Origin of the sequence: Mesorhizobium comanense, assembly GCF_005503535.1 — a bacterium.
Lineage (GTDB): Bacteria > Pseudomonadota > Alphaproteobacteria > Rhizobiales > Rhizobiaceae > Mesorhizobium > Mesorhizobium comanense.
In genome coordinates, this window is sequence record NZ_SCNN01000032.1 from 1 (window position 1) to 55,720 (window position 55,720).

General features: G+C 60.3%; 58 protein-coding genes and 6 pseudogenes (1 of these 64 cut by a window edge). 36 read left to right on the forward strand and 28 right to left on the reverse strand.

The annotated features are described in order from the left end of the window. The 4 genes from FFS37_RS36050 to FFS37_RS36060 form a co-directional block, all read right to left on the reverse strand. Nucleotides 1-567, reverse strand: a 567-nt coding sequence (locus tag FFS37_RS36050; RefSeq protein ID WP_210240502.1) for a lysylphosphatidylglycerol synthase transmembrane domain-containing protein, incomplete at its 3' end; no start/stop codon positions are given. 440 nt (nt 568-1,007) lie between these two features. Continuing rightward, nucleotides 1,008-1,442: a universal stress protein gene (locus FFS37_RS31925; RefSeq protein WP_137934932.1), complete on the reverse strand. Its 435-nt coding sequence runs from the start codon at nt 1,440-1,442 to the stop codon at nt 1,008-1,010. A gap of 72 nt (nt 1,443-1,514) precedes the next feature. After that, entirely contained in the window at nt 1,515-1,946 is a 432-nt protein-coding gene (locus FFS37_RS36055) for a hypothetical protein (RefSeq protein WP_210240503.1), read from the reverse strand. Nucleotides 1,947-1,983: 37 nt separating this feature from the next. Beyond that, nucleotides 1,984-2,352, reverse strand: coding sequence for a hypothetical protein (locus tag FFS37_RS36060; RefSeq protein WP_210240504.1), 369 nt, complete (start codon nt 2,350-2,352; stop codon nt 1,984-1,986). Between the two features lie 75 nt (nt 2,353-2,427). Between FFS37_RS36060 and FFS37_RS31935 the strand changes: the two genes are divergently transcribed. After that, nucleotides 2,428-2,841, forward strand: coding sequence for a MerR family transcriptional regulator (locus tag FFS37_RS31935; protein ID WP_137934933.1), 414 nt, complete (start codon nt 2,428-2,430; stop codon nt 2,839-2,841). A gap of 154 nt (nt 2,842-2,995) precedes the next feature. On the opposite strand, the gene FFS37_RS31940 is transcribed toward FFS37_RS31935, so the two are convergent. Continuing rightward, nucleotides 2,996-3,286, reverse strand: coding sequence for a class I SAM-dependent methyltransferase (locus FFS37_RS31940; protein WP_137934934.1), 291 nt, complete (start codon nt 3,284-3,286; stop codon nt 2,996-2,998). Between the two features lie 77 nt (nt 3,287-3,363). Between FFS37_RS31940 and tnpA the strand changes: the two genes are divergently transcribed. The 6 genes from tnpA to FFS37_RS31965 all read left to right on the forward strand — a co-directional run bounded on the left by tnpA (nt 3,364) and on the right by FFS37_RS31965 (nt 7,132). After that, nucleotides 3,364-3,708, forward strand: a complete 345-nt coding sequence (tnpA, locus tag FFS37_RS31945; RefSeq protein WP_137934935.1) for an IS66-like element accessory protein TnpA — start codon at nt 3,364-3,366, stop codon at nt 3,706-3,708. A gap of 17 nt (nt 3,709-3,725) precedes the next feature. After that, nucleotides 3,726-3,863 carry an IS66 family insertion sequence element accessory protein TnpB gene (tnpB, locus tag FFS37_RS31950; protein ID WP_269750968.1) on the forward strand — a complete coding sequence of 46 codons (138 nt, stop codon included), beginning with the start codon at nt 3,726-3,728 and terminating at the stop codon, nt 3,861-3,863. A 98-nt stretch (nt 3,864-3,961) separates the two neighbouring features. Continuing rightward, complete coding sequence (locus tag FFS37_RS31955) at nt 3,962-5,200, forward strand: site-specific integrase (RefSeq protein WP_137934937.1); 1,239 nt, start codon at nt 3,962-3,964, stop codon at nt 5,198-5,200. Next, entirely contained in the window at nt 5,197-5,922 is a 726-nt protein-coding gene (locus FFS37_RS36520) for a site-specific integrase (RefSeq protein ID WP_269750965.1), read from the forward strand. The genes FFS37_RS31955 and FFS37_RS36520 overlap by 4 nt, the downstream gene beginning before the upstream one ends. After that, nucleotides 5,868-6,128 carry a site-specific integrase gene (locus FFS37_RS36525; RefSeq protein WP_269750969.1) on the forward strand — a complete coding sequence of 87 codons (261 nt, stop codon included), beginning with the start codon at nt 5,868-5,870 and terminating at the stop codon, nt 6,126-6,128. Before FFS37_RS36520 ends, FFS37_RS36525 begins: the two co-directional genes overlap by 55 nt. After that, a complete protein-coding gene (locus FFS37_RS31965; RefSeq protein WP_137934938.1) occupies nt 6,125-7,132 on the forward strand; it encodes a tyrosine-type recombinase/integrase in 1,008 nt (335 codons plus the stop codon). Before FFS37_RS36525 ends, FFS37_RS31965 begins: the two co-directional genes overlap by 4 nt. An 85-nt stretch (nt 7,133-7,217) precedes the next feature. Here FFS37_RS31965 and tnpB (FFS37_RS31970) read toward each other — a convergent pair. Next, nucleotides 7,218-7,334, reverse strand: a pseudogene (gene tnpB, locus FFS37_RS31970) (IS66 family insertion sequence element accessory protein TnpB); the annotation flags it as partial. A gap of 653 nt (nt 7,335-7,987) precedes the next feature. On the opposite strand from tnpB (FFS37_RS31970), the gene FFS37_RS31980 reads away from it, so the two are divergent. Further along, entirely contained in the window at nt 7,988-8,374 is a 387-nt protein-coding gene (locus FFS37_RS31980) for a helix-turn-helix transcriptional regulator (protein ID WP_137934940.1), read from the forward strand. Continuing rightward, complete coding sequence (locus tag FFS37_RS31985) at nt 8,308-8,679, forward strand: LexA family protein (protein ID WP_232375857.1); 372 nt, start codon at nt 8,308-8,310, stop codon at nt 8,677-8,679. Before FFS37_RS31980 ends, FFS37_RS31985 begins: the two co-directional genes overlap by 67 nt. Nucleotides 8,680-8,880: 201 nt before the next feature. Here FFS37_RS31985 and FFS37_RS31990 read toward each other — a convergent pair whose 3' ends face one another. Beyond that, nucleotides 8,881-9,945 carry a TadE/TadG family type IV pilus assembly protein gene (locus tag FFS37_RS31990; RefSeq protein ID WP_137934942.1) on the reverse strand — a complete coding sequence of 355 codons (1,065 nt, stop codon included), beginning with the start codon at nt 9,943-9,945 and terminating at the stop codon, nt 8,881-8,883. 824 nt (nt 9,946-10,769) lie between these two features. On the opposite strand from FFS37_RS31990, the gene FFS37_RS31995 reads away from it, so the two are divergent. From FFS37_RS31995 to FFS37_RS32030, 6 genes are all read left to right on the forward strand, one after another. Next, complete coding sequence (locus tag FFS37_RS31995; RefSeq protein WP_232375851.1) at nt 10,770-11,045, forward strand: hypothetical protein; 276 nt, start codon at nt 10,770-10,772, stop codon at nt 11,043-11,045. A 1,297-nt stretch (nt 11,046-12,342) separates the two neighbouring features. Beyond that, nucleotides 12,343-13,095, forward strand: a complete 753-nt coding sequence (locus tag FFS37_RS32010; RefSeq protein ID WP_137934944.1) for a hypothetical protein — start codon at nt 12,343-12,345, stop codon at nt 13,093-13,095. A 316-nt stretch (nt 13,096-13,411) separates the two neighbouring features. Beyond that, a complete protein-coding gene (locus FFS37_RS32015) occupies nt 13,412-13,777 on the forward strand; it encodes a hypothetical protein (RefSeq protein WP_137934945.1) in 366 nt (121 codons plus the stop codon). A 286-nt stretch (nt 13,778-14,063) separates the two neighbouring features. Continuing rightward, nucleotides 14,064-14,387, forward strand: a complete 324-nt coding sequence (locus tag FFS37_RS32020) for a TFIIB-type zinc ribbon-containing protein (RefSeq protein ID WP_137934946.1) — start codon at nt 14,064-14,066, stop codon at nt 14,385-14,387. Between the two features lie 74 nt (nt 14,388-14,461). Continuing rightward, a complete protein-coding gene (locus tag FFS37_RS32025) occupies nt 14,462-15,403 on the forward strand; it encodes a cation diffusion facilitator family transporter (protein WP_137934947.1) in 942 nt (313 codons plus the stop codon). Nucleotides 15,404-15,452: 49 nt separating this feature from the next. After that, a complete protein-coding gene (locus FFS37_RS32030; RefSeq protein ID WP_232375852.1) occupies nt 15,453-15,917 on the forward strand; it encodes a hypothetical protein in 465 nt (154 codons plus the stop codon). A 272-nt stretch (nt 15,918-16,189) separates the two neighbouring features. On the opposite strand, the pseudogene FFS37_RS32035 reads toward FFS37_RS32030, so the two are convergent. Then, a pseudogene (locus FFS37_RS32035) lies at nt 16,190-16,755 on the reverse strand (cation diffusion facilitator family transporter); the annotation flags it as partial. A gap of 112 nt (nt 16,756-16,867) precedes the next feature. Here FFS37_RS32035 and FFS37_RS32045 point away from each other — a divergent pair. After that, nucleotides 16,868-17,766, forward strand: a pseudogene (locus FFS37_RS32045) (lipid kinase). Between the two features lie 77 nt (nt 17,767-17,843). Here the strand turns inward: FFS37_RS32045 and FFS37_RS32050 are convergent. Further along, complete coding sequence (locus FFS37_RS32050) at nt 17,844-18,182, reverse strand: phosphatase PAP2 family protein (protein WP_232375858.1); 339 nt, start codon at nt 18,180-18,182, stop codon at nt 17,844-17,846. Nucleotides 18,183-18,215: 33 nt separating this feature from the next. On the opposite strand from FFS37_RS32050, the pseudogene FFS37_RS32055 reads away from it, so the two are divergent. Beyond that, a pseudogene (locus FFS37_RS32055) lies at nt 18,216-18,934 on the forward strand (multicopper oxidase domain-containing protein); the annotation flags it as partial. Nucleotides 18,935-19,049: 115 nt separating this feature from the next. Here the strand turns inward: FFS37_RS32055 and FFS37_RS32065 are convergent. The 8 genes from FFS37_RS32065 to FFS37_RS35900 form a co-directional block, all read right to left on the reverse strand. Then, on the reverse strand, nt 19,050-23,168 hold the full coding sequence (locus FFS37_RS32065) for a Pls/PosA family non-ribosomal peptide synthetase (RefSeq protein ID WP_171026505.1): 4,119 nt from the start codon (nt 23,166-23,168) through the stop codon (nt 19,050-19,052). Nucleotides 23,169-23,375: 207 nt separating this feature from the next. Beyond that, on the reverse strand, nt 23,376-23,522 hold the full coding sequence (locus tag FFS37_RS35895) for a hypothetical protein (RefSeq protein WP_171026506.1): 147 nt from the start codon (nt 23,520-23,522) through the stop codon (nt 23,376-23,378). A 206-nt stretch (nt 23,523-23,728) separates the two neighbouring features. Beyond that, on the reverse strand, nt 23,729-23,869 hold the full coding sequence (locus FFS37_RS36710) for a hypothetical protein (RefSeq protein WP_456299331.1): 141 nt from the start codon (nt 23,867-23,869) through the stop codon (nt 23,729-23,731). Between the two features lie 58 nt (nt 23,870-23,927). After that, nucleotides 23,928-24,158 (reverse strand): hypothetical protein, encoded by a 231-nt coding sequence (locus FFS37_RS36290; RefSeq protein WP_232375853.1) that lies wholly within the window; start codon nt 24,156-24,158, stop codon nt 23,928-23,930. A 10-nt stretch (nt 24,159-24,168) separates the two neighbouring features. Then, nucleotides 24,169-24,711, reverse strand: coding sequence for an SCO family protein (locus FFS37_RS32075; protein ID WP_137934949.1), 543 nt, complete (start codon nt 24,709-24,711; stop codon nt 24,169-24,171). 76 nt (nt 24,712-24,787) lie between these two features. Continuing rightward, a complete protein-coding gene (locus FFS37_RS32080; RefSeq protein WP_137934950.1) occupies nt 24,788-25,291 on the reverse strand; it encodes a copper chaperone PCu(A)C in 504 nt (167 codons plus the stop codon). A 190-nt stretch (nt 25,292-25,481) separates the two neighbouring features. After that, the gene (locus tag FFS37_RS32085) at nt 25,482-25,895 is read right to left on the reverse strand and encodes a MerR family transcriptional regulator (protein ID WP_137934951.1); all 414 of its coding nucleotides are present in this window, start codon (nt 25,893-25,895) and stop codon (nt 25,482-25,484) included. A 55-nt stretch (nt 25,896-25,950) separates the two neighbouring features. Further along, complete coding sequence (locus FFS37_RS35900) at nt 25,951-26,118, reverse strand: hypothetical protein (RefSeq protein WP_171026507.1); 168 nt, start codon at nt 26,116-26,118, stop codon at nt 25,951-25,953. Between the two features lie 660 nt (nt 26,119-26,778). On the opposite strand from FFS37_RS35900, the gene FFS37_RS32095 reads away from it, so the two are divergent. The 4 genes from FFS37_RS32095 to FFS37_RS32110 all read left to right on the forward strand — a co-directional run bounded on the left by FFS37_RS32095 (nt 26,779) and on the right by FFS37_RS32110 (nt 30,553). Then, complete coding sequence (locus tag FFS37_RS32095) at nt 26,779-27,153, forward strand: hypothetical protein (protein ID WP_137934952.1); 375 nt, start codon at nt 26,779-26,781, stop codon at nt 27,151-27,153. Between the two features lie 193 nt (nt 27,154-27,346). Continuing rightward, a complete protein-coding gene (locus FFS37_RS32100) occupies nt 27,347-28,984 on the forward strand; it encodes an Nramp family divalent metal transporter (protein WP_137934953.1) in 1,638 nt (545 codons plus the stop codon). 52 nt (nt 28,985-29,036) lie between these two features. Then, on the forward strand, nt 29,037-30,323 hold the full coding sequence (locus FFS37_RS32105) for a magnesium transporter MgtE N-terminal domain-containing protein (protein ID WP_232375854.1): 1,287 nt from the start codon (nt 29,037-29,039) through the stop codon (nt 30,321-30,323). A 41-nt stretch (nt 30,324-30,364) separates the two neighbouring features. Continuing rightward, nucleotides 30,365-30,553: a hypothetical protein gene (locus FFS37_RS32110; RefSeq protein WP_137934954.1), complete on the forward strand. Its 189-nt coding sequence runs from the start codon at nt 30,365-30,367 to the stop codon at nt 30,551-30,553. A 378-nt stretch (nt 30,554-30,931) separates the two neighbouring features. Here FFS37_RS32110 and FFS37_RS32115 read toward each other — a convergent pair whose 3' ends face one another. The 4 genes and pseudogenes from FFS37_RS32115 to FFS37_RS32130 all read right to left on the reverse strand — a co-directional run. Then, a complete protein-coding gene (locus tag FFS37_RS32115; RefSeq protein WP_137934980.1) occupies nt 30,932-31,615 on the reverse strand; it encodes a ZIP family metal transporter in 684 nt (227 codons plus the stop codon). 99 nt (nt 31,616-31,714) lie between these two features. Continuing rightward, nucleotides 31,715-32,446: a cytochrome c biogenesis CcdA family protein gene (locus FFS37_RS32120; protein ID WP_137934955.1), complete on the reverse strand. Its 732-nt coding sequence runs from the start codon at nt 32,444-32,446 to the stop codon at nt 31,715-31,717. A gap of 71 nt (nt 32,447-32,517) precedes the next feature. Continuing rightward, a complete protein-coding gene (locus FFS37_RS32125) occupies nt 32,518-35,265 on the reverse strand; it encodes a heavy metal translocating P-type ATPase (protein ID WP_137934956.1) in 2,748 nt (915 codons plus the stop codon). A 543-nt stretch (nt 35,266-35,808) separates the two neighbouring features. After that, a pseudogene (locus tag FFS37_RS32130) lies at nt 35,809-36,717 on the reverse strand (IS110 family RNA-guided transposase); the annotation flags it as partial. A gap of 251 nt (nt 36,718-36,968) precedes the next feature. Here FFS37_RS32130 and FFS37_RS32135 point away from each other — a divergent pair. Together FFS37_RS32135 and FFS37_RS36530 are read left to right on the forward strand one after the other, a co-directional pair. Beyond that, the gene (locus tag FFS37_RS32135) at nt 36,969-37,307 is read left to right on the forward strand and encodes an RES domain-containing protein (RefSeq protein WP_232375860.1); all 339 of its coding nucleotides are present in this window, start codon (nt 36,969-36,971) and stop codon (nt 37,305-37,307) included. Beyond that, a complete protein-coding gene (locus tag FFS37_RS36530; RefSeq protein ID WP_269750966.1) occupies nt 37,265-37,396 on the forward strand; it encodes a hypothetical protein in 132 nt (43 codons plus the stop codon). Before FFS37_RS32135 ends, FFS37_RS36530 begins: the two co-directional genes overlap by 43 nt. Nucleotides 37,397-37,430: 34 nt before the next feature. On the opposite strand, the gene scpB is transcribed toward FFS37_RS36530, so the two are convergent. From scpB to FFS37_RS32155, 4 genes are all read right to left on the reverse strand, one after another. Continuing rightward, nucleotides 37,431-38,153, reverse strand: a complete 723-nt coding sequence (scpB, locus tag FFS37_RS32140) for an SMC-Scp complex subunit ScpB (RefSeq protein WP_137934957.1) — start codon at nt 38,151-38,153, stop codon at nt 37,431-37,433. A gap of 2 nt (nt 38,154-38,155) precedes the next feature. Continuing rightward, entirely contained in the window at nt 38,156-39,112 is a 957-nt protein-coding gene (locus FFS37_RS32145; protein ID WP_137934958.1) for a DUF1403 family protein, read from the reverse strand. A 245-nt stretch (nt 39,113-39,357) separates the two neighbouring features. Continuing rightward, the gene (locus FFS37_RS32150) at nt 39,358-39,951 is read right to left on the reverse strand and encodes a type II toxin-antitoxin system VapC family toxin (RefSeq protein WP_137934959.1); all 594 of its coding nucleotides are present in this window, start codon (nt 39,949-39,951) and stop codon (nt 39,358-39,360) included. Further along, nucleotides 39,941-40,237: a hypothetical protein gene (locus tag FFS37_RS32155; RefSeq protein WP_137934960.1), complete on the reverse strand. Its 297-nt coding sequence runs from the start codon at nt 40,235-40,237 to the stop codon at nt 39,941-39,943. The genes FFS37_RS32150 and FFS37_RS32155 overlap by 11 nt, the downstream gene beginning before the upstream one ends. A 251-nt stretch (nt 40,238-40,488) precedes the next feature. Here FFS37_RS32155 and FFS37_RS32160 point away from each other — a divergent pair, with 251 nt between their 5' ends. The 12 genes and pseudogenes from FFS37_RS32160 to FFS37_RS32215 all read left to right on the forward strand — a co-directional run bounded on the left by FFS37_RS32160 (nt 40,489) and on the right by FFS37_RS32215 (nt 50,055). After that, entirely contained in the window at nt 40,489-41,619 is a 1,131-nt protein-coding gene (locus FFS37_RS32160) for a site-specific integrase (RefSeq protein ID WP_137934961.1), read from the forward strand. A gap of 173 nt (nt 41,620-41,792) precedes the next feature. Beyond that, complete coding sequence (locus FFS37_RS32165; protein WP_137934962.1) at nt 41,793-42,002, forward strand: hypothetical protein; 210 nt, start codon at nt 41,793-41,795, stop codon at nt 42,000-42,002. A gap of 476 nt (nt 42,003-42,478) precedes the next feature. Continuing rightward, nucleotides 42,479-42,757: an antitoxin of toxin-antitoxin stability system gene (locus FFS37_RS32175; protein WP_137934963.1), complete on the forward strand. Its 279-nt coding sequence runs from the start codon at nt 42,479-42,481 to the stop codon at nt 42,755-42,757. After that, nucleotides 42,754-43,038, forward strand: coding sequence for a type II toxin-antitoxin system RelE/ParE family toxin (locus FFS37_RS32180; RefSeq protein ID WP_137934964.1), 285 nt, complete (start codon nt 42,754-42,756; stop codon nt 43,036-43,038). Before FFS37_RS32175 ends, FFS37_RS32180 begins: the two co-directional genes overlap by 4 nt. 577 nt (nt 43,039-43,615) lie before the next feature. Then, the gene (locus FFS37_RS36300; protein WP_232375855.1) at nt 43,616-43,969 is read left to right on the forward strand and encodes a hypothetical protein; all 354 of its coding nucleotides are present in this window, start codon (nt 43,616-43,618) and stop codon (nt 43,967-43,969) included. 743 nt (nt 43,970-44,712) lie between these two features. Further along, nucleotides 44,713-45,909 carry a plasmid partitioning protein RepA gene (repA, locus tag FFS37_RS32190; RefSeq protein ID WP_137934965.1) on the forward strand — a complete coding sequence of 399 codons (1,197 nt, stop codon included), beginning with the start codon at nt 44,713-44,715 and terminating at the stop codon, nt 45,907-45,909. Next, complete coding sequence (gene repB, locus FFS37_RS32195) at nt 45,909-46,937, forward strand: plasmid partitioning protein RepB (RefSeq protein WP_171026508.1); 1,029 nt, start codon at nt 45,909-45,911, stop codon at nt 46,935-46,937. Before repA ends, repB begins: the two co-directional genes overlap by 1 nt. Before the next feature lie 154 nt (nt 46,938-47,091). Continuing rightward, nucleotides 47,092-48,297: a plasmid replication protein RepC gene (repC, locus tag FFS37_RS32200; protein ID WP_137934966.1), complete on the forward strand. Its 1,206-nt coding sequence runs from the start codon at nt 47,092-47,094 to the stop codon at nt 48,295-48,297. After that, entirely contained in the window at nt 48,294-48,563 is a 270-nt protein-coding gene (locus tag FFS37_RS32205; RefSeq protein WP_137934967.1) for a hypothetical protein, read from the forward strand. Before repC ends, FFS37_RS32205 begins: the two co-directional genes overlap by 4 nt. Nucleotides 48,564-48,833: 270 nt before the next feature. Further along, nucleotides 48,834-49,277, forward strand: coding sequence for a hypothetical protein (locus tag FFS37_RS35905; protein WP_171026509.1), 444 nt, complete (start codon nt 48,834-48,836; stop codon nt 49,275-49,277). After that, on the forward strand, nt 49,189-49,653 hold the full coding sequence (locus FFS37_RS32210; protein ID WP_171026510.1) for a GGDEF domain-containing protein: 465 nt from the start codon (nt 49,189-49,191) through the stop codon (nt 49,651-49,653). Before FFS37_RS35905 ends, FFS37_RS32210 begins: the two co-directional genes overlap by 89 nt. A gap of 209 nt (nt 49,654-49,862) precedes the next feature. Then, nucleotides 49,863-50,055, forward strand: a pseudogene (locus FFS37_RS32215) (cold-shock protein). Nucleotides 50,056-50,187: 132 nt separating this feature from the next. Here the strand turns inward: FFS37_RS32215 and FFS37_RS32220 are convergent. Both FFS37_RS32220 and FFS37_RS32230 read right to left on the reverse strand, forming a co-directional pair. Then, nucleotides 50,188-50,652: a MucR family transcriptional regulator gene (locus FFS37_RS32220; RefSeq protein ID WP_137934969.1), complete on the reverse strand. Its 465-nt coding sequence runs from the start codon at nt 50,650-50,652 to the stop codon at nt 50,188-50,190. Nucleotides 50,653-51,485: 833 nt separating this feature from the next. Continuing rightward, complete coding sequence (locus tag FFS37_RS32230; protein ID WP_137934970.1) at nt 51,486-52,703, reverse strand: DUF1173 domain-containing protein; 1,218 nt, start codon at nt 52,701-52,703, stop codon at nt 51,486-51,488. Between the two features lie 303 nt (nt 52,704-53,006). Between FFS37_RS32230 and FFS37_RS32235 the strand changes: the two genes are divergently transcribed. Next, complete coding sequence (locus tag FFS37_RS32235; RefSeq protein WP_137934971.1) at nt 53,007-54,203, forward strand: DUF932 domain-containing protein; 1,197 nt, start codon at nt 53,007-53,009, stop codon at nt 54,201-54,203. Between the two features lie 235 nt (nt 54,204-54,438). Here the strand turns inward: FFS37_RS32235 and FFS37_RS32240 are convergent, their stop codons facing one another. After that, nucleotides 54,439-55,720 carry the 3' portion of a DUF2130 domain-containing protein gene (locus FFS37_RS32240; protein WP_137934972.1) on the reverse strand. It continues 14 nt past the right edge of the window, so 1,282 of the gene's 1,296 nt are visible here — the last part of the coding sequence; its start codon lies beyond the right edge, outside the window; the stop codon is at nt 54,439-54,441.

Here is a 55,720-nt window from a genome sequence, read left to right on the forward strand (position 1 = left end):
CTGGTCGACAAACGGCGTGCGGGCAGGGTCAAGCATCAGACCAAGGGCGATCATCACCGCGAATGCGAACCAGATCGCCAGCCATGACGTGCCGATGATCCGGCCGATATCGGACAAGGCAATGCCTTCGCCAGCATAGATGCGATAGCGCAGCATTCCGCCGGTCAGCAGCGAAAAGCCGAGCGCATTGGAGATGGCATAGCCGGCGGCGCCGACCGATGCCGACAGGAGCTTGGGGATACGCCCGGGTGCGATCGTCTCCACGGCCACGACATCATAGAAAGCGACGGAGGCAAAACTCACGGCTGTCAGCGCAAGTGCGATCAAGAGGTGCTTGCCGGGAATATTTCTCGCCGATTCCAGCACGTGTTCTACAGAGAGCTCGACCAGGAATCGCTGCAGCACCACCACGGTGATGGCTGTGATGATCACGCCCGCGACGGGCACAGCAAAATGCTGATAGCGGCTCCAGAAGCCAAACATCTGCTGGCGCGCTTCGCGCCCAGTCAGCGTATCGGCCTTGGGATCCGGATTGTCCGGATCAGTCAGCTCAGGCTTCGGCGGCATATGCAGTAGAGTCCCTGATCTTTATCGAAGTTGAAATGTGCTACGGCGCTCTCCATGGCTATTTCATGGCAGCATGAGCGGAATCTAACGAACCATGCGACGCCGGATAAACGCCGCTTCTGTGTCGGCTCTGTGACCGCAACGCGGTTCTATAGAGCCGCTAAGGAATCGAGAGCGAGTAGATGGCACTGGGTCAGCTTGAGCGACGGCTTTTGAGCGCACAGCCAAATGGACGAATATTTCAAAGGGGCAGACCACGAGGAAGGGCAGAGCCGCCGCGCCATACGAGTGCAAAATCTGGCAATGCGCATTCAGGGCTGCTATAAACACTATGCAAGTACCCCCACCGCCTTGTCGGCTTGTTGCATGATTTTGTGCGAAGACGCCGACAAGGCAACTTGTATGTGGCTGCGCCAACCAACCGCTTCTTGCCAAAAGGACTAAACAATGAGCGTCGAGATCGTGCAGTGTTTGAGGACCAGCACTGTTTCGCTCTCATGCAGAACTGCTGATATGCCACGATGCCGGTTCAAGGCCATGATAATTAGATCGCAGCCTTTCTGTTTCGCGACTTCAATGACCGCCACGTGAACTGATTCGTGACGCACATGGACAGTGCTACAATTTACGCCAACTGCTCTGGCGGCGGTGCTCGCCCAGCCGAGGACCGCAGCTGCTGTGACCTCGGCATGCCTATCATAGGTGTCCAGAGTGTCCTTTACACGCATCGGCTCGACGATCGAGGCGTGAAAGGGCTGAGAGACGGTGACCACCGTGATCAGCGCGCCGATTTCTTTGGCAATCTCAACAGCTTTAGCAACGGTGGCTTGTGCTAGGTCCGAGCCATCGGTCGGGACTAAAATATGCTTGTACATGGCATCACCTCAGTGGGATCACTTGCCGAAATTTGCCGCCCTTGGACTGCCGTGGAGGCTCCTCGGCACGCGCTACGACAATCTGACCGGGACAGTGTTCAGCGAGCTGTGGCTCGATACCCAAAGCGGCGTAGCTGGGACCGACCTTTGCCTTGAATGCTTGGGCATTCGATCGTACTCGCCTTCCGGCACCCCTTCGCCGGAAAGCGCCAGTAACACCGGATTGATGTGCAAACGGCGGCTCTCCTGTTCGCTCGCAAGCAGCGCTGCAATGTTTGCGTAGGGCGCGAGGAGCACTTGCCGGAACTGGTTGAGTCTATCCACAACCTCTGACAAGGGCATGTGAACCGACGAAACGTCGAGCCGTCGCCCTCGGCTCTTCTTCAGGCGCGCTGCGGCCACCGCGGAGGCGAAGTGGCCACCGGTTACCATGACCATCGCCATGCGCCCTCGGCAGGCCACGATTCGAATGAAATCCCCCGCACCGAGCCAGGCGGTCAGCATCCGAAGCGCCATCGCGCTAGTGACGGCCATGCTCCGGTCATCGACCACGAAAACGCCACGCGTCCCCGTCGTGCCCGATGTCGTCAGCAGGGTGTATTTGTCGAGGAAGCGCTCGCCGATAAGCGTCGTCTGCGAACGCTTGCGCCCGTTCCAGAGTTATCTGTCGATCGACACACCAGTCATCGAAGCAAGCCATTAACGTCTTCTTGTCGGTAACAGGAAGCTCCTCGGCGCGTTCGACCAGATCCGGCAGATCACGATACAGCTCACGGTAGTACGGTAAGTTGGCGCGGGCGTGGGTGACCATGTCGGCGAGACGGGCGCGCTGTCGTTGCGCGATTGCGCTGACGCCCTTCCTTCGTGTGCGCCAGGCGTCCCAGATCGGGCCTATCAGATGCTCGGGCATGATCGTTCCCAGGTTCACACACCTTCAGCCACCTGCTACACGTACATCCTGTAGCCACTACAGGAGCAACCCCCGATGATCGCGATCGGAGCCTTATCCCGACGCACAGGCGTCAATATCGAGACGATCCGCTACTACGAGCGGATTAGGCTAATACCTCCGCCGGGCCGTACAGACAGTGGGCGGCGACTTTACGGAGCAGAGGACGTGCGCCGACTGACCTTTATTCGCCATGCGAGGGACCTCGGTTTCGACACCGCGGCGATCAAGGCGATGCTCGCTCTGCAGGAGGTGCCAGAAGCGTCCTGCGAAGAGGTGAGCCGGATCGCTGCCGATCAGCTTGCGGCCGTCGAGAGTCGGATTCGTCGCCTGGCCGGGCTCCGGACCGAGCTCACACGGATGATCAACGAGTGCGACAACGGAGAGGTTGCGACCTGCCGAATCATCGAAGTTCTCGCCGAGGCCCCCGGACAGACGGTCGACCATTGACTGTCGCGGCGCTCAAGACGCTACTTTAACAGAGGCCCCACGTTTCAGCACGGACGGACCGCCCGGTAGAGCGAGATCGAGCCACTGGCCGTGTGGAGTTCGCCACCGGTTCCCAAGGTGGCGTAGATAGAGGCAAGTGCGGCGACCTTCTCGTCTATCGGCACTTGATGAACATTAAGCTGGACACGATTTCTGTCGGGCGTCGCCCATCCAGCAATTCCGCCGTTTGCCGCGCGAACCCGTTGCGGACGTCCGCCCGGAAGCCACCGGCGGCGAGTCGTATTCGTGCACGGGCCAGCACCGCCGGGTCGGGATCAATGCCAATAAGCATCGCCAATGGCTCCGTTTGCCCAAGACGCACGAGAAGCGAGCCAGTGCCGCAGCCCACATCCAGGATAGTGTCAACCGGGCTCGGTTTCACCTGGGATAAGAATGCGGTATCCATCCGGCGTGTCGCGCCTTGTTCGGGTGATGAACGAGTGGTCTTAAGCGTGCTCTTATGAGCACACTTAGGAGCAGTTGATGGGTCAGATCACGTTGCTCACAGGCCCCGAACGTCGGCGGCGGTGGAACGAGGAGGAACGGCGCCAGATTTTGGAGGAGGCGTTTTCGCCCGGAGCCTGTGTGACGCAGGTGGCGCAGCGGCATGACGTTTCGACGGCGCTGATCTACACTTGGCGTCGCAAGCTGTGCGAACACGTCCCGGACCCGTGCCTTACAGAGGCGGTGGTTGTCGATGAAGACGTCGGCCATCCACTGGAGCACCGGCCGGCTATTGTCGTGGAGCTGGTAAAGCGCGGCCGGGTGAGCATCTTCGCGGGAGCGACGCCCACGCTGGTTACGGCAGTGGTAAAGGCACTGCGGTGATCCCGTCGGGCGCGCGGGTGTGGCTGTCGATGGGCCACACCGATATGAGGAAGGGCATGCAGGGCCTGGCTTTGCTGGTGCAGCAGCACCTGAAGCGCGATCCCCAATTATGTGTCGGTCGTAAATATGTGGCGGCGCTGTCGCGAAGCGGTTAATTCCGCGGTGATCGCGAGCTTTGCCGCCACATAATATCTCATCACTTTCTCCTTCGGGCTCAGGATTTCCCTGGCAAGCCCGTGATGGAGAGAGTGTAATGTTGGAGCTTTATTTCAAATATCCGAGTGTGCTCAGACGTCTTCGCAGCGGGGTGCTTGGTGAAGAGATGGACCGCATTGCGGCGCATTTCTCCCAGATTGGTTACAAGCACACCTCGGCCAAGGCCTATATCAGTCGGCTTGCCAGATTCAGCGATTTCGCGGCCCGCAATGCCAGAACGGCGACGATCGAACAGGATATAATCGATCGCTTCGTGCACAGCCTCCGGACAGCAACACCACGTATAGCGGCGCGAACGGCGATCGAGCACGCACGCCGGGTCGCGCCAGAACGGTTTTCAACTCCGCGTCGCCACACAACTCCGATTCCTGATGGCCCGCTGCTTGCCGCCTACCTGGATCATCTGCGCCACGTGCGTGGCCTGGAGCCGAAGACCTGCGAGGGGCTTCTAACGAGCGCACGCCGGATCCTCACTTGGCTCAACGACCACCTGCCTGACCAGCCTCTTGCCGCGTTGACGGGCGAGCACGTGCTCGGCCTCGTGCAACACCTCCTGTCGCTGTCGACTAACGATTACACCCGGTCCTCGACAACCTCGTATGCCCGCACATTTCTGCGCTTCATGCGATGGGCCGGCCTCAACGACCGGGATCTTGCCCGGTTTGTTCCTCGAACCCCTTGCTGGCGGCTGGCGCACCTGCCACCGCGGCTTCCATGGGAAGACATTCAGCGCACCATCGACGCGATCGACGTGACCATGCCTTCAGGCGTGCGGGACCGCGCGCTTCTGCTCATGCTCGCCACAACCGGTCTGCGCAACAAAGAGATACGGATGCTCGAACTCCAGGATATCCGCTGGCGCACCGCCGAAGTACTTGTGCGGCGGACCAAGGGGAAGCGCGATCGGGTCGTGCCGCTCCTGCACGAAGCAGGCGCGGCGCTTGCCGATTATGTGCTGCATGCCAGGCCGAAGATCGACAGTCAGCGGGTTTTTCTGTCCTACGTTCCGCCAGTGAGGCCGTTCAAGTGCCCCGCCTCTATTTCGAGGATCGTCCGTTCCCGATTGGAACGATGCGGGATTGAGCTCTCCGGCGTCGCCGGCGCCCATCTGTTGCGCCATAGCCTGGCGACGCAGCTCGTCAAGCAACGGCGCCCGATCAACGAGGTCGCCGACCTGCTGGGCCATCGCAGCATCGACACAACCGCCATCTACGTGAAGGTGGCGCTGCCGCAGCTATCCGACGTTGCTCTGCCATTTCCGGGAGGCGCGTCATGAGCGCCTTCGCCAAGATACTGGCCGAGAAGGTCGAGAGCTACATCGAGCTTCGTCGCTCGCTCGGCTACTCGTTCAAGAAGCAGGCCGCCACATTGCGTGCTTTGGCGCGGTTTGTGGAGACCGAGCACCTGGACGGCCCGCTCACCCAAGGCATGGCGCTTAACTTCGTCCTGTCGATTGAGGGCGCAGCCAACGGTCGGGCCATTCGTCATGGAGTGCTCCGCCGTTTTTGCGAGTATCTCGCCGTCTACGACGCCAGGACTGAAGCGCTCGATCCTCGCGCGTTTCCCAGATCCCGCGCCATTCCGCCACCGCGTATCTTGAGCGATGAGGAACTTGTATCGCTCATGTTGGCGTGCAGGCGTATTTCGCCGCAGTATCCCGAGCGGAGCGTGGTGTTGACAATGCTAGTCGGATTGCTGGCGAGCACCGGCTTACGTTCCGGCGAAGGGCTCCGCCTCGATCGCGCCGACGTCGACCTCGTCAGCGGAGTTCTTCACATCAGACAGACCAAGTTTCGCAAGGATCGCCTGATCCCAGTTCATGTCACGACACTGGCAGCACTGCGCCAGTACGCACGGCTTCGTGATATGGCATTTCCGACGCCAAAGGATTCCGCGTTTTTCTCAGCTCGCGCGGCAACCGGCTGTCGAAGACAGGGCTCGCTCTGGCTTTCGGCGCAGCCTGCAAGCTGGCCGGTCTCACCTGTGACAAGGCCTTAAGACCGCATGATCTGCGGCATCGTTTCGCCGTCACACGGCTCGCCGCATGGCATCGAGAGAACGCCGACGTGCAGGCGCTGCTGCCCTTGTTGGCGACCTATCTTGGCCACGCCCACTACACCGATACTGCCTACTATGTGACTGGCACGGCGGATTTGCTTGGCATGGCGGCCGACCGCGCGTTGGCCCATGGAGGCGCCTCATGAGCGTACATCTCTCGCTCGCGCCGCTGCTGGAGTCGTTCTTCCGCAACCGGCTGACCAAGCAAAGGAACGCAAGTCCCTCAACCATCGCCAGCTACCGCGACGCCTTGCGTATGTTGGTGCTCTTCGCCGCCGAACGCACCGGGCGCAAGCCGTACGCATTGGCCATCGAGGATTTCGATCGGGACCTTATTCTCGCTTTTCTGGATGAGCTTGAAGAGAAGCGGAAGAACACGATCCAGACACGCAATGCGCGCCTGACAGCGATCCGGTCGTTCTTCCATCACGTGGCGGCGAACGATCCCGCATCATTGGGCATCGCCCAACGCATCCTCGCTATCCCGGTTAAGAGATCGCACATTGAGATGATGCATCACCTCTCGCGACGAGAAGTTGATGCTCTTATCGATGCGCCGGATCAGCAAACGCCGCGCGGCCGGCGTGACCGGGTGCTGTTGCTTTTCCTGGCGCGCACCGGCGCTCGCGTTTCGGAGGCACTCGGCGCCAATGCGTGCGATCTTCAACTGGATCGCCCGCGACCACAGGTGCTCCTGCGCGGCAAGGGCCGCAAGGAACGGGTCGTGCCGATCCCGGACGACCTCGTCAAAGCGTTGAGGGCGTTGATGACCGAGCGTGGAGTCAACCACCAGGAAGCGCGTCCGCTCTTCGTCGGTACCCATGAGATGCGTCTCACGCGTTTCGGTGCGACGCACATCGTGCGGCGGGCCGTCGCCATAGCCACGTTGACGCGGCCGGAACTGGCGCGCAAATCCATCTCGCCTCATGTTCTTCGACACTCGCTCGCGATGACGCTACTGCAGTCCGGGGTGGACCTTCTGACCATCCAAGCCTGGCTGGGGCATTCGCAAGTTGCCACCACGCATCGCTACGCCACTGCGGACGTCGAGATGATGCGGCGAGGATTGGACAAGGCGGGCGTTTCCGGCAAGCACGCCGCCCGCTTCAAACCCAAGGATGCAGTGTTGCAATTGCTGGAGCGCATCTGAATATTATGTGGCGGCAAAGCTCGCGATCACCGCGGAATTAACCGCTTCGGGACAGCGCCGCCACATATTTACGACCGACACATAAGAACGGATCGGCGCCCATCGTCTCGCGCACCAGCGCGGCCAGCCCCTCCGCGCCCTTGCGGAAGTCCACCGGCTTTGTCGCCACCATAACCTTGACCGCACCCGTCGGCCCGATCACGTCGTTGCCTTAAGCGCGCGGATTACAGCAGCCACCGTCTTGGTATCGGCGCCACGGCCAACGCGCATGGCGACACCGTCGATCTCGAGCTCGATCACGCCAGCGTCGCGGACCGCCTTCTGCTTCCGTGGTCGTCCTGGGCGCTGCGCCACCGGTTCCGGCAAGGACGCTCCAACCACCGCAGGAACGAACAGGGATTCTGATGCCGTCGCCTCCGCCGAGGACTGACGCGCAGCCCGGCGCCAGGCAAACAGTTGCTGCGGGGAAAGCGCATATCGGCGAGCGACAGCACAAAATCGCCAGCCACGTAGCTCTCCGCAACGATCCGCGCCTTCTCCTCTGGAGGCCATTCGCGTCGCCGGCCGGAGCCCGTGAACACCTCGAACCGGCGCACCGGCTCCAAGTCGTTCGACTTAAGCGTAAGCTCTGAAATCGTCATATGTCGAAGCCCTCAAAGGCTCCGAACATCGTCCTTCACGCCGACCTCCGAAAGGTGCCGTCGGAACATCGCTTACAGAGGAACGTCAAGCCCGCGCTTGATCCTGCCGCCGTTCGGCGCCGTCAAAATGTGCGTTTTCTGCGGCGCGTCGAAGGCTTGATCCTCAGCGCAACATTGATTGGAGACTTTTGGTGCCGATCGCTAGGATATTGATATGAAAAACAATATCGCAAAGATCCTGAAGGCGCAGGGCATCCTCCAAAAGGATTTTGCTAAACATATCGGCATTCACACGACCAATTTGAACAGATTGGCCATGGGCAAGGCGGGCCCCAGGGACAAGGACCGTTATCAGCAAATCGCCGACAGGCTGGGTGTCCCTCTGTCACATCTGTTTACGCTGGACGAAGACGATATCGGCGCAGTCCAGCCGGACGACGCTCGCTCCCATTACGTGCCTTTCGCCGGACCTGCGCAGGCGGGTGTCTTCGTAGAGGTAGGCTGCGTTCCAGCCATGGGCAGCATTGCGTCGCCATCGCACGGGACCCTCGTTATCGGCGAGCAAAGCAATTCGTCTGGCTTGTCCTGGATGATTCGATGAACAAAGCCGGCATCCACAACGGGATGTGGGTGCTCGGCGTCGACTATTGGGATTTCGAGAAATACTATCGGCCGATCGAGTCTGGGGACATCGTCGTGGTGGAGCGCCTTCGGTCCGGAGGCCGGGAGCGCGAGCGGACCATCAAGCGCTATCGGGAAGAGAAAGGCGGCGTTGCGCTGATCCCCGAGTCGACAAACGCGCATCACGAGGGCTTATCCGCCCGGCGGAACGGTGTCGTTGGAGGCGAGGAAATTCGAATTGTCGGATATGTAAGTCTATCCTGCACCCTGGCTTTGTTCGAGTAGATCAGTGGCTGCTCACCGAAGCCCAAGCGCAGACACGTCGTTCACGCAGCGGTCGCCGCGCGCCGCCGCTAGTCGCCGCAGAACCGGGTGACGATGAGGTCGCAGGCTGCAAAATGACAACACCGCCCGCCAGCTGCCAGCGCGATGTTTTAATGGCTGGCCTGCTCTTTGCGGCGTTGCCGCTGATCATACAATGGCGCTCTATTGCATGAGCACAGTTTGCGAGGGCCGCTGGTTGAAGGCGCATTTGCCCGTCACGGTGTAGAAGAAGTCGGCACCGGTGATAGGTTCCGGCAAGGGGAGCGAGCCGCCATCTTCCCAAGCCTGCGTGCTCGTCTGGCCGCAAGGCACCGCGGTGAAGATGTCGATGGGCTGGCCGAGCGGCATTTCAACAGCAGTGGCCTCGGTTGCACCAATGAACAGGTAGTTCGACGTGGCTGGATCGTCCGATTTCAGCACTTTTCGCGAAGCCGACGGAACGTCCATCTCCAGGTAAAGGCCGCTCATCTGACTGACGTCGATCACCGCGCCGCTGCCGTTCGGGGGCGTGGTGGTGCATGTGGTCAGGTAGTTCGTGCCGTTGCCGCTCGTCTGCTGGATCGACCCGGCCGGCGCGTTTTTGAAATTCGTCACCGTGCTGGTCGAGCACACTTGCTGCTGGACCTGAGTCAGCTTTGTCCCACTGACAGTCGACACAGTAGTCGTGCCGTAGCCCTTGGGATCGCCGTAGCCATTGTAGGTATAGCTGATTTGCATCAGCTTGTGTGCGGTTGTCTGGCCAAATGGCGTGCCATAGAGATAGATGGTCTTGTTCCACCACCCCGACGCCTTGTCGACCTTGAAGGTGGCCTGCACCAACGCCGACGTCTTGCGCACCACCGACGCGACCCCGAGCTGCACCGTGCTGATGTGGGCGATCTGCATGAAATTGGTCGGCATGGCAAAACTGGCTGACGTGTTGGCGGTGGCGGTACCATCGGCTGCGACCACGAAGCTGTTGAGCGTCACCGTGCCCTGTCCGCTGTTGGCTACGAACTGATCCTGCAGCGACTGCTGACGAGTCGCCAGGGTTGTCGTTGTCGGCAGCGTCATGATCCCGAGGGTCGCTGCATCCAGCGCGTCCTGCATGTTGCTTTTGTCCGCGACCCCGGAGGTGTAGTCCACTGCCAAGCCGACGGCGGTGACCATCGGGATCATCGCGATGGCGACTATGGGTATGAAGGAACCACTCTGCGAACTGAGAAACTTGCCTGAAAGCAGCAGCATTTTTGACCCCCGCCATAGAAATATTTCACCCGGCTAACATGCAGGTCGCAAATTATGCTCTAATGCGTTCGTTCAAAGTTTAATGGGTTTACGTATCGCCTGCGCGACGCCTGGAACGCGTGATGTCTGACGGGGCTGTGCAGGATCAGATTCCGGAATGTCCGATCATCGATGCGCGGTTCGAGATGCGGCCCATACAGCCGCAGAGTGGGGCAAAACCGATCTGCTGGTGGCGATTGTTAGGGCTGCGTTTACCAATAGGGATCACCCTCATCGCGCGGCGTAGTTGCAGTACCGCACTTTCAGGCAACACGGCCCGTCGCCCTCCGAAACCCCTCAGGGCGACGGGCTTTTGGCGTTCTGATTCCGCAACCATTCTCCCGGCCGCACGTTGTACCCAAACTCAGGCTCGCCCCACTCTATTTCTGCCGCTGGTACGCGAGGCGTACCCAAACTCCTACGCGAGAGCAATGCACCTGCGACCTGAAAGCCAGGGGCGTCGCTGTACAATGGCACTTGGGTAAAAAACGCCACGGCCTGCAGGCAATCAGTCCGAGCAGAACACGACCGATGCGAGATCACCGTACTGTCGCTCGATGGGGACGCGAGACACGATGACCTCCTCAGCGAACTGCAAAAGGCTGGCGACAATCCTGCGGGTCTTTCGGCATTCCTGCAAAAAGCTGGCCACAAAAGCGATGATTACCAATCGCACTCAATCGACGCGAACTCGTTGAGGCACTCGCCGAAATGCCGCCGATCATCAAAAGTGTCGATAACTTCGCACGGCTTCGCACCAATGGGGCCACTGATAACGGGAACGGATGTGGGGTAAGTCAGGGAACGCGTGTCGCAGCGGCCCGTCGACGAACTGGCTGAAGACGAAATGCTATGCAGTCGACGAATATGAACTGCTTGGCGTCGAGCTTGAGATAGGCAAGCCGTCTTTCGCCCTGATGGCCGATCGCGCGGTACTGCGCTATGTCGGATCGGCCTTAGTCACCATGAACCGTGTGAAAATCCGTGAACTGCTATGGAAGCGGGTACAGGACCATGTGGGCATGGCGCTAAAGGGCATGAAGCGACCGGCGACGCAATGACATGGAGTGACGAGCCAGTTTCCCTCAGGCTCCCCTCCAATTCTCCACCGGGTATAGCCGAGGGGCACAGGTACTCAGTGGCCCCCTAATGATCAGGGAGCAGCTTGCCTTCCTCAGCAGCGTCAACGAACGCCTTACGGAAATCCTCAGGCGTCATCTCCTCGGCGAAACAGGAATACAGACCTGCACAGCTCGGTGCCACAGAGGGCCGCGATTGGGCCACTCCATGAGCTCCCGAGCTGAACCTCGACGTTGTTGCAGTTGTACGTGACGCCGGGTTTGCTGGTCCTTACGCGGACAAGGGAGAACCAATGGAGAGCATCAGCGTTGCCTCACGATTTAGTGAAAGATCGATCTCGATCTACGCTCCCTGTCCAGAGAATTCATAAGGTCGACCAGATCATTGGCATCTTCAAATTCAAGCCCAATGGTTGGCTCATCTCCAACGATCACGTGCAGTCCTGAGAACACGTCGAAGATCGTCCACGTCCCGTCAATCTCTCTCCGTATTTTGAACCTCTGAGTGTCCATGAGGGTGAACCTACCTGCGGGGCCCCACTATCTCGACAGCTAGACGATTTAGCAACTTGACCAGTTTGTCGGCTCTCTTCTTGTCCATGCCGCGCGCCGGTTCCACTCTTGGTCACGGCACTTTGCTCTGCCGGAGAGGATAATAATGGCTCTGTTCATACATCCGAACTCTGCGTTGATGACATAACCACATGTAGGCTTGCCAGTATCGAGACGGAACCCGGCGGCGCTTGCCGCCGGGGCACGCGGCTCCCGACGCAAGCCAATTGAAGTGTCGGGAACACTATCGCTCGCGCACAAAACCGACCGCCAGAAGCATCCGCGATATGATAACTTACCAGCGAAATACGGAATGGCACGCAGCGCAAATATTGAACGCTATGCCAGTATGCGTCCGCATGCTATAGGGATCATTGTAAAGCTGCCGGTTACTCGGGAGTGAACAGGACATAGCTAAGATCCTGTGAGTCGACGGCCAGATACGATCAAGGCTAGGGCTCGAGCCCCCAACGGAGTTGAGCTTAAGGGCGGTTTCGACATGTTGGCTGACGATATCTGCACGGAGGGATACTACTGCGCTAGTACCGATCAAGTTTTCCGGCGTGCGGGCGAGACTATTGCGCGGGCGGCCCGCTTCAGAGTAGACAAAGAGGTTCTATTCGCCGCTTCATTCATCTCATCTACCATGCCATCTTCCTTGGTCCGAGGCCTTCCTCTTTGCCGGCTACCTTATCCGGACACGTGGTTTGAATATTGCGGAGCCGATTTGGCCCGAGCACTTGATCGGGACAATGAAGCTCCTCACCGAATTGGTCTGCTTTGCGAATCACAACCCAGCACGCCGCTTGAGCTGACCGTCTCCCTCTTTTGGCAACACAAGCGCAAGGACGCGAAGCCTGAGCTCAGCCCGTTTTCCATGGCCATCGATCTGAGGCCTGAGTTGGACATTAGCGCTAGTCTTAAAAGCGGTTCGCCAACGCCAGCCGCACCGGTAGACGTGCTAAGAAAGCAGCTCCTCGCCAGCAATCAGCCACGCGATCGTGCTATTGGACAGGATATAGATGAAGTCCATGCAACGTTCTCGCTTCGTAAACGAGTATTGTTTAATCTATCCCGTTATGGAGACTTAGCGAAGCCGCCGAGCAAATACCTGAGTGGTTGGCTTAACAACAAACAACGGTCCGGAGGGATGGCAGAAGCCGGATTGTTTTTGGGTATTCTTATGCTCATCAACACCCGTAATGGAACAAGACAAGAGCCGTGCGATCTAGGCAAACTCAACGCAGCACGCGCCAAGCGGCGATCATTTCCGCTCCTTGACTATTCAACTATCACGCTTCACCTGGATCGTCATTCGCGCGAGTTTCCTCGCGCCGGGGACTCCCATGCAGATCTGGAAGCACATCTGGTGCGAGGGCATTTCAAAGTTCGACGCACCGGAATTTTTTGGTGGTCGCCACATGTTCGCGGCACATTGGCTGATGTGCCTGGGGTTAGAACCTATCACGTAAAGCGGTAGCGAAAATGACTTGCGGGTGAGAGACCGTGAACTCGTTAAATGCTCATAGCTGAGCTCAATCGCTTCATCGAGACAGGGAAAGCGTTCCAGGGACGTGACCTTCCATTGCGCGGAAAGCGCATGCGTCACGGCGATCTCCGGCTGCCCGCCGAGTGGCTATGGTCGCTCGTTCTTGCAGTTTCGCCAAAATGGTTTCATTCACTTGAGCTTGATTACGGCTCTTACACGTCGGTTCCAGACTGCCATTTATGCAACATCGAGTGTTGCAGCTAAGTTAAAATGTTCCAATCTGGCAAAGTAGGAATGTCGCTCCTGCTTGTGCGCTGACAATCTCCTCGCCATCGTGATTGAGCGCCATCGGATTGCGGTCAGTAAGGAGACGCTGCGCAACAGCGCGGGAGATTGCACCTTGGGAATGGTTCTGACGAGCGAACGTGAGCTGCAGCGCATCGAGGTCTTGTCGAAGGTTGTTGAGCGGCGGATAACGAGCGTTGCGGCTGCAGGCGTGCTTGGCGCACACACGACCAATCGCCCCTATCCACCTTTCGACCCGATGCAGGTGTTTGCCCCGGACGGCGCCGTGCAATCCAAGCCCTTTGCCGGCCAGATCTACGGCGCCAAGGTCGAAAGCGAGATGAGCATCAAGACCGTCGATTTCCACTGGCGCCGGGCATCTGGCTAACCGGACCATCACAATCCAGTTCAGATTCGTCATTGCTCCAATGGCCAGAAGGCGCGCCGCCAACTCGCACAACAACTATTTGAGGGCGCGTTTAGCCCGATAATCATGGTCGGATGCCACAGAATTAGGGGCAACGGAGCGGTTTCGGCCGCAAGGTCGGCAAGCCATCATACCCGCAAATAAAATGCGATCACCCCTTGAACCTCTGGTGCCTAGAGACCCCACCTAAGGTCAGTTCAGCCGGCCCACTGGGTTGCTGCTGCCCGTAGGAACTGAGGAGAAAGAAATGGTAGACGTCGCAAATATTGCTTCTGGGCATGGACTTCTTTGCCCTACCTGCAAGGTCGACCTCGTCATGAGCGACCGCCAAGGCATCGAGATCGATTATTGTCCCAAGTGCCGGGGCGTCTGGCTGGATCGAGGCGAACTCGACAAGATCATCGAAAAGAGTGTTAGCGAAGAAGCCCGACCGAGCCAGAGACAGCCGGCGCCTGGGCAGCCTAATTCATCGCAGGATCGTTACGACAGCGGTCATGGTTCGGGCGGACATGGCGGCGGACATGGTCAAAGTCGCAGGCACGGATCGTTCCTCGGCCGGCTTTTTGACTGACCAGGTCGACTCCATGGCTACAGGGCACGGCTCACGCCACGCCGTGCCCGTCCAATACCAGTGAGGGATTGATCATGGGCGCAGGTCACTCACACGCGGCGGCGGCACCGCCTCCCGGAACAGCTGCTGGACGGCACAAGAGCCGGCTCGCGGGTGCGTTGGCTCTGACCACGACCTTCATGGCGGTCGAGGTCATCGGCGGTCTGTGGACGGGCAGTCTCGCGCTTCTCGCCGATGCTGCGCACATGCTGACCGACGCCGGCGGTTTGGCGCTGGCGCTGATCGCCATTCGTTTCGCCGAACGTCCCGCAACGCCACAGAAGACCTACGGCTATGTCCGCATGGAGGTGCTGTCGGCGCTGACCAATGCCGTTGTTCTCCTCCTGCTGACAATCTACATCTTCTACGAGGCATACAAGCGTTTCCTGAACCCGCCGGAGATCCTGGGCGGGCCGATGCTGGCGGTGGCCCTGGTCGGCCTTGCGGTGAATCTGATCAGCATGAAGCTCCTCTCTGCCGGGTCGTCGGAAAGCCTTAACGTGAAGGGCGCCTACTTCGAGGTACTGAGCGACATGCTCGGGTCGCTCGGCGTTATCGTCGCCGCGGCAATCGTCATGCTTACCGGCTGGACGCTTGCCGACCCGATCATAGGCGCCGGCATCGGGCTTTTCATCATACCGCGCACCTGGATCCTTCTGAGACAGGCGATCCATATCCTGATGGAGGGCACGCCGCCCGAAGTCGACATCACACTGTTGGAGCGCAAGCTGCTGGACATTCCCGGTGTGACCGCCGTCCACGATCTGCACGTCTGGACGATCACCTCCGGCATCGACGCCATGACCTGCCACCTCGTCGTTACTGACATGGCCCAGGCGCGGACGACGCTTGTCAGCGCCCAGGAGACAATGAGGGCGGACTTCGGACTGACCCATACTACAATGCAGATCGAGGATCAGAGACTGCGTGAGGCCGAAGGCGAAGAGGCTGTAGAGGCCACGGCGACCAGATCCTGAAGGTGATTCCCGTCTTTGACGACTGCCAAATATGAGAAATGGAGATTGCATGAGCGGACACAAGCGAGGCTATCGCTCACACGGGGAGGACCGCCACAGCGATGAATTTTCCGAGCGAAGGTTCACGGACGTTCCGGCCCCTGGACGGCCTGCGCCGAGAACGCTCAGGCCGTTCGCCTGGATCGCCGTGCTTATCGGCCTGCTGATTTGGTCGGCCGCCGCCTGGATTGGTTACGTGACGGTTGACGGCCTGCTTGGCTGGGCGGCAAAGAATGCCGGCATCGCAGTCGACAGCGGCAAAGACTTCGCAACCGCGATCGGCGTCGGTAAGGAGCAAGTCGGCGCAGTCGATGCTCTCAATGTCAGCGGCTTGTTGGGCCAAGCCATTGGATGGCTGGGATCAGCCGCGAAGCCGGCGATTGTTATTCTCTGGGGGATCGGCGCCCTTGCCCTTCTCGTCGCGCCCTTGATCCTTTCGAGAACCAGCCGGCTATTCGCGGCCCGCCGCCATTGATCACGATCGGCGCCAAGGTTCTGCAAATCGTGCACCCAAAAGTGTTGAAATCTAACGCTTGGTACCGGACTCGCAGGCCTGTTTTGCTGTGGAAATTGGTCGTTCCCGCGGAGCGCCGGACGCCAGCCAATTGCGCCAGGACTCCACCTCGAAGCCAGTCCCGGTCGACGCCAGACACCTTCCGTCCAACCCGATAGAGAGTCCGATTCTCGACGGATCTCACATCTTCTGCTGTGGCCAGTTGACCAGCATCAGATAACGTCGTCGGGCGTGAGAATGGCCAAGCCGGCGATCACCACGCCTGCGGACACGGCAGCGTCGGCCGCCATGTGCAGGAAGGCACCGCGAATATTGAGATCGAATTTCGCCCCGAGGCGAAGAGCAAGGCGGTAAGTCCATTGATCACGATGCCAACGGCCGCAACGATCATGACCGTCAGGCCGGCGACAGGTTCTGGGTGCGTCAGTCTTTGCATCGCCTCCCAGGCAATGGCCCCAACAGCGACCAGTAGAAAGACCGCGTTGAAGAGGGCCGCGAGAATAGAGCTGCCGCGCAGGCCGTAGGTGTACCGGGCCGAGGGCGGTCGCCTTGCAAGGATGCTCGCCACCCATGCGATCACAAGGCCGAGAACGTCGGACATATTGTGACCGGCATCGGCAAGTAGAGCCACGGAGTTACTGAATATGCCGAAAGTCGCCTCGACGGCAACGAATGCTGCGTTGAGGCCTATGCCTATCGCGAACGCCCTTCCGAAGCTCGCTGGTCCGTGCGCGTGCGTCGCCCCGTGATCCGGCTTATCCTCTGCGTACGAATGGGCGTGACAGTGGTCGTGGCTCATTGGACGAAGCTGCGCTCTTTTGTCCGTTCCGGCAGGTAGCGGCAGCCGGACCGCGTAGCCAATTAGACGTTGTGAGTGTTGCCATATTGGGCAAGTGGAGTGTGGGATCTGGATGACGAGCATAAAATCGGACAGGCGGGCGCTCTTCATCGTCAATCCTAACGCCCGCAACGGACGGAAGGTGGCAGATGATGTCCGAAAGACGTTGGAAGGCGGAGGTCTTGCTCTGTTGGAAGATCAGATCGGGAAGGGAGAACCGTTTCCGACGTCATTATTCGCCGTCGCTGCGATTGCGATTTGATAGTCCTCGGCGGTGGAGACGGAACATTGAACTCATCGGCGAAAGGGCTGTTGGAGACGGGTTTGCCACTTGGCGTTTTGCCTCTGGGCACCGCCAACGACTTCGCCAGAACGGTGGGCATCCCACCCGATCCCCTCAAGGCGGCAGCACTGATCGTCTCGGGGCAGCCGAGGCCGATGGATCTGGGCGAGGTGAACGGACAACTCTTCTTCAATGTCGCCAGCATTGGCTTCAGCGCGGAACTCGCCGCTCAGCTTACCGAGAAGGCCAAGAAGCGTTTCGGTAAACTCGGATATGCCTTGGTGGCAGCGCGCCTGCTGGCTCGTTCGCGGCTTTTCACTGCCTATCTCGAGCATGATAGTTCGACAGAAAAAATCAGGACGCTTCAGGTTTCTGTGGGCAATGGCAAATATTACGGCGGGGGGATGAGCGTGGAGGAGACGGCTACCGCCGATGATGGAAACCTCGATTTCTACAGCCTTGAGATCGACCATTGGTGGAGGCTGCTGACCCTGCTACCAAGCTTGCGCAAGGGGACGCACGGTAAATGGAATGATGTGCGCGCCTTTGGAACCACCGAACTTGTGGTGAAGACGAGCCGACCCAGACCAGTGAACACCGATGGCGGACTTACCACCTGGACGCCAGCCCATTTCAAGATCATTAGACGGGCGATAAATGTCTACGCGCCGCTCGCGACCACGCCTTGACGAAGGCTCGTCAACGGGAAGGGCGACGCCGTCGACCCACGACTTTCCTCGTCACCCGAACGATAGGGCTCCTCTTCTCAGTCCGCCCTCAATCGTACCATCAACGTCGAGCAGAACAGGGCCCAACCGGCACCAATCGCCCAGCCGGCGATCACGTCGGTCGGCCAGTGGACACCAAGATAGATTCGGCTTGCCCCAACCGCCAATGTGACCAGCATCGAGAGGGCCATGATGAAGATGCGCAGCAGTCGGGGTTCAAAGCTGCGCGCCAGCATGATGCCTACGGTGAAGTAGACCGTGGCCGCCATGAAGGCGGGCCCACTCGGAAAGCTGGAAGTGTATATGCGCGTGCCGTAGGCAACCAAATCCGGGCGAGGGCGATCAAAGCCATATTTCAGCAAGGAGCTCAGGATCACACCACTCCCGACAGCCAGGATGACCGCGATGGCATTGCGAAGCGAGCCGCTGACAATGCCGCCAACGGTTTTGACCCCTCCGTGATTTTGACGGATTGGGAGCGAGGGACCGTCGCAATGCTGCCGGTGGGCGGCCGTTGCGGACATTCGAGGTCACGGCCGAGGACAAGACGATTGAGATCGCGCCGAGCGTAACCTTTCCGGCGTGGACGTACAACGGCCGCGTGCCGGGTCCGACGCTGCGCGCCAAGGAAGGCGAGCGCATTCGCGTCGTGTTCCAGAACAACGGCTCGCATCCGCACTCGATGCATTTCCACGGCATCCACGCCGCCCGCATGGATGGAATTCCCGGCGCCGGGCTGATCGATCCGGGTGAAGAGTTCGTCTACGCATTCGACGCCAGGCCGTTTGGCTGCCACCTCTATCACTGCCACGCCTTGCCGCCGAAACGGCATATCCACAAAGGTATGTACGGCGCCTTCGTCATCGACCCAGACCCGGACCGCCATCCGGAGCATGCGGATGTTGCCCGGTCACGGCTTCTCGGCACGCTCGACAATGCGGGCTGGCAAGAACTGGTGATGGTCATGAACGTGTTCTACACCAATTTCGACGAAGAGAACGAATTCTACGCCGCCAACACCATTGCCCATGCCTATGCGAAGATCCCTATCCGCATCGAGCGCGGCAAGCCGGTGCGCATCTATCTGGTCAATGTGCTGGAATTCGATCGTCTTCGTCAGTTTCGGCTTCTTCCAAGGAGTCCGCATTACTCGCGACGAAATCCATCTGCTCCGGCCAGTTCCAGGGACGCGACCAAGGCCCGGTTGGCCTCGGTCACGGAAACGAGACGGATTTCTCCGGCCTTCAGGCGGATGCCCGGGAGCCGTCGCCCGTGACCGGCTCCACGAACCGATGCAGCTTGGCCGGGTTGCCCCGCCATATGGAGTTGGGCTCAAGCTCTTCACCCTTCATCACGAAGGAGTCGACATCGACCACCGATCCTTCGCCCATCACGACGCCGTAATGGATGAATGCGGAAGGCCCTAGCGTGCATCCCTTGCCGATGCGGATGAAATCGGTCTTGAACGCGCCTTCTTCCAGCGAATGGGCCTGGATGACGCAGCCTTCATTGAGCGTGACGTCATCGCCGATCTCCACCAGCGAACGCTCGGTCAGGTTGCTGCCGCCGTCATAGACACGGCTGCCCACCTTGACGCCCAGCATGCGCAGGATCATCGGCCGGAACGGCGTGCCGGCGAACAAGCGCACGATCGGCGAATCGGCAAGCTTCCAGTGGCGTTCGTGGCGCCAGAAGGCGACGTCGTAGATCGTCGTCATTTGCGGCTTCAGCCTGCCGAAACCAAGGCTTGCCCGCTCGACCAGGATGTAGAACGGAATTGTGATCGCGGAGGTCAAAAGTACGGCCACGAAAAGGGCGACCTCGTTCCATTCGGTATAATAGTTCAGCGCCCGGTCCCAGATCGCCAGTGTGACGAACAGCATGACCCATTGCGTGGCCATGAACAGAAGGATCGTTACCGCGTTGTGACGGTTCTTGACCGGGATGCGCCGGCGCCGGTCGTCCTCGTTGACGCCAGCGATAAGTTCCTTGTCGCGGTTCACCATGCGCGGGATTTCAAAGGAAGGCGAACCCAGGAGCCCGACATTCTCGCGCACCGGACCATCGATGGGGATCATCACCTTGGTGCCGAGCAGGACGTTGTCGCCCGTGCGTCCATCCGGTGGATAGTAGATGTTGTTGCCGAGATAGTTGCGCTCGCCGATCCTCGTCGGCTCGAGCCGGAACGCCGAGGCGGACTTGTGCATGTTGATCATGAAAAGTCCGTCCGACACCATGGTCTCGGTGCCGATCTCGCACAGGAGAGGGTTTTCGTGCTGCTTGTTGCTGCCGAAGTTGGATCCGGTCTGCACCACCTTGTTGAGGTTCCAGCCGATGGCGCGCATGTAGTGCACGATTGCCGAACTGTCGCCGAACAGCAGCCCCAGGGTGCGGGAGTTGCTCGAGAATTCGGCGACGGTCTGGAGCCAATAGTGGAAGCCGTACAGCGTATAGGTGCGGCCGGGTTTCAACAGCAGGCTGAGCAGGCGCGGCACCAGCGTCGCGGCGAGAAAGGCCACGGCGATATAGCCGAAAAGCGTGACCGTGGTGCCGATCGCGACAAGGCCGATCGTCTCATGATAGTCGTCGCCGACGTTCTCCCAATAGCTGTGGAACAGCAGCGGCAGCGGGGTGACGATGGCAAACAGCCCAATCAGCTGAACGGCTTCGAACAGGAAGCGTCGGATGTTGGAAGGATCGACGTTGCGCACCTTGCAATAGTCCGCCGTGGTCGGCACGGCTGGCGATCCATGCCAGCGTTCGCCGTCGGGGATGCTTTGCCCGCGGTGCAGCGAGGACGAATGGCCGAGCTGGGCGCCGTCGCCGATCCGCGTGTCGATGTCGAGCGTGGAGCCGACGCCGACGAAGGCATCGCGGCCGATGGTCAGCGGCCCGGTGTGGATATAGCCGGACTGGGCGCGATAGCCGAGGATCATGGATTCCTTGCGCAGGATGGTGTTGGCACCAATTGAAATGAGATCCGTGCAGACCGGCACCGTTTTCGATTCGATGACGGCGTTTTTCCCGAGTCTGGTGCCGAGAAGCTGCAGATAGAAGCTGTAGAGCGGGCTGCCCCGGAACAGCACGACGGGTGCGGTGCGGATCAATGTCTTGACGACCCAGAAGCGGAAGTAGCGCAGGCCCCAGATCGGAAACACCTCGGCCTTCCAGCGGCCGATGAGGACCCATTTCGCGATGACGGCAAAGCCCGACATGCCGAAGAACACGCCGGCCGAAAGCGCCACGCAGCGCAAATAGAGCTGCAACGGATCGTCGAGCGCGTCATACATCCAGTCGAGGCCGCCATCAAGCGCCCACAGCGCCGCATAGCTGTAGAGCCCGTAGAACAGCATCTGCGCCGCGCCACAGGTCCAGTAGGCAAAATTCGATGCCTGGCGGGTGAGAACAGGCTCATTGGTCGCCGTCGTCATCTCTTCCGCCACGCTCAGATGTTTGGCGAGGCGCGCCACGGTCGGATAGAGATAGATGTCGCGCATGGACGTCGTCGCCCATTCCTTCCTGGTGCGCACGCGCGCGCAGAAATGCGCCATCAGCAGCGAGTTGGCGCCGAGATCGTCGAAGAAGTTGTCCTCGACGGACACGTCGTCGAATTTCAGCACCTCGGCCAGCGCGCCGGCCAGGAAACGCTCGTCGTCATTGCCGGGCGCCACCATGGCGCGGTCGGCCGAAAGCCGCACGGTTGTCGGCTTCGGCAGCTGGCGAAGGTCGACCTTGTTGGAGACCGTCATCGGGATGACAGGCAGTTCCTCCAGATAGGAGGGCACCATGTAATCCGGCAGGCGCCGCTTCATCGTCTGGGCGAGATCCGCGCGGGAGAGTGCCGGCTGGCCGGCCTTGCGCGCGTAATAGGCGACGAGCTCGACGCGGCCGGGCTCGATCTCCCAGGTGGTGACGGCGGCCTGGGCGATATCAGGCTGGTCGAGCAGCACCGCCTCGATCTCGCCGAGTTCGATGCGGTAGCCGCGGATCTTCACCTGGGTATCGATGCGCCCGGCATATTCGATCTCGCCGCTGTCGTTGATCCGGCCAAGGTCGCCCGTGCGGTAGATGCGCTTTGACGGGTTGTTTGGCAGGTCGAGGAAATCGGCGATGAATTTCTGTTCCGTCAGGTCGGGCCGGTTGAGATAACCGACGGCGAGCCCGATGCCGGCGATGCCAATCTCGCCCAGTTCGCCAGGCTCGGCCAGCTCCGGCAGCGAAGGGTCGAGGATGACGATCGAATAGGTGGGCAGCGGCGCGCCGATGGTGACGGGCCTGTCCGGCGTCAGCGCGCCCATCGTTGCCGTGACGGTCGCTTCGGTCGGACCATAGGTGTTGAGGATCTGCCGGCCGGGCTTCGACCAGCGCACCACCAGATTGTGCGGGCAGGCCTCGCCGCCCACCAGCAGCGTGCGCAGGCTGGGCACCTCGCTGGTCATGGACGACAGCAAGGTCGGACTGCAGGCCATGCAGGTGATGTCATGATGACGCAGGAAATCCGCGAGTTCCTCGCCCACCAGAGGCAGCTGGCCGGGTGCGGGCACCACCGTCGCGCCGGCGACGAACGGCACCCAGATCTCTTCGGAGGAAAAGTCGAAGGCGATGGTCATGCCTTGGTAGACGCGATCGCCCGGCTGGTAGCCATAGGATGCGGCGGCGACCCGGATGAAGTTGACGAAGCTCTGGTGCTTGACGGCGACGCCCTTGGGCCTGCCTGTCGTGCCCGACGTGTAGAGGATGTAGCAAATGTCGTCGGCCGGTGCCTTGTGTGGCTTCAGCGGCGCGCTGGACTGTTTGGAGATCTCGGCGGAAGCGCTGTCGATCAACAGGTGGGGAACGGGCAATTGACCGGCACGCGACGCATAGGCGGCGATGGTGACGATCAGGCTGACGCTGGCGTCTTCGATGATGAGCGTCATACGCTCTTGCGGAAACGCGGTGGCCAGCGGCACGAAGGCAGCGCCTGCCTTCACCACGGCGAGCAAGGCGACATAGGTCTCGGCGGATCGGTCGAGAATGAGGCCGACCCGGTGACCCGGTTGCACGCCGCGCTTGATCAGCAGGCGGGCGAACTGGTTGGCACGGCTGTCCAGCTCCTGATAGGTCCAGACGCGGCCTTCGGAGATCACCGCAGGCAAGGTGGCGAATGTCTCGGCGAGCTGCTCGAAGACCTTGTCCAGACGCTCGTCGGGCTGACCTGCCCGGGCGAAGTCGGCGCCCGTCAGAACCTGCGGGCGCGCGATCGTTGCCGAGTCCGGGGCGATGGTTGCGTCGACGAGCAGCAGGTCAACCCTTGTCGTGGGCTGGCTGCCTGGCTTTGCCGCGTCTCTTTCAAGTCCGGCGATATCGACACCGTAATCCATTTCCAAACTTTCTCGTCCTGGTCGAGCGGTGCCAGGCACATCTCAATCATGCCGCCGCTCGAGCAGGCATTGTCGGCTGTGCCGCCGCTGCAGTTTGACCGTTGTTGATGGAGGTGGAATGACCGAAGCTTCCAAAACGGAAGAATCCGCAATCCCGACCGGCGATCACTGACCGCCCGATCTCACCCCTCTTCGGCAGGGCCGTTATCACAGAACCGGCCGCCCCGTCTTCACATATTCGGGAGTCTTCACATATTCGGGAGCATGGGCGCGCGGGCGCATCGCCTCGGAGCTGCCGGCGGCGAGCGACGTGCCGAGCAGGGCACCCATCCATCCGTTCGAACCTCGTTGCATTGCCGGCCCATTCCCGTTGTGCGGCGGCCATTTTCCGGCCGCCGCCGCATGATTATGCCATCCGATCTTTTCGCCAGTTTTTCCGAACTGTTGAATTTTGTTTCTGAATTGTGTCTGGGCGCTGTTCTTACCTCCCCTTGTTGGCCCTTGCGGGGAAGCTGCAGCGCGCCTTACGCCATCCCACCCTGCCGGCGGCTGACCAACGATCACGCAAATATTTTGGATCGTTCGGATCGGCGGTCGACGTTTTCACGGAACACCAGCCACGCAATCGCCATGGTGGCCAACCCTTCGACATTCAGCAGCAGGGCGGCGCTGGAAGCAGTTGCCAAGGCGAGTCCAGACATCAGCAGGACAGGTCCGACGACACCACCAGCAGCAATGGCGCCCGCTAGCCAGGGAAGATCAGCCCGTTGTAGGGAGGCCTCGTTTGCGCCTCGCCGATCGACGCGAGTTGCGATAAAACCAGAACAGAGCCAGCCCGAGGCCCGCGCCCAGATAGAGCAACCCTGCGAGCATGAGCGGGCTTACCACATCGAGGAGCAGCTTGGATAACGGCGACACTGCTCCGAACAGAGCGGCTGAACCCAGTGCGAGCGGCATTAAAGCCGCGAAGGCGCCGGTGTTGATCGACATGATTGGTCCTTCATGTGATGGGGGCGATAAGCCGCTGAAGTTTCTTAAGTTGGATGTCACGTGGCTCGTGCATGTCCAGCTTGCCGGCGAACTCGCCGCGGGCATCCATCAAGATAATTCCAGCCGTGTGTTCCATTGTGTAGTCGCCCCCATCTTCCGGAATCTTCTTGAAATAGGCGGCAAAGGCCTTGGCGGCACTTGCCGTCTGCGCGGGCGTACCGCGCAAGGCCACAATGCGAGGGTCGAATTCGGACATGTAGAACGCGAGTTGGTCTGCCGTATCCCGTTCGGGATCGACGGTGATGAAAAGAGGCATCAACCTGTCGGCGCCAGTCCCAAGTTCGGCAAGCAGGCTCGTCAGTTCGTAGAGCGTCGTCGGGCAAATGTCCGGGCAATGGGTAAAGCCGAAAAAGACCAGATATGGTTTGCCGACCAGATCGGCATTGGAAAAGGGCTTGCCCGCAAGCGTCAAAAGCTCGAACGGCCCGGCAATCGCAGCTTTGCCAACTTCCACGACCGGGGGTGGCGGGTTGAGGACGCCATAGGCCTGCATAAGCGCGACCCAGCCAGTGACGACGCCCAGGCAAGCAACCAGCGCCCATAGAACGATACGAACGGTTCTCACAGGCTCACTGGCCAGACGACTGCTGCGCAGAGCGTGGCTTGTCGACTGGCGCCTGCTGGTCCGCGCCCAGCACAAGAAACCCAATTTCGACGACGCCAGCCTTTGCGAATCTCAATCGAGCTGGAACACGATCCCCCGCGACAAATCCTCGGTCGGGCTCGATGAACATCATATGCAACCCACCAGGCTGCAAAGCGATGCTTTGCCCGGACGCGACATCAAGGCCACCGACAACGGGCCGCACTTTGGCAACACCGTCCTCGACAGTCGATTGGTGGATTTCCACCCTGGTTGCCCAACTTGATTCAACGCTTAGCAAACGATCGGGTTTGGTGCCTATGTTGGTGATGGTGAGATACCCGGCGGCGACCGCTGCGGCCGGCGGCGTTACGCGCGACCACGGATGGCTGATGGATATAGCTCCCGCAGGAAACTCATGCGCCATTCCTGGCAAGGTAGAGCGGGCTAGCGCGCACATCAGCACCAACGACTTGGTAGCCGGCCTCATTTGGTGCTCCATTGCTTTGTTCCAGAGTGTGAGCGAAAGACGGTGCAAGGCTGCGGCACCCACCGAAACGGTGGCCGTGAATTTCTGGCGGCGGCCGAGCCGGTAGCGTCGAGAACCAAGAAAACCACCTTGAGCCGAAATGCATATCGGCGCGTGGATTGCCGATCCTTGAGCCCGAGGTTCGTGGCTGTCAGTGGTCGCTTTCGCACATGTCATGATGTGCCAACGCGCGGATGACATAGCAGTCCTTGATCTGGTCACCGGCGCAACGGGTGGCGATTCGCTTGAGTTCCTTTTCCAAACGCCGGAGCTTCTCTATCTTCTCTCGAACGGCAGTTAGCTGCTCGGCAGCAATCCGGTCGGCTTCCTCGCATGGACGCTCCGGGTGCGCACTGAGATCGATCAGTTCGCGAATTGCCTCAATTGTCAGGCCGAGTTCACGGGCATGCTTGATAAAGGACAGCCGCTCTCTTTCCGGAGCAGCATACCGCCTCTGGTTGCCCTCGGATCGTTCCGCAGCATCCAAAAGGCCCATTTGCTCGTAGTAGCGAATGGTGGGAATCTTCACCCCGGTTTTGCGAGAAAGATCGCCAATCGTCAGCATGGGCAGCACCTCATTTTCTATAGTGACTAGAGATTGGCCACTCAATTGCTGTACGTCAACTGTTGGCGCCACATCGCGAGGATTTGTCGCAGCCAAGCCAAAGGTGATGTTTCCAGTCAGATTTGAACCTGACGGCCCAATCTGGCGTGGCAAGGTGCTGAAAGGCGACGACCTTGTCGCCTTCAAGCGCAAGCGCGAACGCGTCGACGATCTGCTCAAACAAGGAGCTCCCGGTTTCCAGAAGGTGGCGAGCACAGGTCGATGACTGCGGGACAGTCTGCTGGACTGAGTGCAATGTGTGCCCGTCAATGCCGGCACCGGGCCAGCAGCCGGCCGATGCGCGACAGGAGCATTGGCGCGGCAAAGAGAGCGAGGGCGCCGATCGCCCAGAGAACAACAATCGCGGGCTTCAGCTCGCAGCAACGCGATAGCCTGCCCCATAGGCCACTGACGTCGAGACCGCCAACAATGCTGCTCGCTTCCTTTCCGACGCCGCGCTATCGATGGACAGCGCCGCCTCGCCTTATCGTGTATCGTTGAAGAGATTCCACGGAGGCCCGTATAGGCGGGGGCTGCACGCGCCGGAGGTAACGCCAGTTGGCATGGCAATGTTTAGAATGCTGTCGAGCGCCTACCAGTTCGAAGCCGGCGATGGGCCGCTTTCTGCAGCTAACGCGGCGGTCGAGGTTGCAGCAAAACGCGGATCGACCGTTGCACGACACTTTTGCGTTACCTTGCTACGAACGATCATTTTTAGTTTGCTCCTCTAGCTACTAGAGCAAGCATCCTTCGCTTTCTCATTCCGCTGGTGCCGTCATGCTCGCGACCCTCGGAATAGCGAGCACGGTGACCAGAACCGTAAGCGGGTCGACAGCAGATGACAATGTCCAAAGGCAACGACGAACTCGAGCGCGTAGTGGCGATGCACCGGGATCTCCGAATCAAGGGCAATGAAGAGCTTGAGCGCATTTTAATCGCATATCGACAAAGTAGGACCAGAACGAAACTCCCGGTCTTTGAGAGAGAGCAGATTTCTCAATGGCTCGCGGCTCAGCTCAAGTTTGCGGGGGTCCAAATATCTTTATTTGCCGCGTTAGTCCTTGCATGGAGCGCTGCACGGCTGCTTCGGTTCACGCTAAGGCAGCTTTTCGTCGGCAATCTGTCGAAGCGACGGGCGCGCAGGCATCTGAAAATTGCCAGAATCCTGAACCGCGCGTCTTTCAGGATTCTGCTTCGCCAACTGAGCAAATGCGTTTGACGTTGCGACATGTCCTTTTCTGTAGGAAGACCGAGCGATCTTCGGTCAACAAGCATCGGCCCTTCGTCAGGCATCTATTGGTTCTGGTTCCCGCGAGAATAACCATCCAGGATAGGAAGCATCCGCATGATTCTTGATGCCTAAGCCCGAGGCGAAGCTGATCACCACAACCGTCTCAGGAAAGACCGTACATATGTCCGACGCCCACACCGCACCGCCGCCTCTGGCAGCACTCGACTCAGCCCATGTTGGCGATATCAAGGGAGCCTTCGGGACGATCCGCGTGGGCGATGACGCGCCCCGCGCGGGACTGAAGGCTCGACTGACGACATTGCTGGCGATCGTCGGACCTGGACTAATCGTGATGGTCGGCGACAATGATGCCGGCGCGTTCGGCACTTACACTGAGGCGGGGCAGAACTACGGTACCAGCCTGCTCTGGGTGCTGCTGTTGCTGGTGCCGGTGCTGTACGTGAACCAAGAGATGGTTCTGCGCCTGGGGGTGGTCTCCGGTGTCGGGCACGCCCGCCTGATTTTGGAGCGCTTCGGCAAGTTCTGGGGCGCGTTCAGTGTGATCGACCTGTTCATCCTCAACGCCCTGACGATCGTCACCGAGTTTATCGGTATCAGCCTGGGCCTCGACTATCTGGGCATCCCCAAGATCCCGGGCGTCCTCCTCTCGGCTGCTGTGATTGTGGGCGCCGCCAGCACGGGTTCCTTCAAACGCTTTGAACAGGTCTGCATGACACTGGTGGTGGGATCCCTCCTGTTGGTGCCGATCTTTGTCATGGTCCACCCGGATCTCCGGCAAGTGGCCCGGGATTTCCTTATCCCCGGCATGCCCGCAGGTGCAGACGCTTCCCAGGTGGTCATGCTGATTATCGGCATCGTCGGCACGACGGTTGCCCCCTGGCAGCTCTTCTTCCAGCAGTCCTACATCATCGACAAACGCATCACCCCGCGGTTCATGAATTACGAGAAAGTGGACCTGTGGCTGGGAATTGTGATCGTGATTGTCGGCGCTGCTGCAATCATTGCCTTCACTGCGGCGACGTTCGCCGGGCGAAGCGAGTTTGGCAATTTTACCGATGCCGGCGGCGTCGCCATGGGACTGGAAAAATATGTCGGGAAGGCCGCGGGTGTCCTTTTCGCTCTGGCGCTGATTGATGCATCGATTATCGGCGCCGCGGCCGTGGGTCTGGCGACCTCCTACGCCCTGGGCGATGTATTGGGGCTCAAGCACTCGCTGCACCGTAAGGTCTCCGATGCGAAGGCTTTCTACGCTGTATTCGCGGGGATCCTGCTGGTTTCAGCGGTCATCGTTCTTATCCCCGGCAGTCCTTTGGGTCTGCTCACGGTCGGTGTCCAGGTCTTGGCTGGTGTCCTGCTTCCCTCCGCCACTGTGTTCCTGCTGCTGTTGTGCAACGACCGTCAGGTCCTTGGCCCATGGACCAATGGCACGGCCATGAACGTCTTCACTTCCGCGGTGATAGCCGTTCTGGTCATTCTTTCCCTCGTTCTCACTGCCGGCGTCCTGTTCCCCGACATCAACTCAGTCGCAATCGTCGCCATCCTCATCGGCGGCGGCATGGCTTCCGTCGCGGTCGGCCTGGGTTTGCTCGCATACAGACGTTTCCATCCTACTGTCTTAGACGTGAAGGAAGTCGACCGTTCCCAACGTGCATCGTGGCGCATGCCCCCGTTGGCCTTGCTCGCCGCTCCAAAACTTTCCACCGGAAGCCGGATTGGTCTGAGCGTGCTGCGGACCTACCTGCTGATCGCGATGATCTTGGTTATAGTACGTGTTGTCCAGTTGGCCCTTGGCCATTGAGCACCGCGTAGATTTTTGACTAGCTTGGCCATTGGCCCCAAAGGAGAAACCCGTGACAATCCGCACCGGCGCTGGCACTCCAGATACTGCCGCCTCCCTTTCCTCGATGCTCAAGAATGCTGTCGTTGATGCGCAAGGCAGACCCTTCGGCGTGCTGGAGGATGTGGCCGCTCAGCTCCGCGGAGACAAATATCCGCTGGTCACCGGCCTGGTTGTCGGCACTGACGGTGGCCGCGTCTTCGTGCCGGTCAGCGACGTTGTCAGCATTGACGCCAACCCTATCCGGCTTCGTGCCGCGAGCGCGGATTTAGGCCCGTTTGAACGCCGCGACAGCGAAATGCTGCTCCTGAAACAGGATGTGCTCGGACACCGGCTTATCGACGTCGACCGCATTGTATTTGTTAAGGCCTACGATATCCGCCTCTCGGTCGAGGCCGAGGGTTGGGTCGCCATCGGCCTCGACGTTCACAAGTATCGCTGGTTTCAATTCGGTCGCCACGAAAACCATCCGGCACGAGACTGGCATGCCTTCCTCTTGATCGGCGACCATGGGACCGTCAGAAGCCGATTTGCCAATAGCCGCATACAGCGTCTCAAACCCGCCCACATCGCCGACCTCATCGAAGAGGCCTCGACGAAGGAACAGGACTTACTGCTTGCGCAGGTCCACGCCGACCCTGGGTTGGAAGCAGATGTATTCGGCGAACTCGATGACGACAGACTGGCTCAGTTGCTCAAAACCCGCAGTGATCGGGATATTGCCGACGTGCTTTCCCGAATGCGCGCCGACGATGCGGCTGACGCCGTGATGGATCTGCCCCAGGATCGCCGCCAGAAAGTTCTGGATTTAATCCCCGGCCCGCAGCAGACCAAGGTTCTGGCGCTCCTCGGCTATCACGATGCCACCGCCGGGGGCCTCATGGGCACAGACTATCTGGCCCTCCCGGAGGAGCGCAGTATTGCGGACGCTCTTCAGAAACTGCGTGTGGCGACCACCCAACAGCCCGAAGCCCTTACCACGATCCACAGCCTTCACCCGGACGGCACGCTGGCGGGAACGCTCGGCCTGGTCCGTGCGCTGCAGCTAGACCCGGCGACCCTCCTGCGCGACGCCGCTGACCCGGATGTGATTGTCGCCTCGCCCGAGGACGACATCATCGCTGTGACAACCCGGATGGCGGACTTCAATCTACTTAGCCTGCCTGTTGTCGATTCCACCGGGCTCATACTTGGTATCATCACAGTCGATGATGCACTCGAAGCCGCTATTCCGCGGGACTGGTCCCGGCGTGAACCCGCCCGCGTCGCACGACGACCACGCAATCCGGAGGCGCCATAAACGAAGCCTATCGCTGATCGCTCCGATCAATATGAAGTGCTATGAAGTCATTGCTGATCTTCTTTGTTGCCGCCCTTCTCTTGCGCTCGGCGATCATCACTGTTTGCGCCATGCGATGGCTCTTCAATTATAGGTTGATCGGCAACAAGGGCGCAGATCGCTTCTTTTCCGCTGCAAAGGCTCTGGAGCAAAAATCTGACTGGATTCTGGCGAAAAACCGACTTCGTTGAGCCAGTATGGCCGGGACATATTTCGCGCTTAAGATAGCTTCTAGCTTCCAGTGACAAGGCCAGCCGGAATCGTCATACGCCTGAAGGCGGCTGGAAGGTCATATTCGCAGCATCGCGCGAATGATGGCGTGGCAGCGCACCGTCTCAAATGTCGGTCATCCGCGCGCACAACATCGACTTTGGTCTGACGCTTGCCGGCGAGAAACCGAGAAACCATCTAGCGGCATCAGATCGCGTTCGGCAAGGAGACCCTGCGCAAATTGATCCTCGGTCCCCGGGCTCTTCTTCGTGGCCGCCCTGCAGCGTGGGTGCGGACTAGGACGCGGAGGCTATCGTCGGTCGCATTGGTAAATCTCCAGAGGTTGTGGAGAAGCCGGACTATCCCATGGCGCTTTCAAGCAACAGCAGGAGCAGGAAACCGACGAAGAACATCGCCGCAACCCAAGGTCGATCTGGAGTCTCATGCGCCTCGACCAGCAGTTCTTCCGTCACGAGATAAAGAAGCGCGATCAGTCCGAAGGCGAAGAACCCGGTGAGATAAGGGCCGGGCAGAGATGCAATCGGCGTCGCGACAAGTGCCCCGACCGGCAGTAGCATCACGAGCCCTGCGGTAAGACCGACCACCCGGCCGGGCTTCATCGACTCGCCGAGTTCCGCAGCCACGGTCAGGCCAAGAAAGAGCACTTCGATGGTAAGCGCGATCGTCAACAGCAGGCCGACTTTCTCCCCGGCGGCAAAGCCGAGTCCAAGCACGAGGCCATCGATCAGGATGTCGACGCCGATAATCGCCGTCAGACCGAGCGGCCCTTGCATGCGTTCCTCGAAGCTCTTGAGCAAGAGCATCACGATCACACCGATCGTGCCCCCAATCGCGACCGGCACCACAGACCCTGCATGCTTGAGGTCAGGCAAGATTTCGCCCGCTGCCGCGGCAAAGACCACGCCTGCCGCGAAATGCTGGATTGCGCTGATGACAATCGGCTCCGGCCGGCGATACGCTGCGATCGCCGCGCCTATGATCGCGGCGCTCACAGGAATGAGCGTATAGATCAGGGTGGTCATTCCCAGCGATTGCATGGCAAGCTCATCTCCCGATTGAATTTTCAGCAATCATCCAGGCCTTGGGCCTTCGCAACCTCTTTCGAAGTAGCGATACGCCGGTCAACCGATTGAGCCAAGGCCGGGGAACCGCTCGAGCAGCCAGTATGCGATCAACTGGAGCTGGCCGGTCATCATCAGAAGGCCCATGACGATCATCGCGCCGCCGGCTGCGACGTTGAGGACATGCCCGGCATACCGAAGTCGCTTCAGGGCCGCCGCCATGTTGGCGAACAACACCGCTGCGAGCAGGAATGGCACGCCCAGACCCAGACCATAAGCAGCGAGGAGGACGGCGCCACTGCCCGCCGAGAGCGCCGATACGGTCAGGATGGAACCGAGAACGGGGCCTATGCAGGGCGTCCAGCCAAATGCGAAGGCAAGACCGAGCAGATAGGCGCTGCCCGGCCCCGAAACCGAATTCGGGCCCAGCGATCGAAATTCCTGCATCAGAACCGGAATTCTGATCAGGCCAGTCATCAACAATCCAAACATGATGACCAATGCCCCACCGACCAGATTCGCTTCGGCGCTGTAGCGGATAAACAAACCGCCCAGTGCCTGCGCGCCAAGGCCGAGAAGCACGAAGACAGTCGTAAATCCCGCCACGAACCACAGCGCCGGCCATGTCACGCGAAGGCGGTCGATCATGCGGGTCGATGACGGATCGACCCCATTCGATACGAACGATAGATATCCGGGGACAAGAGGAAGGACGCATGGCGAAACGAACGAAATCGCACCGGCCAGTGCGGCGGTTGCCACCCCTATAGCCGAGACCTCGATGGCTATCACTTCTCAGCTCCGGCCGAACTCGCGGTTGCTTGCCGCGCGGGCTCCCAATGCACTGCGGGTCTCTGAGGAGATCACTTCAGGCCACGCCAGCCCAGGAGCCTCATTGCATTCGCCGTGACAATGACCGTCGCCCCGGTGTCGGCCAGAATCGCCGGCCAGAGGCCGGTTATCCCCATGACCGTGGTGACCAGGAACACCGCCTTTAGCCCGAGCGAAATGGTGATGTTCTGTGTGATGTTGCTCATGGTCGCCCGCGACAGCGCTATCATGTTGGCGACATCCTTGACCCGGCCGTGCAGCACAGCGGCGTCAGCGGTCTCCAGCGCGACATCGGTTCCGCCGCCCATGGCGATGCCGACATTGGCAGCGGCGAGCGCCGGCGCATCGTTGATGCCGTCACCCACCTTGGCAACGATATGTCCGCTCTTCTGCAATTCGCCGACGATGCGCTGCTTGTCCTCCGGCAGCAGCTCGGCCCTGGGTTCGAGACCAAGACTCTTGGCGATGGCAGCGGCGGTACGCTTGTTGTCGCCGGTCAGCATTACAGCGGTGACGTCGAGGCGTTTCAGCGCTTCAATACCCTCCTTGGCGTCCTCGCGCGGCTCGTCGCGCATGGCGATGACGCCGGCGATCACCCTGCCGGCAAGCAGCACCGAGACACTCTTTCCTTCGTCATTGAGCTTGGCGATGCGATCCCGCAGTTCCTGCGTGAGCGCGCAGCGCTTTTCTGCCGCCTTGGGCGAACCAAGGAAAAGTTCAACGCCGCCCACTTTTCCAACGATGCCCTCGCCGCCTATGGCCCTTGCCTCGCTAGCGGAAGTGGGATTGATGTCCCTCTTTCTGGCTTCATCCAAAATGGCCATGGCGAGCGGGTGGCTGGATCCGATCTCCAAATCAGCCGCCAGTGCCAACGTCTCGGCTTCTGTCCGTCCGACCGCAACGATGTCGGTGACCTTGGGCTTGCCTTCTGTGAGCGTGCCGGTTTTGTCGAACGCAACCTTGGTGATCTTGCCAAGCGTCTCCAGAACCGCCCCGCCCTTCATCAGCAATCCCCTGCGGGCACCGGCCGAAAGGCTCGCCGCGATGGCGGCAGGGGTAGAGATGACCAGCGCACAAGGACACCCGATCAGGAGGATGGCGAGGCCCTTGTAGATCCACTCGTTCCAGACGCCGCCAAAAACGAGCGGCGGGACGATCGCCACCAGTGCCGCAACAACCATGACGGCGGGCGTATAGTAGGTGGAAAATCGGTCGATGAACCGCTCCGTCGGCGCTTTCGATTCCTGCGCCTTCTCGACCAGTTGGATAATGCGCGCGATCGTGTTGTCCGCGGCAGCTGCGGTTACCTTGACGCGTATCGGCGCATCCTGGTTGATCGTGCCGGCAAAGACCTGATCTTCGGGAACCTTCCGTTTTGGCACGGACTCGCCCGTCATTGGGGATTCGTCGATCGAGCTTTCACCGGAAATGATCGTGCCATCGGCAGGAACGCGGTCGCCGGGGCGCACCAGTATGGTAGAGCCGACGGCAAGGCTCTCAGCTGGCACCTCCGAGGTTTTTCCGTCGACCTCCAGCAGCGCGGTCTTCGGCACCAACGTCGCGAGCGCCTTGATGCTGGCACGGGCGCGGCCAGCGGCCACCCCTTCGAGCATTTCTCCAACCAGGAAGAGGAAAACGACAGCAGCAGCTTCCTCGCTGGCATTGATGATGACGGCGCCGACGGCGGCGATCGTCATGAGCGTTTCGATGGTGAACGGCGACCCGTTGAGAGCGGCCATGATCGCGCGCCGCGCGATCGGGATAAGTCCCACCGCCATGGCGGCGATGAACGCCCATGGCGCGGTTTCTGGAACAAGCTTGGCCAGGACGAACGCAGCGGCGAGCGCGAGACCGCACAGGATCGTCAGCCGCGCCTTCGAGGTCTTCCACCACGGCCCTTCTTCGCTTCCGTGATCGTGGCCATGAAGGCCCGCCACCCCGACGTCGTGGGCATCGGCCTTCTTGCCATTGTCGTGACTCGAATGGTCGTGGCCAGCGTGGTCATGGTCCGAATGGTCATGGCCAACATGATCGTGATGCGGGTCAGTGGAGTTTGCGGGATCGTTCCTGAGCGCCGCGCCGCCAGCCGCTTTTGCCTGCCCTAAGGCAATTGGGGCGACCTTGTAGCCCAAGCTTTCAACGCGCTTGGCAAGTTTTTCCATATCCGCCTTCGACGAATGATCGACGGTCATGGTTCCGGCGGTCACCGAAACCGAAACCTCCTGGACACCTTCGACCCGTCTCGCCGCGGTGTCGATTTTCTTCGCACAGGCCGCGCAATCCATGCCCGCTACCCGGTACCGGCTTTGCAAGATCGTGTTTGCGTTCGCTGCAATCAGGTCGGCCGCATTTGCCCGCTGCTCCAGCGTTTTGCCATGCGATGAATGATCGTGGTCGCCATGATCATGATCCGAATGATCGTGGCCTGAATGGTCTTGATCGACGTGGTCGTGGTCCGAATGATCATCGCCAGCATGATCGTGATGGTGCTCGGGGTTGGTGCAGCTTGTGTCTTCGCTCTTCGGCGCCGCGCCGGCAGTTGCCTTCACCTGTGCCAAGGCAATCGGGGCGACTTTGTAGCCCAGGCTCTCCACGCGCTTGGCGAGTTTTTCCATATCCGCTTTCGGCGAGTGGTCGATGGTCATGGTTCCAGCTGTAACTGAAACCGCGACGTCTGCGACGCCGTCGATGCGCCGTGCCGCCGTATCAATTTTCTTCGCGCAGGCTGCGCAATCCATGCCCCCTACCCGGTAACGGCTTTTGAGAACAGCTTCATTCATCGCATAACGCCTTCCGAATGCTCTTGCGTTTCCTAGTCAACGGGACGCTAATTCCTCTAGCAACTAGAGGAGCAAGCGATTTTTTCGGCTGTCTCTTATACCGTCCAACTTGGCTGCTTTCGCGGGCCTGTGGGCAAGTCGCCTTGGGATCAGCAATCCAACGTCAGCCCCGAATTCGGCGAAAGCGATCGACACTCCTGCGTTGGTACGATCTTTCCCTCTTGTTCAAAGTCCGGCTTGAACCGCCCCGTGTTGATCGGAGGCTCCATGTGTGGATGCCCCGTTTCATGCAAGTGCCATTTGCGTCTTCGAACATGTGATCGGGTGCGGTCATGTGTCAGGCCTGTGATGCGGCGTCGAGGTGCCGCTGGCCGTCATGGAGATACGCGGATCAGGCGCAAATCAACTCGACGAGCTTTTCGCTCTTGGAGCCTCGGTGCATTTCCTGATCCCGATCAGACCGATCATTTGCCCTTGACGTTCACGACCTCCTCACATGCCGCCCATCATGGCGTCGCAGTCGCCGAGTAAATGCTCAGATGCTCAGGCTACTGCGCTGCCAAGATCCTGGTAATCCTCTTTCTTCGTCAACATTGCCCACACCGAGCGAGCCATCTTGTTGGCCAATGCCATGGCAACCAGCATCAGCGGTTTGCGATCCAGCATTCGGGCGAGCCATGAGCCGGGTCGGGCGCCGCGGCGGGAGGCCCACTGTATGACGGCCATGGCGCCGATGATCAGCAGCCGTCGGATGTCCCGCTGGCCCATTTTCGACGTGCGGCCGAGCCGCTGCTTTCCGCCTGTCGAATGTTGAACCGGCACCAGCCCCAGCCAGGCGGCGAAGTCGCGACCGCGCTTGAAGGTCGCCATTGGGGGCGCGAACGCTTCCACCGCCATGGCCGTGATCGGGCCAATTCCCGGCATGGTCTGAAGGCGGCGTGTATCCTCCCCACACTGAGCTTCGCTGCGAAGGATCTTCTCAAGCTCTGCAATCTCGCAGCTCAACCGGTCGACCTGCTCCAAGTACACGCGACCAACGTCGAGGACCAGTTGGGGCATCGTTGGCTCGGCCGCACCCATCACGGCAGCCAAAGTCTTCAGATGAGCCGGACCTTGCGGTGCGATGACACCGTGTTCGGCAAGATGCCCGCGCAATGCGTTGATCAGCTGCGTGCGCTGGCGCACCAGCAAATCGCGCGTTCGGAACACCATCGACCTCGCTTGCTGCTCTTCCGTCTTCACCGCCACGAACCTCATCGTCGGTCGTGATCCTGCTTCAGCTATGGCCTCGGCATCAGCGGTGTCGTTTTTCTGGCGCTTTACATATGGCTTGACGTAGTTGGGCGGAATGAGCCTCACCTCGTGGCCCAGCTCCTGTATGGCCCGGCCCCATTCGTGGGCGCTCGCGCAGGCCTCCATGGCGACCACACAAGTCGGCTGTCGGGCCAAAAACGGGACTTGTCAGCCCCGGCGTGGGGTACGACCTTAGTCATTCCGATCCTGAGGTGCCGTTTTCGATCTTCATTTCCTTGTCCACTTCTGAAAACAACGCGGTATGCGCGCGCCACCTATCGCTGGCCGCATCCGGGATCTCGAGAACGGAGCGTGCGCGTGAAGGTCACCTGCATCGGTCCTGACGAAACCTTCCATCGCTACTGACTCCCAAATGGGCTTTCCTGCCCACCAGCGGTGCAGGCGCGGCGATTGATGCTGGTCGTTTCAATCGGCCCGGCGTCGAAGCGCTTTATCTATCCCGCGCGCCTCAGACAGCGTTGGAGGAATACAAGCAGGGCGCCAGCATCACACCGCCCGCCACCCTTGCCGCCTACAAGATCACGCTTTCCGAGATCGCCGATCTTTCGCAGGGGTTCGACCCGAATGCCTGGGATAGTGCCGGGAGAGCAGGGGCTGTGCCTGGCGCCAGATCGCCCGCATTGACAAGAAAGTCCCGCCATCATGAAGCTCGCGACGTGATCATCACGGCCGGGCTCCGCGGTATGTGTTTCCGTCGCTGCGCCACGCCGGCGGCACCAACCTGGTGATCTTTTCAGCCAACCTTGTCGAAGGCGATCACGTCGCGGTCCATGATCCCGATCGCCGGCTGCCGCACGAACAGTCGTCCTGGCCGTAAACCTCGGCCGGAGCGTCGCAACGCGGCAATCCATTTAGGCCGTCTCGTCTCCAACGACATCGACCCTTTCTTCTTCCTCTTCGCCGTCCCCTTCCCCGCGCGCCAGCCCAACCGGAATATCGCCGGCCAGCAGCTTCTCCTTCGACAGCAGGCCGGCATCCTCGAGCGCCTCGAAGTCGGGCAGGTCACGTAGCGTGTCGAGACCGAAATGCGACATGAAGGCTTTGGTCGTCACATAGGTATAGGGCGCACCGGGCTGCGGGCTGCGCGGGCCAGAAGCGATGAAGTCCTGGCCACGGAGCGTGGCGATCAAGTCGCGAGAAACCTCCTTGCCGAAGAACGTCGACAGCTCACCGCGCGTGATTGGCTGGAAATAGGCAATGCACATCAAAACCAGCGCCTCCGCCTGCGACAGTTCTTTTGCCCCCTCGCCCGCTGCCGTGCCGAAGGCGGCGCGGATGGCGTCGCCAAAAATTTTCTTGGTCCGGTGCTGCCAGCCGCTGGCTACTGCGACCAGCTCGTAGGGGCGGCCGGCGAGCTCGGCGCGGATGTCGTCGATGATCAGCTCGAGATTGCAGTTTTTGCCGACGACGCGCGCCAGCACCTCGCGCGGTACCGGTTCGCTGGCCGCAAAGACCACCGCTTCGACACGGCCCATCCATTCGCGCCAGCGCAGCTCCGGCGGCAGGTGGTCCAGTTCCGTGTCGAGCAACACAGGCTGTCCGTTCGGCTTGCGGCGGGCAGACGCTTCGCTCATCGCTAGAGTCCGAACAGCCGAAAAGTGGTGCGGCCGGAAAGCTCGCGCACGGCATCCAATTGTTGCAGCCGCTCGAACAGGCGTCGCGCCGCAAAGCGAGACAGGGTTTTGGTGGTCAGCGAGCCGGATATGGCATCGTCATTGAGCAGTTTTTTGATCACCTCCCCCGCCCCCTTGGCGCGCAACTTTGGCATCACCGCAGCAAGCCGCTCGGCGCGCCGCGACAGTTCGGCGGCCAGCCGCAAGGCGTCGTCCGCGCCCTGGGCCAGCGCCAGGCACGCCGCCCTTTCAAATTCTCTTTGCTCCCCCGGCCGAATCCGCTTGGCGCGACCGTCACCGGTTCGGAAGGCCAGAGCAAAAGCCTGGGCCATCAGCAGCGGGACGGGTCGCGGCCAGCGCAGCTTTTGCGCCAGAACCAGATCGGCGCACCACCACGCCAGCAATTCCGCTCCCGGCGACAGGGCAACAACACGGCTGGCGGCTGCCGCGGCTGTAAACGGCGCCGGCCGGCCGGCGCGGACCACATCGTCAATCGCACCCGGGAGATCGGCAAAACCGTCATCCCAGCGCAGCCCGAGCTGATCGACCACTTCAGCCAGCCTTGCGACGTCGATCGCCGGCGGCCGCGATGCCAGCTGCCGCCACGCTGCCAGAATGCTGCCGGCGGGTCCGGGGTCACCGTCGGCAGGACGCAGATACCAGGCATCGCGCAGCGCCGCCTCATCCTCGGAGCGGCCTGCGAGGCGCACGGCCGCGACGGCGCATTTCAGGGCCAGCCGCTGGCGCCAGGCGCCGGCCCAGGCCGGTTCGGAGCGGACCAAAATATCGAGCGAAGTCAGCGCGGCGCCGGCAAAGAAGGCGGCATCGGTTGCGTGTTCGACGGGCCCGCCCGGCAAGGCCCAGGCCGGCATAAGCGGTAGCGGCGGTGAGGAAGCGGGCAATGGATCGGCGCGAATCATGAAACGGATGATAAATCGATGGTGCGCTTAATGCCATCTGTCCGGTTCAAAACGCACTGCCTGTCGCGCACTTAAAACGAACGATAATGTTGCATTATCGTTCGTTTCTGCGCTAGAAGGACAAATGGCCGTTTTCGTCGAGAAGAAGCCCAAAATTCACGCCCAGCGACCTTCCGGACCATCCCACAGCGCGACGGTCTTTCCCGGAACGGCTACGATAGCGCTGGTGCATCCCACCGACGCTTTTAAGCCTGCGGGCGCAAACCTGGCGCTGCCCGGTAGAAGATCACCCGCACCGATGGAACAAGCTGGCTGAGATAATCGAAATCCCCAACATTGCCCGTCAGGACCGTCGCCCCGACCAGACCGGCCTGGTGAAAGATCAGCGCATCGTTGAGGAAGCGGCGTTCATGCCCCTCCCCTTTTGGCAGATGGCTCAGCCGGAACAACAGGCCGGCCAGCATGCCGGCGCGTCCCCAAGCGGTGGCGTCGGGCGCATGCAGCCGGTGCGCCGGAATATCCTCGATCGTATCCGCAACGGCTCCCAGGATCGACTTCGTCGTCGGGTGCGCCGGGTCGAGCCGGCCGAACACGTGGCTGAGCTCGGCAAGGCAGACGGCCGAGTGGTGACAGAGCCGATAGGTCAGAAGGTTATCGACCGCTTCGGGCGTGCGTCCCTGCAGGACATCCAGATAGACGCTGGTGTCGAGGAGCAATGCACCGCCGACAGGCGGCTGGTCGCCTGCCCAGGACAGGGCGGAATCTGGTCGCCGTTCCAGCCCCGCGCCGCGCCGCTGTGGTTTTAGGGACCGCAGTGCGCCGCCTAGATCAAATGCCAAGATCAATGTCCGCGGAGATGCTGCCCTTGCGGCCGACGAGCCGGGCGCCAAAATCGTCCTCGAGGGCCAGCCGCGACAAGGCGAGCTCAAGCAGTTCGGTGTCGGAGGTCACATGGGCGCGCTTCTTTGCCGCCTCGATCAATTCCGCCGGCACCCTGCCGGAAAGGCGTGTGTTCTTGGCCGGGCCAAGCAGGCCGACCGCCCTCGCCTGCTCAAGCACCAGACGGTTGCGGGTGTGGGCGATCCGCTCCTCGCTTGCGGCTGTCGCTGCGCCACGTATGGTCATCTTGGGATCTCCATCTGTTGAACGGAATATAAAGGATGTTGAACATGAAAACAAGGAGAGACCACCCCTTGAGAGGCCATCCCTGGATCGGAAAGGCCCGTTGCGCTCCCGCTGATGCGATACCAGGACCGGAGCGGAGGCAATTCCCGCAGCCATTCCGTCACACAGCTCGCGGTGGACAATTCCGGACTTTGGCCGCACCTTCGCTCGCAAGAATCGCATTGCTGCGACATTAGAATGGACGAGGCTGGATGGGCAAAGCCCGTAATTTGATGGTGTCCACCGACGCAATCGACGCCGATGACCTGCCGGACATTGTCGACGTCGTCCTGGAGATGGGGCGGCCGGATGAAGGCCCCTCCCCTCCCCCGCCGCTCCTTGACCCGCGACAGACATCGTTGCCTACGCATCTCGAAAAGCTCGCCGACCGTGCGCGCGATTATGTCGAGGCAGCAAGTTCGGCGAACACCCGTCGCGCCTACGCAGCCGACTGGAAGCATTTTTGCGCCTGGTGCCGGCGCCAGTCTTTTGATCCATCGCGGCCGGACCCGCAGACCGTCGGCCTCTATATCACCGCGCAGGCTTCGGGCACTGGAAGGGACAAAAAGGCGGTGGCGACGATCGAGCGCCGCCTGTCATCCCTGACCTGGAACTACACGCAGCGCGGCCAATCGCTTGACCGGAAGGACCGTCATATCGCCACCGTGCTCGCCGGCATCCGCAACACGCACGCCGCCCCGCCCCGTCAGAAGGAGGCCGTGCTGCGCGACGATCTTGTTGCCATGCTGGAGACGCTCGACCGCGGCACGCTGCGTGGCCTGCGTGACCGCGCCATGCTGCTTTTGGGCTTCGCAGGCGGCTTGCGCCGCTCCGAAATCGTCGGCCTCGATCTTGGCCGCGATCAAACCGAGGATGGCCGCGGCTGGATCGAGTTTTTCCCATACAAAGGGGTGCTGGTGATATTGCGCGGCAAGACCGGCTGGCGCGAGGTCGAGATCGGCCGCGGCTCGTCCGACCCCACCTGCCCGGTCGTCGCCCTGCAGGCCTGGCTGAAGTTTGCCCGCATCGCGCATGGCCCTTTGTTCCGCCGTGTCACTGGTCAGGGCAAAACGGTAGGCGTCGATCGGCTCAACGATCAGGAGGTGGCCCGGTTGGTCAAGCGCACGGCCTTGGCCGCCGGCCTACGCGGCGATCTCTCCGAGAGCGAGCGGGGACAGAAGTTTTCCGGACATTCACTGCGCGCAGGCCTCGCTTCCTCCGCCGAGGTTGATGAACGCTATGTGCAAAAGCAGCTTGGCCACGTCGCCGCGGAGATGACCCGCAAGTACCAGCGACGGCGTGACCGTTTTCGCGTCAACCTGACCAAGGCGTCCGGGCTGTAGGAGATCGGGAAAAAGCCCCTCCCCTGCCCCCGTTTGAATCGAAAAACGAGTGCTTTCGGTCAAGGGTCGACGCTGCAAGCCTCGAGGAGTGTTGGCGCGAACGCAATACCCATCGCGCACTCTGACCTTAGCCCGAATTGGCCAACAAATCGTAAACGCAGGAGAGCGTATCCATGGAAACCAGGATCATCGACAGCCGTAACGATTTTGCGCAATGGGCGATCGATAGGTCCAATGCGATCCTAACGGATCAGGGTTCGGAACTCGCCACCGCGGCCCGCAACGGAAACGAAGCCCAAATCGCGGTGACAGCACAGGCGCTCGGCCAGGCGATCGTCGATGCGCTGATCGAGGCGTTCGATGGCCTCGCAGGCGACGAATGAGCCACCGCTTGGCCGACACGACTGGCTGCGCCACCGGAAAACGAGTGCCGGTGCGCCGGCTCCCAAATCCATCCCCCCATCATGATTTCGGACTACGCGGCCTCGGCGGCATTGCGAGAGACCCGCTCTTTCCGGCGCATCTTCACAACAAGGCCTTCGACGTCGAGCATGTCGCTCGCTTGGTCAGGCAATCGTGCTTGCCGCCGACGTCCGTTCCGATCTTCCGAAGGTGAGCTTACGTTGCTATTCTCAGGACACTCGCTGCGCGCCCGGCTCGCCTCCTCTGTGAGAGGAACGCTACGGCAGAGGCAGACCCGAAAATATCAGCGGCGGCGCGATCGATTCCGGACCACTTCACCAAACCGTCGGGCTTTGAACAAGCCTCTACCCCACGTGAGGGCGGCCATTTGCCTGCTTGCCGGTTGATGATGACAACGTATATACTTCATGAGTATCTAACCCGCAGGAGGCCGAGCATGCCGAAAGAAGCGGTTTTCACGATGAAGCTCGAACCGGAGCTGCGCGACGCCTTCATGGCCGAAACCGAAGCCGACCATCGGCCGGCGTCGCAGGTGGTCCGAGAGCTGATGCGTGACTACATCGAGCGCCGGCGTGAAGAACGGGAGTATAACGAGTTCCTCCGCCGCAAGGTCGAGGTCGCGCGGTCCTCGATGCGGGGCGGCCGAGGCCGGACGAATGACGAGATCGAGGCTGACTTCGCCGCCCGGCGTGCGAAGACGGCAAGCCAGGCGTGAGGGTCGTTTGGACGCCAGAGGCCGAACAGGACCGAGCCGACATTTGGGACTACATTGCGGCCGACAACGCGGCGGCTGCTGCTCGGATGGACCAGCTTTTCAGCGACGCGGCGGCGAGACTGGTCGATTTCCCCAAGCTCGGCCGCACGGGAAGAATCCCCGGCACGCGCGAGCTGATTCCACATGAGAGCTACCGCCTGGTTTACGAAGTCGAAGGCGAAACCTTGTGGGTGCTGGCCCTGGTGCATACAGCGCGCCGGTGGCCGCCGACGAAAGAGTAAGGCAGGGCTAAAGTCAAAGACACGAATTCGCGCCTCTTCCGTGAATGCCGCCGTTTGGACCGAAATTTGGCGTGGAATTTCAGCTTACCGCTTCAATTGAAATCGGAAACTAGGGCCACAGCGTGTATCACTATCTCGCTTATCGACGGTGATTGATCTCGCCGCGCAGGTCCGCGAAAATACGGTGCCTTGGATCGCTGGGCGGCCTTCCTCGACGTGGTTTAATGGATTCGCTCGCCCTGCTTAGTGGACCTCCTGCATGTGAGGAGCGCCGGAATGACAATAGAGCCGGTCCGCCTGCCTGGTTCTGCCACCGTCGGGGCGGTGCTCGCCGGCCTCCATCCGGGCTCAGCCGACATGGAACTAGGCCGTGTCCCGACGCAAATCTTCCGGATCCTCGTTCAGCGCCGCCGCGGTCGACAATTTTTACTGGCGCGACGACACACGCACAGTCTAGATCGTCGACGGTACCCGCGTCGGCGACCTCGCGTCTGGGCCAAGCGCGAGTTGACCGCACTCGGCGGCAACCTCACCGCCTTCTGGAACTGGCGCCGATCGGGGAACAAAAATTCGCCGAATGGCGCGGAACGAGCGTCTTGCCTTCGCTCCGCCGGCCTCGGTGGTCGCCGACTTCATACAGATCTCGCTCGGCCGCGACGTCGAATACCTGGCTGGATCGATCGTCGATCCCGACTGCAGTCCCTACAGCGCCGACGATCTGTTCGACCCGTCCTGGGTGCGGCGCGAACTTGTCACCGATGCACTCGTGCTTGCCGGACCCGTCTACCTGCGCGACCGCACGGCTGGCGGCATAGTCCATATGAAGAGCTTTCTGGCGTGCCGGACCCGCATCGAAGCAGAACAGCGGATGGCGCGACGAACAGAGCTCGAGAACCGTCAACCGCGAGTTCGGGCCGGACAGCGCACGTGACGCACCATTCCTGGGTCCCGACTGGTTCGATTCGTACGGCGCGAAAACCAGTTTTTTTGCGGACTGGGAACGATCGAGTGCATCTGTCGAACAAATTCATCATCATTGGGCTTTCGACATCCACGATTTGGAGCATCGCGGCCGGTGCCAGGTCGGTTTTATCCCGCGGCCGCTCAAAATGCCTGGCGAGAAGCTGCTGTTGGAAGAAGGCGCTTTGGTGCCGGACCGAGGCGATCAACTCCGAGATTGCTGCCGGTCGCATGGTTCTTCCTGATGATGCGCCGGGCACTGGGTCGATCCGGACGTCGGCGGTGCGATCGCTGAAAGCCTTCGCCAAGGACGCGTCCGTTTGCGCGATCGAGACGTCACTGGGTTGCTCGCTTGGGCCGACCGGCGCTATCTGTTCTAAGCGCCGACGGATACACATTTGCCGAAGGCCGTTGTCGACCGAAACCTGTGTGTGCGGCTCGTTGCTGTGTTGCCGTTCGACCGGGGCGATTTTCGGGCCGAGATCCTTAGCGACGACGATATTGCAGGCCGAAATCCACGTCATGTGATGGCAAGGTGGGTGGGTTTCACGTGAGTCGGGTCCGGCAGCCAAGTTGACTGCAGTCAACTGCGGACGGACGACATCTCTGTTAACCTTTCGTTAAGATTAAATTTGTTGCCGGATCGAAAGAATCAGGGCTAGATGCGGTTAATAGGCCGTGTCGGCTTTCAAAACGCATGTGCGGAAAATTTCGATGAATGTGATAATCCGGGAAGAGATTACAGAGGTCGATCTGCTAATCACCCAGCAGGCCAAAGACCTCTCCGCAATGCTTCACGAACATCGGCTCGAAATGTTCCCGCCGAATGCACAGAAAACCTTGCGACCGTTCCAGTTGTCGGAGGCTGCGCAATATCTCAACGTAACCAGCGGGTATCTGAAGAATTTGTCTCTCGAAGGCAAGGGGCCGCAGCCGATGGTAACACCATCCGGCCGCCGTTCATACACGGCCGTGCAGCTACTGGAGATGCGCCAGTATTTGGATAGAAACAGCCGGGCAGCGGCGAAGTATGTTCCGCACCGTCGAGGCACGGAACACTTGCAGATAATTGCGGTCGTCAATTTCAAGGGCGGCTCCGCAAAAACGACGACGGCAGCCCACTTGGCACAGCATTTGGCACTGACGGGGCACCGAGTTCTAGCTATCGACCTTGATCCGCAGGCCTCGCTTTCCGCCCTGCACGGCTTCCAGCCGGAGATCGACCACAACGAATCCCTCTACGAAGCCCTACGCTATGACGACGAAAGAAAACCGCTGTCGGCGCTAGTGAAGAAGACTAATTTCCCGAGCCTCGATATCGTGCCCGCGAATCTCGAGCTGCAGGAATTCGAATACGATACTCCCCTCGCCCTGGCTCAAAAGGACGGCTCCATGGGCCGCATCTTTTTCGGACGTCTCGATGAGGCCTTGGGGGACGTTGCACACCACTACGACGTAGTCATCATCGATTGCCCACCTCAGCTTGGTTATTTGACACTGACAGCGCTCTCTTCGTCTACCGGCATCCTGATCACCGTGCATCCACAGATGCTGGATGTTATGTCGATGTGCCAGTTCTTGCTGATGATGGGCGAGGTCATGGGCACTCTGAAGAGGGCAGGAGCCAACATGCGGCTCGACTGGCTTCGCTACCTTGTTACCCGCTACGAGCCTACTGACGGCCCCCAGAGCCAGATGGTCGCCTTTATGCGATCGCTGTTCAAGCAGCATGTGCTCGTCAACGAGATGCTGAAAAGTACCGCGATCTCGGACGCAGGGATAACGAAGCAGACGCTCTACGAGGTCGAACGCTCCCAGTTCACTCGGTCAACGTATGACCGCGCGATAGAATCGGTGCATCGCGTCAATTCGGAAATAGCAGAGTTGATCCACAAGGCTTGGGGGCGCTGATGTCCAGGAAGAACCTGCTGACCTCATTCACAGAACGAAAGTTGACTGCGGTCAACTCAGATCCGGCGAGTGATCTCTCCCCAGCAATGGAGCGAAACCGCAGCCGCGGTGCTTTCGGAGCCATAACGAGGTCGATCGACGAGCTAGCCGAGAAAGCCCATGCGGCAAAAGACATTGAATCCCGGCTCCTTGAAGGCGCTACAGTCATCGAACTCGATCCTGATAAGATCGACATCTCGTTCGTTTCAGATCGCATAGGTGATGATAAGGAGGCCTTCGAGGAGCTGGTGGAAGCCATCCGGCGCAGGGGGCAGGATAGTCCAATCCTAGTGCGTCCACATCCCGGCGTGATCGGCCGTTACATGACTGTATTCGGCCACCGACGGGCGCGGGCTGCTAAGGCGCTCGGGAGACCGGTGAAGGCGGTCGTCAAGGAACTGGACGATAGGGACCATGTGGTCGCCCAAGGGCAGGAAAACAGCGCGCGAGCCGATCTCTCGTTCATTGAGAAGGCCGTCTTTGCTGGCAACCTGGAGCGCAACGGCTACGATCGCGAAATCATCATGGCAGCGTTGTCTGTCGACAAAACCGTTGTCTCGAAAATGATTTCTGTCACCAAGGACATCCCGCCTGAAATCATCAACGCTATCGGAGCCGCCAAAAACAGCGGCCGAGACCGTTGGTACGATCTTGCTAAGAAAGTCAGGGAGGGGGGCGTTGCCGTTAAGGAACTGATGGCATCCCCCGAATTCAAAGCAGCTACAAGCGATGACCGATTGGAAATGCTGGCCCGACATCTGGCGGGACAACCCTCAGGCAAGATTCCGGCACCCGCTCGCAAAGAGCCGATCAAATCCTGGGCGCCGACGGATAGATTAGTTAGCGTTACCCTGAAGAAGTCCGCGAAAAAGGCCATCGTCACCCTTGAGGCCGCGGACGGGTCGCGTTTCGCTGAGTTCATCACCGGACAACTGGACGACCTCTATGTGGCCTTCCGGATGTCCACCAAGGAAGCAACGGGAGACTGAAACCGCAAAAGAAAAAGGCCCCCGAACGTCACCGTCGCGGAAGCCCTTCTCATCCTTAGCAAGCTGAGAATCACATTTTCGCGAATCACTGTCAAGAGTCATTGGCGTCGTTTTGGCGAGCAGATTTCTTTTGCCTGATAGAGGGTGAAAGAAAATGGAGACGGGTATTGCAACGACGCCATTTGGGCGGCGGCCGATGTCGCTTGCCATGTTGGCAGCGCAAAACGAGTCACGTGAGATCCCCAAGGGCAGGGTCGTCGACAAATGGCAGATCTACCGCAACCTCTGCGAGGGCAAGAGCATCGTCGGCATCGGCGATCGTGCGCTGGCCGTCCTGAATGCGCTGCTATCTTTCTATCCTGACAGTGAGTTGAGTGAGGAGAACGACCTCATCGTCTTTCCCTCGAACGCACAGCTGTCGCTCAGGGCGCACGGAATGCCCGATGCCACAGTCAGGCGGCACCTGGGGGCTCTTGTTGACTGCGGGCTGATCATCCGTCGGGATAGCCCGAACGGCAAGCGTTACGCCCGCAAGGGCAGAGGAGGGGAGATCGAGGAAGCATTTGGCTTCTCCCTGGCGCCGCTGCTGGCCCGGGCTTACGAGTTCGAGGCAGCCGCCGAGCGTGTCCGCGCCGATAACAGGGCGCTCAGGCTTATGCGCGAGCGGATCACCTTGCACCGCCGTGACATCCACAAGCTGATCGAGGCGGCCGTCGACGAAGATGTTCCGGGCGACTGGGGTGACCTGTGGAAGCGTTTCCGCGGCATTGTGGAGGCAATTCCGCGCCGAGCCTGCATTGCCGAGCTCGAACCGATCGTGGCGGATATGGCCGCATTACATGACGAAGTTGATAAGCTGCTGGAAACTCATATGAAATCCACGAATCCGAGCGGCAATGACTCACAAAACGAGCGGCAGCAATCTGATTCAAATACCGAATCTATTTTTGAATTTGAACCTGCTTTAGAGAAAAGCGGGTCGACGGCCGAGCCCAGGACGAGGACCGCAGAGGCGCCGAAAACATACCCGCTGGGGATGGTGCTGAAGGCCTGCCCCGAAATTGCGGATTATGCCGTCGACGGGATCGGCAATTGGCGCGATCTCATGATTACCGCCGCCCAAGTGCGGGGATATCTGGGCGTTTCGCCGTCAGCGTATGAGGAGGCTTGCCATGTGATGGGCCAGGAGATCGCGGCGATCGTGATTGCCTGCATCCTGCAAAGGGCGCAGCACATCAACTCGGCCGGCGGCTATCTGCGGGTACTGACCGAAAAGGCAACGGCAGGGCAGTTCTCAGTCGGGCCGATGCTGATGGCGGCGCTCAAGGCGAACGGGGCGACGGCGAGGATGACGGGATGACGATCGCCAATCCCGCAGCTTGTCGCTTTGCGCCAGCTCAAAGCGAATGCGAGTCGGTTCGCTGGCTGGCAAGCGTCTGGCTGGCTTTCTGCCGCGGTCTGACGGACAAGGCACAAGGGGAGGGCGGTTTCCGTGGGGCCTGTTCCCAATCATACGATGATCCGCGCTACTCGTTCCAGCTGCCGCCCGGCATGGATGCGAGTGCTTCGGCCTGTTATACGAACTCAGCCTTCCGAGTGCTGGCAATTCGATGTCGCATCAGCTGAGCTTGAGCCAGCCGTATGCTTTTGATCCACCCTAGTCCACGCATATTCAGTCGTCACCGTCCATGCGGCGCGGGTAGCATCTGAAAACCAACGCCGGCCAATTCGAAAAGCTCGAATTTTAACCGCCGCTAAAATTCGCCGCTCAATTGGCAAGGGTTTGCTGGGTAGCCCAACCTGCGACGAGGGGATCAGTTCCGCTTCCTTGCACTTAGAGATAATTTTAATCAACGTGGTGACGGCCTATTCAGCGCCCGTGTCTAAAGAAACGATATGACGCCGCGCACCAAGCGCATTGTGGGTAAATCACTGGTCGTGACGACAATTGCGGTCGTCGCGACCTTCGGTTTGTCGTTTACGGCAAGACTTGCGCTGCAGATGCCGATCGACTGGCTGAGTTGGGTGGAATGTACCTTCATTCCCATTCTGATCGGAATGCCGGTCAGTGCCTACATCTTCACCCAGTCGGAAACGATCCAGGATACTTGTAACAAGTTGGAGAAGTCACATGCAGCCCTGACGGAGGCGCATGACAGGCTCAGCTTCGTAACCAGCCATGATCCGATGACAGGACTCCTTAGCCGCGCCACAGATCTTTGCCAGCTCCACCATGCGGGTGAGTGGATTCATGGCACGGATGGACAGAAGCCGCGACGAAGGGGAATGCGACACACTTCTTCTGGTCGATCCGGATCACTTCTCTTCCATCAACGATAGGCACGGACACTCCAAGGGGGACGAGGTTCTGGTCCGGATTGCAAAAGCGCTCGTCTATACAACGCGCCCAGGCGACTCGGTTGGACGGCTTGGCGGGGAAGAGTTCGGCGTCTTGTTACGCGGCGTGCGCAAAGAGCAGGCAGGTACGATTGCGGAGAACATCCGTCGGCTTATTGAAGGCCTTCCGCGGGTCAAAGGGCAACAAGACGGCGTGAAAGTGACTGTCAGCATCGGAGGCGCAGAGATGGCTCGCGATGCAGACACTCAGGATGTCCTGCGCACTGCCGGACGCTGCCTTTTTGAAGCGAAACAACGTGGGCGGAACCGCGTTTCGTTCGACTATGAAGCCGCCAAGTTGCGGATCGTGACACCGTAGCCGACCGCGTGGGCAGGTGGAAAATGCACCCGGCAGGCGTTTGCGCCGCCGTAGAGAGCACACTCGTCATGCGCGACCCACACCACCGGCCGATCGAATGGGGTCTTGCAATTTTCGCTTCTGCTGCGTTTAACTCCCAGTCTCGAAATGAACCGGACTGGCTTGACGGCCAAGTCCACGTCGCAGTTGTCACGGAGGAATGCACAGATATGGCGACCGGAACCGTGAAGTGGTTCAACAGCACCAAGGGATTTGGATTTATCCAGCCCGACAATGGCGGTCAGGATGTTTTCGTCCACATGCCTCTCGACGCTGAATGACGGCCAGAAGATCAACTATGAGATCGAACAGGACCGCCGTACAGGCAAGTCCTCTGCCGGCAACCTCAGCAAAGCTGGCTGAATTTTCACCTGCGTCCCGGCAGCAGTGAATGAACGCGAGGTAAGGCGGGGATTGGTCTCCGCCTTTTCCTATTCTGCGCAGATCATGCCGATAAGGAGCTGCGCGCTCCAGAAAGACCCTCCAGAGATAGAGCTAGGCTGCGACCTTCTTGCGGGTCCGCTTCGCCGGCGCCGGCGTTGCCGACTCTTTCGGTTTGCGGCCGAGACCCATGCTCTTGGCCAACGCCGAGCGCGCAGCGGCGTAATTTGGCGCGACCATCGGATAATCCGCCGGCAAGCCCCATTTGGCGCGATATTCGTCCGGGGTCAGGCCATAGTGGGTTGAAAGATGGCGCTTTAGCGATTTGAATTTCTTCCCGTCTTCAAGGCAGATGATGTAGTCCGCCATCACCGACTTCCTGATCGGGACCGCAGGCTTAAGAGCCTCCGGCTCTGCTACGGAGACGCCTCCGGCGGTGCTTTTCAAAGCCGAGTGTACTTGGCCGATCAGGGCGGGGAGATCGCCCACCGGGATTGGATTATTCGAGACATAGGCTGAGACGACATCGGCGGTAAGCTCGATGAGGCTGTCGAGATTGTGATCGGCTTCTTCTGTCATGAAACTCTCCGGGTGGTTTGAAAGACAGCGGGCGAAGTCCTGCTACATATTGATGGCGGTCGCTGAAAGCAATAAATGTCTCGGCAGCATAAGTATCGGCATAAGCTAATGCTGATACGCGTCGGCCCCGGTGCTCGTTCGGCTGCTATGCGCCGGAACCGATGTGCAGCCGTGCCGTCTTGAGCCTTTGTAATTCCGAAAACAACGTGAGGAAATTACGCGCACCATAAAAACACGGCCAGGTGATTGGAGCCTGGGCATCCGTCGTTCGCCAGTGATGTGGGGCCAACGAAGCCGGTCTATTCCTGGCGTCTTCTCCGGATGACTGTTTGTCTTTGTTGCGAGTTGATCGGGCTTCCGCCGGAGCTTGGTCCGAGAATGAACTCAAACACGGGTTGCGGCTGACCGAGCGCTGTCGCCTGCAGGGCTGCCGGGGGCCTCGTGGTCTACTGGCATCTCATTGAGATGTCATCCTTGCTGACCTATATGCCAGCGTGCGTCGAGCGTTCTCCTCCCATTGCGTCCGACGCGTTCCCCTCTGGAGGTTTTTGACCTCTTGCTTGGCCGGGTGCTGCAAGCCCGGCCTTTTTCTTGCGCGCCAGAAGCGATGAAGCGGCTGCATCAGCGGCTATCAACATGGCGTGACCGGGCCCAACTTGCGAACTGGAAGGGGTCGCCCGCACGTGCTGCACTGCGAGCCGCTCTGTGATCCAGGGCGGACGCATCATTTGCTGGGAAGATCCGCTCAGGCGAGCGAATTGGATGATTAAGACAGGGTAGCTGAAAATTCTCGCCGGCGTGCGAGTAAATAGCGTCAGCGAACGGCGCCTACTTCATGTGAGGGGCCTACCGTCTTGCCGACCAGGCAAAGTCGGCATCTCACTATCGGCCGTCCGCCAGATCCAGGAATCGAACTCTGGTCGCGATGCGATCAGTTCGCTCAGCGTTTCCTGGTACGCACCGTCGGAGGAGGGGGGCACGATATAAAGGCCCACCGGCCGCGGCTGTGTCTGCAATATGGCCGTCGCGGTTGGCTTGTCCACCGGTAGATTGTAGCGCAGTCCTTTCATGCTTCGCTCCCTTGTCCTGGCAAGGGCGTCGACCAGCTTCTTTTCATAGGCGGACTCGTAAGGCACCCAATTCTCCGCCACGACCATGACGGCCATTTCCTCGATCACCGCCAGCCCCGCCGGGGTCAACCCGAAGGTGGCAATTGCGATCAAATGCGATGCCTCATCCGCGCCCCAGAGTGCCATCTCGGTTTCAAAACGGGTTTGAAACCGACGATGAAGGCTTTCGTCCAACAAGAACACGAAGCCCGGCATATGCTTGACGATCAGCTTGTGGCCGCTCCGAGCCGGGCTGAATTCCTTGACCTCGCCGACCAGGATCATCAGCTTTCTGGGGCCGCTCTTCGGGGGCAGCGCAGGTGCAAGCGCCTGACCGCGCCTTTGCTCGATCGCGATTTTATCGGCTGACCGGAACGGCTCGGGCACGAACAGAGTTTCGCTCAGCACTCCGCCCTTGACCGTCATCTGGCCAGCGGCCTCGACGAGGTGCCAACGGATATTCCACCAATGCTGTTTGCCAGCCCATCGCGACGTCCAGACCGTCAGCTCCGCTTCGTGCCAGAGATAATGGAGCAGGCCTCGCAGGGAGAGTTTCTTGGTGTCCCCGACTACGCTGTCCGAACCTGCGGCGCCAACTGCCGGCACAGATCGCGTGCCGACCTTCGACAAGCGAAAGTCCAGCTTCAGCGTGGCCATGCCGCTCTCGGAATCGACCTGGATAGCGCTGCCCATCAGCACGCCAAGGCCGGACAGTTCGTCGGGCGGCTCGTAAGAGGAACAGGAAGGATCATGGCTGCCACCCGACAGCGGCATCCGCTTGACCATGTATTGGTCGCCAACCTGCGCAATATACATCGCCGGGCCGGGCTCTTTGCACAAGCAAAGCGGTCGCAGCTTTCTACGATATGCATCCGCAAGCGCAGCCTGTAGATCAAGCGCCGCCTCCTCGATCACCTGGTCAGCAAGTCTGAAACGTCGCATTGCCTCCGTTGCTCCGGACGCCGCCGCATCCCCACGCCCATTGAGTCATGGTTTTGCCATCGAAGCAACGGGCATGTTCGTCACGGCATGATCGCCGGATCTCTCTCCGAGAGGGGCTGCGCTTGGCTGAACATCCGGCGTGCGGCTGGTCTTCACCTTGGGCGTGCGTTTTGGCGCTGCCACGCCGGCGGGCACTTCGATAGGCGACGGTGCGGCCAGCAGAGGAAGAGGGCAGGCGGGGCTTTCGGTGGGCGGACGAAGGTCCGGGAGAGAGACTCCTGGCGTCCGCCGCGGAGCAAACCCATGACACAGATGGAAATTCAGGCACCGACGCGCAACGCGCGTGCAGGCTACAAGGTGGACGTGAGCCGAGGCCAGCGCGTCGGCCGCGTTTCGTCGGAGTGGTTCAACCGACCGGCCGACGAGCGCTACCTGTCGCTCACCGACCTGCGGAACTCGGTGAGGGCACGGTCGCAGCGCAGCCGTATGCGCGTTGTCGAAAGCGAACGCATCCGCGTCGAAGCCAGCCGCGACGACGCCGAACGTCTCATGCTCATGCTGCCAGATGCCGAGGCACCGGTTGTGCCCACCCATTGGAGCTTTGGCCAGCTTGCCAGCCTTGTCGGGGCACCAGCTGCTTATCTGCGCCAACTCCCGGCCCCGCTTGCCGCCATCAATCTCCAGTACGGGCTGACCTCGCGGCGGACAGAGCAGGTAAAAACGCTTGAAATCCAGAACGGCCGCGTCGAGCTGCGGGCGGTGACCGGTCCCGACTACGGCCGGATTTTCGACCACGAGCTGGTCGAGGCCGTGCAGAAGATTGCCGGCAATGGCACCGGCGACACGCGGTGGAAGGTGCCGGGCGTACTCGACTGGTCGACGGGAATCTACAACCCCAATGTCGACATCTCCAAGAACACGACGACGCTCTATGCATCCGACCGCGACGTCTTTGTCTTTCTGGTTGACGACCTCAACCCGATCGAGGCCGGAAAGCTGCCAAACGGCGATCCAGATCTCTTCTTTCGCGGCTTCTACTGCTGGAATTCGGAAGTGGGCGCCAGGACACTGGGAATCGCCAGCTTCTATCTTCGTGCGGTTTGCCAGAATCGGAATCTTTGGGGCGTGGAAAATTTTGAGGAGATTACCATCCGGCATTCCAAATATGCAGCTTCCCGCTTCGCCGCCGAGGCGGAACCGGCGCTGATCCAGTTCGCCGAATCCTCGCCAATGCCGTTCGTCAACGGCATTAAGGCCGCGCGGGAGCGGATCGTCGCCCGCGATGACGAAGACCGCGAGAGCTTTCTGCGCAAGCGCGCCTTCTCGAAGGTTGAAACCACGAAGATCATCGATGCTGTGTTGGCCGAACAAGGCAGGCCGCCGGAGTCGATCTTCGATTTTGTGCAGGGCATCACGCGGGTCGCGCGTGACAAATCGCACCAGGATGTCCGCCTGGAGATGGAAGGCAAGGCCAAGAAGCTCTTCGATTTGGCTGCCTGAAGCATCCCGATGCCAGCCTCGCTGCGGCGATCTCCGGTTGTTTCCCCGGCGTCGTCCTCGAGCACAAGGCCGGCGTCTTCGCACGTGGTGGTCAGAAAAAGGGAAGGCAGGCCGTCGGCCTGTCCCCGCTCTCAACTGTTACACCAGAGAGACGACGGATGTGCTCTCCTTCGCCAGTCCTTATTCGGCATTCCGGTCCGAAAACTCTCCCAGGGGACCCTGCCGATCGGTTCACTTATTCGGTAGCGGGTTGAGACACTCCGATTGCTGGCACATCAAGCCCCTCAATTTCCTGCATCACTTTTCCGGCGATGCCCTGCAGGTCACCATACATGCCGACGGTCGACTCGATTACCCCTTGGATCTGCGCCTCGCGCTTGGCCCACAGACGTGTTGTGGCCTTGCGTTCCTTGGCGAGGTCCTCCTGCATATCCGAGAATTTTTCCACGATCGCCTCGACGCGATGTCGGAACCGCGGACCGGTCAGATAGCCGTAGACCTGCTCCATTTTGGTGGCCTGGCCGTCCTGGGCGAGGCGCGAGTTGGCCAGCTCGATCAGGGATTGCCGGAGCAAAATGGCGATCGGGATCGCACATTTGGGGTGGGCGACATAGACTCCGTCCAAAAGATCGAAAGTTTCCACACCGGGAGGCAACGCTTCCGAGACCATCAGCGCAATATCCGCTCTCGCGGCTCGTTGATCGCCTCTGAGCTTACCCAGCCAGCCCTGGCTCCAGTTCTTCGTGCGTTTCGACTCCCACAAAATGGCGCCGCAGGGCTGGCTGGCCGGTCCGACCACGCGGTGCAAGACGTCTCCGCCGAACTCGCCCTTGGCGACCGGTTCGATGATGTCCATCGGGAAACGGCTGGCAATGAGGGATTCCAGCTCGAGCTCGAGGACCTCGCCCTGCAACTGCTGGGAGCCCTGTTCGGCACGACGCTTCAGCTCCTCGATCTGACGCTGCATGCCGGCAATCTGTTCCTCTTTCTCCGCAACCTTCATTTTGAGGCCATCTTCGGCTTCGGACCTCGCCTTGATGCGAACGGCGTCCAGCCCTTCCTGGATCTTTCTTTCGATGGTCAGCGCCATCTCGCGCTTCTCATCATCGAGCGCACGTTGCTGTTTCAGGAATTCCGCCTGTTGCTGTTGAGCCTCGGCGAGTTTCTCGTCCCGCGCCTTGAGGGTCGCCTCGATCTCGGCAAGCTTCTTGTCCCGGTCTTCAAGATCGACCGAGAGCAGCAGCCTGGCTTTGCGAGCTTCCTCGGCCGCGATAGCCACACGCTCGAGCTTGATTTTTGCGGCCACCTGGTTGTCGATGTCCGCCTGGGCGGCATCAATTGCGGCTTGTTTGCGTTGAAGCTCTTCCTCCCGGGCCGCGATGGAGGCGTTGCTTTGCGCCAGACGCCGCTCGTAGTCCTCGCGCGTAGCGGCAATCAGCGGAGCGGCAAGCGACTCGTTCAGCTTTATGTCAGCCTTGCAGCTTGGACAGCTGATTGTCGGTTCGTTGAGAGTCCTG

Coding starts and splice junctions, on each gene's coding strand:
- FFS37_RS31925 (WP_137934932.1), bottom strand. CDS start 1,442: ATGTACAAGCATATTTTAGTCCCGACCGATGGCTCGGACCTAGCACAA.
- FFS37_RS36055 (WP_210240503.1), bottom strand. CDS start 1,946: ATGCTGACCGCCTGGCTCGGTGCGGGGGATTTCATTCGAATCGTGGCC.
- FFS37_RS36060 (WP_210240504.1), bottom strand. CDS start 2,352: ATGCCCGAGCATCTGATAGGCCCGATCTGGGACGCCTGGCGCACACGA.
- FFS37_RS31935 (WP_137934933.1), top strand. CDS start 2,428: ATGATCGCGATCGGAGCCTTATCCCGACGCACAGGCGTCAATATCGAG.
- FFS37_RS31940 (WP_137934934.1), bottom strand. CDS start 3,286: ATGGATACCGCATTCTTATCCCAGGTGAAACCGAGCCCGGTTGACACT.
- tnpA (WP_137934935.1), top strand. CDS start 3,364: ATGGGTCAGATCACGTTGCTCACAGGCCCCGAACGTCGGCGGCGGTGG.
- FFS37_RS31955 (WP_137934937.1), top strand. CDS start 3,962: ATGTTGGAGCTTTATTTCAAATATCCGAGTGTGCTCAGACGTCTTCGC.
- FFS37_RS36520 (WP_269750965.1), top strand. CDS start 5,197: ATGAGCGCCTTCGCCAAGATACTGGCCGAGAAGGTCGAGAGCTACATC.
- FFS37_RS31965 (WP_137934938.1), top strand. CDS start 6,125: ATGAGCGTACATCTCTCGCTCGCGCCGCTGCTGGAGTCGTTCTTCCGC.
- FFS37_RS31980 (WP_137934940.1), top strand. CDS start 7,988: ATGAAAAACAATATCGCAAAGATCCTGAAGGCGCAGGGCATCCTCCAA.
- FFS37_RS31990 (WP_137934942.1), bottom strand. CDS start 9,945: ATGCTGCTGCTTTCAGGCAAGTTTCTCAGTTCGCAGAGTGGTTCCTTC.
- FFS37_RS31995 (WP_232375851.1), top strand. CDS start 10,770: ATGTGGGGTAAGTCAGGGAACGCGTGTCGCAGCGGCCCGTCGACGAAC.
- FFS37_RS32020 (WP_137934946.1), top strand. CDS start 14,064: ATGGTAGACGTCGCAAATATTGCTTCTGGGCATGGACTTCTTTGCCCT.
- FFS37_RS32025 (WP_137934947.1), top strand. CDS start 14,462: ATGGGCGCAGGTCACTCACACGCGGCGGCGGCACCGCCTCCCGGAACA.
- FFS37_RS32030 (WP_232375852.1), top strand. CDS start 15,453: ATGAGCGGACACAAGCGAGGCTATCGCTCACACGGGGAGGACCGCCAC.
- FFS37_RS32065 (WP_171026505.1), bottom strand. CDS start 23,168: ATGGATTACGGTGTCGATATCGCCGGACTTGAAAGAGACGCGGCAAAG.
- FFS37_RS35895 (WP_171026506.1), bottom strand. CDS start 23,522: ATGCAACGAGGTTCGAACGGATGGATGGGTGCCCTGCTCGGCACGTCG.
- FFS37_RS36710 (WP_456299331.1), bottom strand. CDS start 23,869: ATGTCTGGACTCGCCTTGGCAACTGCTTCCAGCGCCGCCCTGCTGCTG.
- FFS37_RS36290 (WP_232375853.1), bottom strand. CDS start 24,158: ATGTCGATCAACACCGGCGCCTTCGCGGCTTTAATGCCGCTCGCACTG.
- FFS37_RS32075 (WP_137934949.1), bottom strand. CDS start 24,711: ATGCAGGCCTATGGCGTCCTCAACCCGCCACCCCCGGTCGTGGAAGTT.
- FFS37_RS32080 (WP_137934950.1), bottom strand. CDS start 25,291: ATGAGGCCGGCTACCAAGTCGTTGGTGCTGATGTGCGCGCTAGCCCGC.
- FFS37_RS32085 (WP_137934951.1), bottom strand. CDS start 25,895: ATGCTGACGATTGGCGATCTTTCTCGCAAAACCGGGGTGAAGATTCCC.
- FFS37_RS32095 (WP_137934952.1), top strand. CDS start 26,779: ATGTCCAAAGGCAACGACGAACTCGAGCGCGTAGTGGCGATGCACCGG.
- FFS37_RS32100 (WP_137934953.1), top strand. CDS start 27,347: ATGTCCGACGCCCACACCGCACCGCCGCCTCTGGCAGCACTCGACTCA.
- FFS37_RS32110 (WP_137934954.1), top strand. CDS start 30,365: ATGAAGTCATTGCTGATCTTCTTTGTTGCCGCCCTTCTCTTGCGCTCG.
- FFS37_RS32115 (WP_137934980.1), bottom strand. CDS start 31,615: ATGACCACCCTGATCTATACGCTCATTCCTGTGAGCGCCGCGATCATA.
- FFS37_RS32125 (WP_137934956.1), bottom strand. CDS start 35,265: ATGAATGAAGCTGTTCTCAAAAGCCGTTACCGGGTAGGGGGCATGGAT.
- scpB (WP_137934957.1), bottom strand. CDS start 38,153: ATGAGCGAAGCGTCTGCCCGCCGCAAGCCGAACGGACAGCCTGTGTTG.
- FFS37_RS32145 (WP_137934958.1), bottom strand. CDS start 39,112: ATGATTCGCGCCGATCCATTGCCCGCTTCCTCACCGCCGCTACCGCTT.
- FFS37_RS32155 (WP_137934960.1), bottom strand. CDS start 40,237: ATGACCATACGTGGCGCAGCGACAGCCGCAAGCGAGGAGCGGATCGCC.
- FFS37_RS32160 (WP_137934961.1), top strand. CDS start 40,489: ATGGGCAAAGCCCGTAATTTGATGGTGTCCACCGACGCAATCGACGCC.
- FFS37_RS32165 (WP_137934962.1), top strand. CDS start 41,793: ATGGAAACCAGGATCATCGACAGCCGTAACGATTTTGCGCAATGGGCG.
- FFS37_RS32175 (WP_137934963.1), top strand. CDS start 42,479: ATGCCGAAAGAAGCGGTTTTCACGATGAAGCTCGAACCGGAGCTGCGC.
- FFS37_RS36300 (WP_232375855.1), top strand. CDS start 43,616: ATGGCGCGGAACGAGCGTCTTGCCTTCGCTCCGCCGGCCTCGGTGGTC.
- repA (WP_137934965.1), top strand. CDS start 44,713: ATGAATGTGATAATCCGGGAAGAGATTACAGAGGTCGATCTGCTAATC.
- repB (WP_171026508.1), top strand. CDS start 45,909: ATGTCCAGGAAGAACCTGCTGACCTCATTCACAGAACGAAAGTTGACT.
- repC (WP_137934966.1), top strand. CDS start 47,092: ATGGAGACGGGTATTGCAACGACGCCATTTGGGCGGCGGCCGATGTCG.
- FFS37_RS32205 (WP_137934967.1), top strand. CDS start 48,294: ATGACGATCGCCAATCCCGCAGCTTGTCGCTTTGCGCCAGCTCAAAGC.
- FFS37_RS35905 (WP_171026509.1), top strand. CDS start 48,834: ATGACGCCGCGCACCAAGCGCATTGTGGGTAAATCACTGGTCGTGACG.
- FFS37_RS32210 (WP_171026510.1), top strand. CDS start 49,189: ATGGCACGGATGGACAGAAGCCGCGACGAAGGGGAATGCGACACACTT.
- FFS37_RS32220 (WP_137934969.1), bottom strand. CDS start 50,652: ATGACAGAAGAAGCCGATCACAATCTCGACAGCCTCATCGAGCTTACC.
- FFS37_RS32230 (WP_137934970.1), bottom strand. CDS start 52,703: ATGCGACGTTTCAGACTTGCTGACCAGGTGATCGAGGAGGCGGCGCTT.
- FFS37_RS32235 (WP_137934971.1), top strand. CDS start 53,007: ATGACACAGATGGAAATTCAGGCACCGACGCGCAACGCGCGTGCAGGC.